Genomic DNA, 55,319 nt, shown 5'->3' on the forward strand with positions numbered 1-55,319 from the left:
CCCCTTCCGTCACTCCTTCGCCCCCGCCCCGTCCTTCGGCCTCTCCGCGGGTCCGCGGCGTACCGCGCCCGGTGCGCTCCAGTTCTGTCGCCTGCGGGCACGGTCGCGGGCCACCTGGGAGGACTCGAGCTGGTACGGCACCGAGGTGACCATCACACCGGGCGTGAAGAGCAGTCGGCCCTTGAGCCGCAGGGCGCTCTGGTTGTGCAGCAGATGCTCGTACCAGTGACCCACCACGTACTCCGGGATGATCACCGACACCGCGTCGCGCGGGGACTCCTTGCGGAGGTTCTTGACGTACTCGATGATCGGCCGCGTGATCTCGCGGTAGGGCGAGTCCAGCACCTTCAGCGGTACGTCGATGCCGCGCCGCTCCCACTCACCGCGCAGCGCCTTCGTCTCCGCCGGGTCGACGTTGACGGTGAGCGCCTCCAGGGTGTCGGAGCGCATCAGCTTGGCGTAGGCCAGGGCGCGCAGGGTCGGGCGGTGGATCTTGGAGACCAGGACCAGGGAGTGCACGCGGGAGGGGCGCACGCTGTCGTCGGTGGGGCCGTCGATGGCGGAGATCTCGTCGGCGACCCGGTCGTAGTGCTTACGGATCGCGGTCATCGTCGCGTAGAAGATGCACATGCCCAGCAGGGCGACCCAGGCGCCGTGGGTGAACTTGGTGACCAGCACGACGACCAGCACCAGGCCGGTGAAGAAGGCGCCGAAGGTGTTGATCGCGCGGGCCCGCTTCATCCGGCTGCGCTCGGCCGGGTTCTTCTCGGTGGCGAGGTGCCGGTTCCAGTGCCGGACCATGCCGGTCTGGCTGAGGGTGAAGGACACGAACACGCCGACGATGTACAGCTGGATCAGCCGCGTGGAGTCGGCCCCGTAGATGACCACCAGCAGTGCGGCCGTGCCGGCGAGCAGCACGATGCCGTTGGAGAACGCCAGGCGGTCGCCGCGGGTGTGCAGCTGGCGGGGCAGATAGCGGTCCTGCGCCAGGATCGAGCCGAGCAGCGGGAAGCCGTTGTACGCCGTGTTCGCCGCGAGGAAGAGGACCAGGGCCGTCGCCGCCGCGAGGACGATGAACAGGAAGCTGCCCTTGCCGAACACCGCCTCGGCGACCTGGGAGATCACCGGGTTCTGTACGTAGCCGGGGCCGATGGGCACGCCGTCGCGCAGCAGGTCGGTCGCCGGGAACTCGGCCATGCGCACCTTGGTGGCCATGGCGAGGGCGATGATGCCGCAGAACATGGTGACGGCCAGCAGGCCCATCATGGCGAGCGTGGTCGCCGCGTTCTTCGACTTGGGCTTGCGGAAGGCGGGGACGCCGTTGGAGATGGCCTCCACGCCGGTGAGCGCGGCACAGCCGGAGGAGAACGCCCGCAGCAGCAGGAAGACCAGCGCGAAGCCCGCGAGGCCCTGGTGCTCGGCCCTGATGTGGAAGTCGGCCGTCGGGGCGCGCATGGTGTCCCCGAGGACCAGCCCGCGGAAGGCGCCCCACGCGATCATGATGAAGACGCCGCCGACGAACACGTAGGTCGGGATGGCGAAGAGCTTGCCGGACTCCTTCATGCCGCGCAGGTTCATCAGCGTCAGCAGCACGATCACGGCCGACGCGCAGAGCACCTTGTGCTCGACCACGAACGGGATGGCGGAGCCCAGGTTCTCGATGCCCGAGGTGATGGACACGGCGACGGTCAGCACGTAGTCGACCAGCAGGGCGCTGGCGACGGTGAGCCCGGCCCGGGGGCCGAGGTTGGTGTTCGCCACCTCGTAGTCACCGCCACCGCTGGGGTAGGCGTGCACGTTCTGCCGGTAGGAGGCGACCACCGTGAACATCAGCACGACGACCGCGACCGCGATCCAGGGGCTGAAGTGATACGCCGACACGCCCGCGATGGACAGGACCAGCAGAACCTCCCCCGGCGCGTAGGCGACGGAGGACAGCGGGTCGGAGGCGAAGACGGGGAGGGCGATGCGCTTCGGCAGGAGCGTCTCGCCCAGCCGATCGCTGCGCAGTGCGCGCCCGATCAGGATCCGTTTGGGCACGTCGGTCAGTTTGGACACGAGAGAGGATCGTAAGGGTTCGAACAGGCACCCGCCCACCCGGTGGTCACGTTCTGCCTCACGAGTGAAATCGGGGGCGTGCGGAAGTGGGGTGTGCCGGGTGTGCGCGCCCCCGTGCCTAGATGTCAGCCCCGGCCCGTCATCGCACTTCGGAGGTCCCATGCCCGCCGCCGCTGAGCTGCTCGGGGCCGTGCTCGCCCTGGCCGGCCTCGCCGTCCTCACCTGCTACAGCGTGCGCAGCATCACTCGGCGCCGGGCTCCGGGGGTGACCACGGTCACGGAACAGCGCAGATGAACGCCGTCACGGTGGGTTGACGCCGGGTACCGCGCACGCGCGTGTGCAGCTTTGGGCCCAGGTCTGAGACCCTGATGCCGAGCAGCAACTTTTGGACACCGGAAGGACGGTCGTGCACATCGTCATCATGGGCTGCGGCAGAGTGGGTTCCGCTCTCGCCCAGACCCTGGAGCAACAGGGCCACACGGTCGCGGTGATCGACCGGGACCCCACCGCCTTCCGCAGGCTGGGGCCGGGATTCGGCGGCCGCCGGGTCACCGGTGTCGGCTTCGACCAGGACACCCTGCGCGAGGCGGGCATCGAGGAGGCGGGCGCCTTCGCCGCGGTCTCCAGCGGTGACAACTCCAACATCATCTCCGCCCGGGTGGCCCGCGAGATGTTCGGCGTGGAGAACGTGGCCGCCCGGATCTACGACCCCCGCCGTGCCGAGGTGTACCAGCGCCTGGGCATCCCGACCGTCGCCACCGTCCGCTGGACCGCCGACCAGATGCTGCGCAGGCTGCTGCCCTCGGGCGCGGAGCCGCTGTGGCGCGATCCCACCGGTGGGGTGCAGCTCGCCGAGGTGCACGCCTCCGCGAAGTGGGTCGGCCACAAGATCAGCAAGCTCCAGGAGGAGACGGGCGTCCGCGTGGCGTTCCTGACCCGGCTGGGCGAGGCCGTGCTGCCCACCTCGCAGACGGTCCTCCAGGAAGGCGACCTGGTGCACGTGATGATGCGGACGGACGAGGTCGAGAAGGTCGAGGCGGCGTTCGCCGAGGGCCCCGAAGAGGAGGGCGGTCACTGATGAGGGTCGCCATTGCCGGAGCCGGGGCGGTCGGCCGCTCTATCGCGGCGGAACTGCTGGAGAACGGCCACGAGGTCCTGCTGATCGACAAGGCGCCGACCGCCATCTCGGTGGAGCGGGTGCCGCAGGCGGAGTGGCTGCTGGCCGACGCCTGTGAGATCACGGCCCTGGACGAGGCCGCGCTGCAGCGCTGCAACGTCGTGATCGCCGCGACCGGCGACGACAAGGTCAACCTGGTCGTCTCGCTGCTCGCCAAGACGGAGTACGGCGTCCCGCGCGTCGTCGCCCGGGTGAACAACCCCAAGAACGAGTGGCTCTTCAACGAGTCCTGGGGTGTGGACGTGGCCGTCTCCACGCCGCGTCTGATGTCCGCCCTGGTCGAGGAGGCGGTGAGCGTCGGCGATCTGGTCCGGCTGCTGCGCTTCAGCCACGGCGACGCCAACCTGGTGGAGCTGACCCTGCCCGAGGAGTCGGCGCTGGCCGGCACCCAGGTCGGGGACGTGGAGTGGCCCGAGGACACCAGCCTGGTCACCATCATCCGCGGCACCCGCGTGCTCACGCCGTCCAAGGAGGACTCCCTGGAGGCGGGCGACGAACTCCTCTTCGTGGCCGCGCAGGCCCGCGAGGAGCAGCTGGAGGACCTGCTGTCGGTCCGCCGCGACACCGCCTGAGGCCGGACGCACGAAGAGAGGGCCTACGGATATCCGTAGGCCCTCTCTTCGTGCACAGCCTCTACGCGCCCCTGCGGTGCCGTCCCGCCGCCGCGTCGCCGTTCTCGGCGGCGGCGCCCTCGCGCTCGGCCTTCGCCGCCTCCTCCGCCTTCTCGGCGGCCTCCATCTCGGCGAACACGTCGATCGGCGGCGGCGCCTTGGCGAGGAAGACCCAGGTGAGCCAGACCGCCAGCAGGAAGGGCGGGATCTTCAGGATGACGAGGATCCAGCCGAGCTGGGTGGTGTCGGCCCACCAGTAGAGCGGGAAGAGGATCGCGCACTTGGCGAGCAGGATCAGGCCCCAGGCCCAACTGGCCTTGGCGTACGCCTTCTTGCGGCCGGGGTTGCGGGTGCGCCAGGAGAGGTTCTCCTTGAACACCGGGCCCAGCATCAGACCGATCAGCGGCACCCCGGCGAGGGTCGTGATGATGTACGCGAGCGCCAGGCCCAGGGTGTAGAGCATGCCGGGCAGGTAGAAGTCCTTGGCGTTGCCCGTGAACATGGCGAACACGACGCCGAAGGCCACACCGAAGACACCGCTGAAGGCGTGCTTGACGGTGTCCTTGCGCAGCAGCCGGACCACGAGCATGACCACCGCGACGCCGAGCGCGGCGATCGCGGAGAGATGCAGGTCCTTGTTGATCGTGAAGATCGTGACGAAGAGCAGGCCGGGCAGCACGGTCTCGACCATGCCGCGGACGCCGCCGAACGCCTCGAACAGCGCGGCCTCGGTGACCGCGCGGGAGTCGTGGCCCCGCTCGGCCTCGGGAGTGCCGTCCGGCGGGCTCTGTCCGGCGTCTTGGGTCGGCTTGTCGAGGGACGTCACCGGCTACTCCCGTCCGAGGGGTCGCAGTTCGTATTTCGGGTTGAACAGCACGCGGCGGCCCCGGCTCATCGAGATCCGGCCCGATGCGATCAGCTTGCGTCCCGGTTCTATGCCCGTGATGGAGCGCCTGCCCAGCCACACCACGTCCAGAGCGGCGGTGCCGTCGAACAACTCCGCCTCCAGCGCCGGGACTCCGGCCCGCGGCCGCAGGGTGACCGTGCGCAAGGTACCAGTTACGGTGACGATCTGCCGGTCGTGGCAGTCGCCGATCCGGGTGCAGCCCGCGGTCTCGGTGTCCTCCCGCAGCTCCTCCGACTCCAGGTCCTCCTGCGAGGTGGAGAGCCGGTCCAGCATGCGGCGGAACCGGCCTGCCGGCTTTTCGGAACGAGGAACGCCACTCATGTCTGAAGCCTACCGGGGTGTGCCCGTGAGGCCGTACTCCAGAGGGACGCGATCGAACACCGGTTCACTTCTCGAAGCGGTAGCCCATGCCGGGTTCGGTGATGAAGTGCCGGGGGTGCGCGGGGTCCGCCTCCAGCTTGCGGCGGAGCTGGGCCATGTAGACCCGCAGATAGTTGGTCTCGGTGCCGTAGGAGGGCCCCCAGACCTCCCGCAGCAGCTGCTTCTGGCCGACCAGGCGGCCGGTGTTGCGCACCAGCACCTCCAGCAGGTGCCACTCGGTCGGGGTGAGCCGTACGTCCCGGCCCGCCCGGTCGACCTTCTTGGCGGCCAGGTCGACGGTGAAGCCGTCCGTCTCCACGGTGGTCACGTCGTCCTCGCCGGGACCGACCGGCTCGGCCCGGCGCACGGCGGCCCGCAGCCGGGCCAGGAGTTCGTCCATGCCGAAGGGCTTGGTGACGTAGTCGTCGGCGCCCGCGTCCAGCGCCTCGACCTTCTCGTCGGAGGAGTGCCGGGCGGACAGCACCAGGATGGGCACCCGGGTCCAGCCGCGCAGTCCCCGGATCACCTCGACGCCGTCCATGTCGGGCAGGCCCAGGTCGAGGACGATCACGTCGGGGTGGCGGGAGGCGGCGAGCTGGAGCGCGGTGCGGCCGTCGGGGGCCGAGTCGACGTCGTACGAGCGCGCCTTGAGGTTGATCACGAGGGCCCGCACGATCTGCGGTTCGTCGTCGACCACCAGCACCCTGGTCATTGCGGCTGCCTTTCCTGTTCTGCGGTGTCCTGCCCCGCGTGCGGGGGCTCGGGGCGGGCGGCGCGGAGGCTGAGCACCATGGTGAGTCCGCCGCCGGGGGTGTCCTCGGCGGTCAGGGTGCCCTCCATGGCCTCGGCGAAGCCGCGGGCCACCGCGAGGCCGAGTCCGACCCCGGCGCCGCGCGGGGCGTCGCCGTACCGCTGGAACGGCTCGAAGATACGGTCCTTCGCGTCGTCCGGCACGCCGGGCCCCCGGTCCACGACCCGCACCTCGACCCGGTCCACCAGGGCACTGGCGGAGACGGTGACGCGCTGGCCGGGCGGGCTGTACTTGACGGCGTTCTCCACCAGGTTGGCCACCGAGCGCTCCAGCAGTCCGGGGTCGACGGCGACCATGGGCAGCGTCTCGGGCACGTCCAGGCCGACGCTGTCCTCGGGGACGCCGACCAGCGCCATCGGCACCACCTCGTCCACGTCGATCTCGCGGATCAGCGGGGTGACGGTGCCGGTCTGCAGGCGGGACATGTCGAGCAGGTTGCCCACCAGGTGGTCGAGCCGGTCGGCGCCCTCCTCGATGCCCTCCAGCAGCTCGGCCCGGTCCTCCTCGGACCAGGCCACGTCGTCGGAGCGCAGGGAGGTGACGGCGGCCTTGATCCCGGCGAGCGGGGTGCGCAGGTCGTGGCTGACGGCGGCGAGCAGGGCGGTGCGGATGCGGTTGCCCTCGGCGAGCGCGCCCGCCCGGTCGGCCTCGGCCTTGAGGCGACGCCGGTCGAGCACGACGGCGGCCTGCGCGGCGAAGGCGGCCAGCACCCGGCGGTCCTCGGCGGGCAGTACCCGGCCGGTGAGCGCGAGCGCCATGTGGTCGCCGACCGGCATGTCCACGTCGGCGTCCTCGGGCCGCTCCAGCGGGGGTCCGAGACCGGCGCGCCCGGCGCAGGTCCAGGGCTCCAGGTCGCCCGCCCGTTCCAGCAGGGCGGCGGACTCCATGGCGAAGGTCTCCCGGACGCGCTCCAGCAGCGCCTCCAGGCTGGTCTCGCCGCGCAGCACGTTCCCGGCGAGGAAGGAGAGGATCTCCGACTCGGCCCGCAGCCGGGACGCCTGATGGGTGCGGCGGGCGGCGAGGTCGACCACGGAGGCGACCGCCATGCCCACGCCGAAGAAGATCGCGATGGCGACGATGTTCCGGGGGTCGGAGACGGTCAGCCGGTGCAGGGGCGGGGTGTAGAAGAAGTTCAGCAGCAGGGAGCCCAGCGCGGCCGATGCGAGCGCGGGCAGCAGCCCGCCGAGCAGCGCGGCCGCGACCGTGATCGCCAGGAACAGCAGCATGTCGTTGGCGAGGCCGAGGTCGACGGCGTTGAGCAGCAGCGCCATCAGGGCGGGGCCCGCGAGCGCCATCGCCCACCCCGCGACGATCCGGCCCCGGCCGAGCCGGGAGCCACGCGCCACGGGCAGCCCGCGCCCCTTGGCGACCTCCTCGTGGGTGACGATGTGCACGTCGAGGTCTGGCCCGGACTCGCGGGCCACGGTGGCGCCGACGCCGGGTCCGAAGACGTACTGCCATGCCTTGCGGCGCGAGGAGCCGAGCACGATCTGGGTGGCGTTGACACCGCGCGCGAAGGCCAGCAGGGCGGCCGGTATGTCGTCGCCGACCACGTGGTGGAAGGTGCCGCCCAGGTCCTCCGCCAGGGTGCGCTGGAGGGCGAGTTCCTTCGGGGAGGCGGCGGTGAGGCCGTCGCTGCGGGCTATGTAGACCGCCAGCACCTCGCCGCCCGCGCCCTTCTCGGCGAGCCGGGCGGCGCGGCGGATCAGGGTGCGCCCCTCGGGTCCGCCGGTCAGACCGACCACGATGCGCTCGCGGGAGCCCCAGATCCGGGAGACCCGGTGCTCGCTGCGGTAGGCGTTCAGATGCTCGTCGACCCGGTCGGCCACCCACAGCAGGGCCAGCTCGCGCAGGGCGGTGAGGTTGCCGGGGCGGAAGTAGTTGGACAGGGCCGCGTCGACCTTGTCGGGCTGGTACACGTTGCCGTGCGCCATGCGGCGGCGCAGCGCCTGCGGGGACATGTCGACCAGCTCGATCTGGTCGGCCCGGCGGACCACCTCGTCGGGCACCGTCTCGCGCTGGCGCACCCCGGTGATCGACTCGACCACGTCCCCGAGGGACTCCAGGTGCTGGATGTTGACGGTGGAGACCACGTCGATCCCGGCGGCGAGGAGTTCCTCCACGTCCTGCCAGCGCTTGGTGTTGCGGGAGCCGGGGACGTTGGTGTGCGCCAGCTCGTCCACCAGGGCGACGGCGGGCGCGCGGCGCAGTACGGCGTCGACGTCCATCTCCTCGAAGGCGGCACCCCGGTGCGCCAGCCGCCCGCGCGGCACCTGCTCCAGGCCGTGCAGCAGCACCTCGGTACGGGGCCTGCCGTGGTGCTCGACGTACGCCACCACGCAGTCGGTGCCCCGCTCCAGTCGGCGGTGTGCCTCGGCGAGCATGGCGTAGGTCTTGCCCACGCCCGGTGCCGCGCCGAGGTAGATCCGAAGCTTGCCGCGTGCCATGGCCCCATTGTCTTTCCGGTGACTGCCGTCTGCGCCGCGTCGACCTTACGGCGGGCGGTGCGGACAAAGCGGACGGGGAGCCGCGCGACGGGACGCTTTGACGCAACCCTGACGCCTCGGGCGCACGGACGCGCGAAGGGCCGCACCCCCCGGGGGTACGGCCCTTTCGCTCGTGTCTCCTCGCTCAGCGGACCTCGGTGATCTCCGGGCCGCGCTGGAGCTGGCCCATGCCGCCGGAGAAGCGGGAGCCCTCCTCCTGCTGGACGCCCTCGGGGACCATCTGGGCGTCGTTGGGCAGCTTGAGGACGATCGGGTCGCGGGGCGCCATCGGGCCCTCGCCGCGCACCACGACGGTGTCCCGGAAGATCTGCTCCAGCAGCCCGGCCGCCTGCGGCTGCACCGCGCCCTGGCCGGAGATCACACCGCGCAGGAACCAGCGCGGGCCGTCCACGCCGATGAACCGCACGACCTGGAAGCCGCCCGTGCCGTCCGGCAGCTGCACCGGCACCTGGGCCCGCAGCTCCCAGCCGAGGGGGCCCTCGACCTCGTCGACGATGCCGCCCTGCTGGGTGATGCCGCCCGCGATCTCGTCGCGGACCTCGCCCCAGATGCCCTCGCGCTTGGGGGCGGCGAACGCCTGGAGCTGGACGGCGCTGTCGCGCAGTACGACGGTCGCGGCGACGATCGCGTCACCGGCGACCTCGACCCGCAGTTCCATGCCGTCGACCCCGGGGACGAACAGGCCGCCCAGGTCGACGCGGCCCTCGGCCGGGTCGCGCACCTCGGTGGAGTCCCAGGGTCCGTCGGGCCGCGGCTCGGGCTCGAGCCGTACCCGCGTCTGCTCTTCCGCCTCGGTGTCGACGCTGTCGACGACCTGCTCGGCCTCGCCGGCCGCGCCCTCGGCGGCACCCTTCTTGTTGCGACGTCCGAACACGTCACTGTCCTTCCCGGTCGGATACGACCGAAGCGTATCGATTCCCACCCGCCCGGCCACCCGCGGCGGCCGGACCCGTCGTGCCGCGCTAGCCGTCCACCGAGGCATGGCCTCCGGTGGACCCGAAGCCCCCCTCGGCCCTCACCGAACCGGGAAGTTCCGCGACCTCCTGGAAGCGGACCCTCTCGACCTGCTGGACGACCAGTTGAGCAATCCGGTCGAAGCGCTCGAACCGCACCGTCTCGCGCGGATCGAGATTCACCACGATCACCTTGATCTCTCCACGGTACCCGGCATCAACCGTCCCCGGGGCGTTCACAAGCGCCACTCCGCAGCGGGCCGCGAGCCCTGAGCGGGGGTGCACGAAGGCCGCGTACCCCTCGGGCAGCGCGATGGCCACACCCGTGGGCAGCACGGCCCGCTCACCGGGCTTGAGTTCGCGCGCCTCGGTGGTGCGCAGATCGGCCCCGGCGTCCCCGGGGTGCTCGTACGCCGGAAGCGGTACGTCGGGGTCGATGCGGCGGAGGGAGACGTCCAGCGGCCGGCTCACGGGTTCACCTCGAAGGCGCGGGAGCGCCGGATCTGGTCCGGGTCGCTCATGGCGGCCTGGATCTCCTGCTCGCGGCCGTGCTCGGTGAAGTGGTCGACCTTCACCTCGACGAACAGCGCCTCCGCGCGCACGGCGACCGGGCCCTCGGGTCCGCCGATGCGGCCGGTCGCGCGGGAGTAGATCTTGCGTCCGGCGACCGCGGTGACCTCGGCCTGAAGGTGCAGCACGGTGCCGACGGGCACCGGGGCCACGAAGTCGGTCTCCAGCCGTCCGGTGACGGCGATGGTGCGCAGCAGCCAGTTCAGCGAGCCGAGGGTCTCGTCCAGGGCGGTGGCCAGTACGCCGCCGTGCGCGAGGCCGGGGGCGCCCTGGTGGGCGGGCTGGACGGTGAACTCGGCGGTCAGCGAGACGCCGTCGCCCGCGCGTGCCTCCAGGTGCAGCCCGTGCGGCTGTCCGGGGCCGCAGCCGAAACAGTGTTCGTAGTGGGCACCGAGCAGCTCACCGGGCTCGGGGGCGTCGGGGTGCCGGACGGGCGGCTTCGCGTCGGCGGGGGGCTGGAGGCTGGCTGAACTCACAGGCGCAGACCTTACCGGTCCGCCCTGTGGCCGCCAGCACGCCGCCGCCCCGGCGTCCGGGATGTCCGTCCACCGTGCCAAGCTTGGCTCATGCAGCTCTCCGCCGCCCCCTACGAAGAACGTCTGACCGCCCCCCGCTCGTGGTGGCTGATCAGCGTGCTCGTGGGCGTCTCGTTCGCCCTGATCCTGCTGCCCTTCGGCACCCTGCCGCTGCTCGGCGGCCTGGTCGGCGGCACGGCCGTCGCGGCGGTGATGGCCAGCGCGTACGGCTCCCCGCGCATCCGTGTGGTGGGCGACGCGCTGCTCGCGGGCGAGGCCAGCATCCCGGTGTCGGCGCTCGGCGCGACCGAGGTGCTGGACGCGGAGGAGGCCCGCGCCTGGCGCACCCACAAGGCCGACGTCCGCGCGTTCCTGCTGCTGCGCGCCTACATCCCGACGGCGCTGCGGGTCGAGGTCACCGACCCCGAGGACCCGACGCCGTACCTGTACCTGTCGACGCGTGAGCCGGAGAAGCTGGCGGCGGCGATCGCGGGCGCGAAGACCGCGGCCGCCTGAGCCGCGCCGGACCAGCGGCACGTCAACTGCCGGTGCCCTCCGGGTATCCGGCGATCTTCAGCGGGTCCTCGGGCTCCTCCAGCGGCGGCAGATCGGGCAGCTCGCCCCAGGGGATCTGGCTCTTGCGCAGGTCGGTCCGCACGCGTTCGGCGAGCTTCCTGGTGTCCCGGCGGTTCATGACCGCGCCGACGGCGGCGCCGACCATGAACGGCATGAGGTTGGGCAGGTTGCGGACCATGCGCTTCATGATCTGCTGGCGCAGTTCGCGTTTCATCCGGCCGCCGAGGGCGACGTCGATGGTCGCGGGCTTCATCACGTCGATCCCGCGCTCCCCCGACCAGGAGGACAGATACGCGGTGCTGCGGGTGCGGAGGTTCCCCGGCGGGCGCAGGCCGTAGACCTCGTGCAGCTCGGCGATGAGCTTCAGCTCGATCGCGGCGACCCCGGTGATCTCGGCGGCCAGCTCGGTGGGCATGGCGGGCGGTACGGGGAGCATGGCGGCCGCGCCGATCCCGGCGCCGACCGTGGAGGTGCCGTTGGCCGCTCCGGCCACCAGCTTGTCGGCGAGCTGCTCGGGCCCGAGGCCCGGGAACTGCCGACGCAGCGTCGCCAGGTCGCGTACGGGCACGCGCGGGGCGAGTTCGATGATCCGGTCGGCGAGGTAGGCGATTCCCGCGCGCGCGTGGGTGCCGCCCCGGCGGGCGCCCTCGCGGGCCAGCAGCCGGGCCCGGGTGCGCACGGCGGCGGCCCGGCCCGGCGGTCGCGGTTCCGCGCGGCCGGGGGACTCCCCCGTCCTGGCCGCGCCGGACCCGGACGCCGGTTCGAGCGAGGCCCCCGGTTCGGCGGGGCCCCGCTCGTCGTCGTCACGCGTGCCGTGCGAGCCCTTCACGGGCCCTTTGTCCGCTCCCGGCAAATGGAAGCGGCGCTTCCGCGGAGGGGTCGAGCCAGTCACGGCCGACCCGTCCTCAGTCGCAGTCGCGGCAGATCGGCTGGCCGTTCTTCTCACGGGCCAGCTGGCTGCGGTGGTGGACCAGGAAGCAGCTCATGCAGGTGAACTCGTCCTGCTGCTTGGGCAGCACACGGACGGCCAGTTCCTCGTTGGAGAGGTCGGCGCCCGGCAGCTCGAGGCCCTCAGCGGCCTCGAACTCGTCGACGTCCACCGCGGAGGTGGACTTGTCGTTCCGGCGGGCCTTCAGCTCCTCGAGGCTGTCCGAGTCGACGTCGTCGTCGGTCTTGCGTGGAGTGTCGTAATCGGTAGCCATGTGTCACTCTCCCCCTCTGGGTATCTGCGGTGTCTTCAGCGCACGTAACGCGTGAGAGGCCGGACTTGTGCCCGACCTGAGGCGGAGATTTTGCCTCACATCAAGGTCTGTTACTCAATCGACACCCAACCCGGTCCCTCGCGAGTGATCGGCTTGGATGGCGGTGAGGACCGTACACGGTAGAGATGCCGCACCTCAAAGGCGCCTCATCGTGTACTTCCCGTGATCAGGAGCCTTGAAAACCCGGATTTTCCCGGCTTTACGGCCCCCTCCATGATCACAGTGAGTGCATGGCTGGAAATCCGCCCATGTGATTGATCACACAGGGAAAACCTCTTTCGGTGCTCGGAAAATTCCGCGCGAAGCGAACATCCTCCGCGAGTGTCGGGATCTGTGACAAGCAAGGTCACAACGGGAGAGTCACCCGCATCACCAGACCGCCTCCCTCGCGCGGAACGGCCGAGATGTGGCCGCCGTGCGCGCGGGCCACGGACCGGACGATGGACAGGCCGAGCCCGACCCCCTTGTCGCTGCCCGTACGCTCCGTGCGCAGCCGCCGGAAGGGCTCGAAGAGGTTGTCGATCTCGTAGGCGGGCACCACGGGCCCGGTGTTGGAGACGGTCAGCACCGCGCGGCCGTGCTGGACCGCCGTACTGACGTCGACCCAGCCGCTCTCCGCCGCCTCACCGTCGCGCGTCTCGTCCGGGGCCACGTTGTAGCGCACCGCGTTCTGTACGAGGTTGAGCGCGATGCGTTCCAGCAGGACGCCGTTGCCGCGCACCACGGCGGGCTCCAGCTCGCTGCGGATCTCCACGCTCCGCGCATCGGCCTCGCCGCGCACCTGGTCGATGGCCTGCCCGGCCACCTCCGCGAGGTCCACCGGACCCCGCTCCACGATCTGGTTGTCGCTGCGGGCGAGCAGCAGCAGGCCCTCCACCAGTTGCTCGCTGCGCTCGTTGGTGGCCAGCAGCGTCTTGCCGAGCTGCTGGAGCTCCACCGGGGCGTTCGGGTCCGAGAGGTGCACCTCCAGCAGGGTGCGGTTGATCGCCAGCGGGGTGCGCAGCTCGTGCGAGGCGTTGCCGACGAAGCGCTGCTGGGCGGTGAAGGCCCGCTGGAGCCGCTCCAGCATGTCGTCGAAGGTGTCGGCCAGCTCCTTCAGCTCGTCGTCCGGGCCGTCCAGCTCGATCCGGCGGGACAGGTCGGACCCGGCCACCTGACGGGCGGTGCGGGTGATCCGGCCCAGCGGGGAGAGCACCCGGCCGGCCATCGCGTAGCCGAAGGCGAAGGCGATCACCGCGAGGCCCAGCAGGGCCAGCAGCGAGCGGCTGAGCAGGTTGTCCAGGGCCACCTGGCGCTGGTGGTCGACGCACTGGCTGATCGCGGTGTTGAAGTCCTGCAGCGACAGGCTGGTGGTGTTGTTGATCGCCGGGCAGTTGCTGCTGGAGACCCGGAGGTCCTGATAGCCGACGATCTTGAACAGCGGCTGGTTGCCGGTGCTGATCGCCTGGGCGGCCAGCAGATAGATGATCGACAGCAGCAGGATGCCCGCGATCAGGAACATGCCGCCGTACAGCAGGGTGAGCCGTATCCGGATGGTCGGACGCAGCCAGGGGAAGGGCGGCTGGGGGCGGGGGTCCCAGGTGGGCTTCGGGGGCGCCTGGGGCGGCGCGGGGGTGGCGGCCACGGGGGATCAGATCCGGTAGCCGGAGCCGGGCACGGTCACGATCACCGGGGGTTCGCCCAGTTTGCGGCGCAGCGTCATCACCGTCACCCGCACCACGTTGGTGAAGGGGTCGGTGTTCTCGTCCCACGCCTTCTCCAGCAGCTGCTCGGCCGAGACGACGGCGCCCTCGCTGCGCATCAGCACCTCCAGCACCGCGAACTCCTTGGGCGCGAGCTGGACCTCCTTGCCGTCGCGGAAGACCTCGCGGCGGTTGGGGTCGAGCTTGATCCCGGCCCGCTCCAGGACGGGGGGCAGGGGCACGCTGGTGCGGCGGCCGAGCGCGCGCACGCGCGCGATCAGCTCACTGAAGGCAAACGGCTTGGGCAGGTAGTCGTCGGCGCCGATCTCGAGACCCTCGACGCGGTCGCTGACGTCGCCGGAGGCGGTGAGCATGAGCACGCGCGTGGGCATCCCCAGCTCCACGATCCGGCGGCAGACGTCGTCGCCGTGCACGAGCGGGAGGTCGCGGTCGAGGACGACCACGTCGTAGTCGTTGACACCGATGCGCTCCAGGGCGGCCGCGCCGTCGTACACGACGTCGACGGCCATGGCCTCCCGGCGCAGTCCGGTGGCCACCGCATCGGCGAGCAACTGCTCGTCCTCGACGACGAGTACACGCACGTCGCTAGTCCTTCCTGAAGTCCACCCGCGTGGGCCGCGCCGGGGCGCGGGCGGGGTGGAGCCGTCCGTGGGATCGTGGCCTCCATCCTGCCCTTTTCGGCCATAAGTCGGCTGTAAGCCGGGTGCGGGACCGCAGGGGCGGGGGTGGCGGGACGAGAATGCCGGAATTTCTCCCGTCGGCGAGGTTTCCGTGCGGAGGCGGGCGGGGAGGACGGCTTTACACCCCGCGATCACGCTCTGCATGTGCCGCAGCACCATGCGGTACTCCGCGATCACTCCGCGGAGCGGGCGCGGGTGTCCGGCACCGTCGCCGCCCAGCAGGGCAGCGCTGGGCACCTGCGGCGATGATCGCCCCTTCATTGACCTGGCACACCCCGTGCCACCGGCCCACGACCCAGGACGAGGGGGCGCAGCATGGACGCTTTCACCACGGGACTTCTGCAGCGCATAAAGACGACCGAGTCCGATCTGACGCGGGCGCGTGACGAAGGGGACGACTTCCTCGTCGAGGTGGAGCAGGGCGAGCTGGACGACCTGCGCCGCCTCGCCGCCGAGCACGGCGTGGAGGTCGGCGTCACCCACGCCTGACCGACCCCGGAAACAATGGCGGGATCGGTCCTGCCGGGTGCGGTCAGCCCTGCCAGGCGCCGAAGTCCCCCAGGAGCCGCTGGAGGGGCTCGAAGACGCTCGGCGTGCCCGCGAGCGTCAGCACGCCCGACGGGCGCTCTCCGGGCCGTCCACCGGTCATGGCGCCCGCTTCCCGCGCGATGAGGTCCCCGGCCGCCACGTCCCACGGGTTGAGCCCGCGCTCGTAGTAGCCGTCGAGCCGTCCGCAGGCCAGGTCGCACAGGTCGATCGCCGCCGAGCCGCCGCGCCGGATGTCGCGGACCAGCGGGATCAGCCGGGCCGCGATCTCAGCCTGGCGGGCGCGGACCTCGGTGACGTAGTTGAAGCCGGTGGAGACCAGCGCCTGGTCCAGCGGGGCGGGCGGACGGCAGGCCAGCGGGCGCTCGCCCTCCCACGCGCCGGTGGCCCAGGCACCCCCGCCGAGCACGGCCTGGTAGGTCTCGCCGCGCATCGGGGCCGCGACCACTCCGGCCACGGCCTCCCCGTCGACCTCGGCCGCGATGGACACGGCCCAGGTCGGCAGCCCGTACAGGTAGTTGACCGTGCCGTCGAGCGGGTCGATCACCCAGCGGACTCCGCTGGTGCCCTCGGAGCTGGCACCCTCCTCACCGAGGAACCCGTCGTCGGGGCGGCGGCCGGAGATCAGGTCGACGATCAGCTTCTCGGCGGCGAGGTCCATCTCGGTGACGACATCGACCGGACTGGACTTGGTCGCCGCCACCGTGAGGTCGGCCGGACGCCCGTCGCGCAGCAGCGCGCCCGCGTGACGGGCCGCCTCCTGGGCGAGCTGGAGCAGTTCGAGGTGGAGCGGGTCGGTCACGGGTCTCCTTACGCGTAGGTGCTGTCGGCGCCCGCGGCGGCCGGGCGGGGGGCGCGGGCCGGACAGCAGCCGATCGGGCACACGTCGTGGCTCGCGCCGAGGGCGCCCAGGGCGCACGGCGTGACGGCCTCGCCGCGCTCGGTCTCGGCGCGCTCCACGACGAGGTCACGGACGGCGGCCGCGAAGCGGGGGTCGGCGCCCACGGTGGCCGAGCGGCGTACCGGCAGGCCCAGCTCCGCCGCCTTGGCCGTGGCCTCGGTGTCGAGGTCGTAGAGGACCTCCATGTGGTCGGAGACGAAGCCGATGGGGGCCATGACGACGGCCGGGACCCCGGCGGCGTGCCGCTCTTCCAGGTGGTCGCAGATGTCCGGCTCCAGCCAGGGGATGTGCGGGGCGCCGGAGCGGGACTGATAGACGAGCTGCCAGGGGTGATCCACGCCGGTGCGCTCGCGGACGGCGTCGGCGATCAGCTGGGCCACCTCGAGGTGCTGGGCGACATAGGCGCCGCCGTCGCCGTGGTCCTCGACGGGGCCGGAGGTGTCGGCGGCGGCGAGCGGGATGGAGTGGGTGGTGAAGGCGAGGTGGGCGCCGTCGCGGACGTCTTCGGGGAGGTCGGCGAGCGAGCGCAGCACGCCGTCGACCATGGGCTCGACGAAGCCGGGGTGGTTGAAGTAGTGCCGCAGCTTGTCGACCTTCGGGGGCGTCAGCCCCTCGCCCTCCAGCGTGGCGAGCGCGTCGGCCAGGTTCTCCCGGTACTGGCGGCAGCCCGAGTAGGAGGCGTAGGCGCTGGTGGCGAGGACCAGGACGCGGCGGCGGCCGTCGGCGGTCAGCTCGCGCAGGGTGTCGGTGAGGTACGGCTGCCAGTTGCGGTTGCCCCAGTAGACCGGGAGGTCAAGACCGTGGTCGGCGAAGTCCTTGCGCAGGGCGTCCAGCAGCTCACGGTTCTGCTCGTTGATCGGGCTGACCCCGCCGAACAGGAAGTAGTGCTGCCCGACCTCCTTGAGGCGCTCCTTGGGGATGCCGCGGCCGCGCGTGACGTTCTCCAGGAACGGGACCACGTCGTCCGGCCCTTCGGGGCCGCCGAAGGAGAGCAGGAGGAGGGCGTCGTAGGGGGTCACATCGCGCGCTTCTGGCATGACTCGATCCTGCCACCCGCCACTGACAGTGGTGAAACGGCACGGGGGTGCGCCGGAAAAGTGGGCTCTGGGAATGATTCATCCCGTGCGACGAGTGGCTGCGTTAGGGTCACCTAACTCGTAAGCTGTATCCACTCTCTTCGCGCCTTACCGAGCAGTCCAGACGGAGTCCCGCGTGCCCAGCCCCTACCGAGCCCTGTTCACCGAACCGGGCACCAAGAGCTTCTCCGCCGCGGGCCTCGTCGGGCGGATGCCGCTGTCGATGATGGGCATCGGCGTGGTCACGATGATCTCCCAGCTCACCGGGCGCTATGGGCTCGCGGGCGCGCTCTCGGCCACCATGGCGCTGTCCGCCGCCGTGCTCGGGCCGCGGATCTCCCGCCTGGTGGACCGGCACGGCCAGCGCCGGGTGCTGCGTCCCGCGACCCTGGTGGCGCTCACCGCGGGCGCCGGGCTGCTGCTCGCCGCCCATTTCCGCTGGCCCGACTGGACACTGTTCGCCTTCGCGGCCGGGGTCGGCGCGGTGCCCAGCCTGGGCGCGATGATCCGGTCCCGCTGGGCCGCGCTGTACGGCGGCGACCCGAGGCTGCACACCGCCTACTCGTTCGAGTCGGTCGTCGACGAGGTCTGCTTCATCTTCGGGCCGATCATCTCCATCGGCCTGTCCACGGCCTGGTTCCCGGAGGCGGGCCCGCTGCTCGCGGCCTGCTGCCTGGCCGTCGGCGTCTTCTGGCTGACCGCCCAGCGCGCCACCGAGCCGGTGCCGCACCCGCGCGAGCACCACGGCGCGGGCAGCGCGCTGCGCTCCCCCGGACTCCAGGTGCTGGTGGCGGCCTCCGTGGCCACGGGCACGATCTTCGGCGCGATCGACGTGGTCACCGTCGCCTTCGCCGACGAGCGCGGCCACAAGGGCGCGGCGAGCGTGGTCCTCGCGCTCTACGCGGCCGGGTCGTGCGCCGCGGGCCTGGTCTTCGGCCTGCTGCGCGTCTCCGGTCCGCCGCAGCGCCGGTGGCTGCTGGGCACGGGCGCGATGGCCATGAGTATGATCCCACTCCTACTGGTCGGAAACCTGGCACTTCTGGCCGCGGCACTGTTCGTCGCGGGACTGTCCATCGCACCGACGATGATCACGACGATGTCCCTCATCGAACAGCACGTACCTCGCGCGAACCTCACCGAGGGCATGACCTGGGTGGGCACCGGTCTGGCGGTCGGGATCGCGCTCGGCTCCGCCATGGCGGGCTGGGTGATCGACGCGGCCGGGGCGCGCGCCGGGTACGGGGTCCCGGTGGCAGCCGGGGCCGTCGCGGTGGTGGTCGGTTTCCTCGGGTACCGCCGGCTGTGCAGGCCGGTCACGGGGCGGGGAGGCACCGTTGAGCAGCACGGCGAACGGGAAGCACGGAACGTGGCGTAACTGGGGCGGCAACGTCACCGCCCGGCCCGCCCGGCAGGTGACTCCGGCCTCGGTCGAAGAGCTGGCCGCCGAGGTGCGCGAGGCCGCCGAGCGGGGGCTGCGGGTCAAGGCGGTGGGCACCGGGCACTCCTTCACCTCCGTCGCCGCCACGGACGGGGTGCTGATCCGCCCCGACCTGCTGACCGGCATCCGGGGCATCGACCGCGCCGCCATGACCGTCACGGTCGAGGCGGGCACCCCGCTGAAGCGGCTCAACGCGGCGCTGGCCCGCGAGGGACTCTCGCTCACCAACATGGGCGACATCATGGAGCAGACCGTCGCCGGGGCCACCAGCACCGGCACCCACGGCACCGGCCGGGAGTCCGGCTCCATCGCCGCGCAGATCACGGGGCTCGAACTCGTCACCGCCGACGGCTCGGTGCTCACCTGCTCCGCCGAGCAGAACCCGGAGATCTTCGCGGCCGCCCGGATCGGCCTCGGCGCGCTGGGCGTGGTCACCGCGCTGACCCTCGCCGTCGAGCCGCTGTTCCTGTTGAACGCCCGCGAGGAGCCGATGCCGCTCGACCGGGTGCTGGCGGAGTTCGATCAACTCTGGGCGGAGAACGAGCACTTCGAGTTCTACTGGTTCCCGCACACCGGCAGCACCAACACCAAGCGCAACAACCGCAGCGACGGCCCCGCGCGGCCGGTGGGGCGGGCGGCGGGCTGGTTCGAGGACGAGTTCCTGTCCAACGGCGTCTTCCAGGTGGCCCAGTGGATGGGGCGGGCCGCCCCCGTCTCCGTCCCGGCCATCGCCCAGGTCTCCAGCCGGGCGCTGTCCGCGCGGTCGTACACCGACATCCCGTACCGGGTGTTCACCACGCCGCGCCGGGTGCGGTTCGTGGAGATGGAGTACGCGGTGCCGCGCGCGGCCCTGGCCGAGACGCTGCGCGAGCTGAAGGCCGTGATCGAGCGGTCGGGGCTGCGGATCAGCTTCCCGGTCGAGGTGCGCACCGCCCCGGCCGACGACATCGCGCTGTCCACGGCCTCGGGCCGGGACAGCGCCTACATCGCGGTGCACATGTTCCGGGGCACCCCGTACCAGGCGTACTTCAGCGCGGCGGAGCGGGTGTTCACCGCGCATGAGGGCCGTCCGCACTGGGGGAAGGTGCACACGCGGGACGCCGGTTACCTCGAAGGGGTGTATCCGCGCTTCGCCGAGTTCACGGTGTTGCGGAACCGGCTGGACCCGGAACGGCTGTTCCAGAACGACTACTTGCGGAGGGTTCTGGGGTAGGGGGCGTCCCCTCGGTGGCGCCCTCGCTCGGGGTGGGGGCCGGGGTCGTCGCGTCCTGGCTCGGCGCGGTGCTCGGCCCGTCGCTCGGGGTCCGGGTGGTCTCGGGCGACGTCGGACGCGTGGTGGCGCTGCCGCCGGACGGGGTCTCCTCGGTCGGGTCCGTGGTCCCGGACGGGGTGGTGACGGGGGTCGGATTCTCGTCCCGGCGCTGGTGGTGGGAGGCGTTCCGGCCGCCGACCGCGTCGCTGACGGTGGTGCCGGAGCCGCCGCTGAAGCTGTTGCCGGACGCCGCCTCGTAGGCGGTGATGCCGCCCATGGTGACGCCGAAGACCAGGGCCGCGGCGAGCAGCGGACGCTTCCAGCTCTTGACCTTCGCGCGGTAGACGGTGCCCTCGGTGAACTCGCCCGCGGCGGGCTCGGGGTGACCCGCGGCGACGGCGATACGGGGCCGGGTGGTGTCCCTGACCTCGCGGAACTGCTCCCCCGTGCGCCGGAAGAACTGCTGGAAGACCGAGCCGCCGCAGGTGGCGACGATGCTGACCACCCCGGCGCCCAGGATCGTGCCGTACACCCCGAAGTAGGAGGCCATCTTGGCCGCCACGACCGCCGCGAGCGCGCTGCCCGCGACCTGGGGGACGTTCAGGTCGAACCGCTTTCGACCCGCATCGGGCGTTTCACGCATACCCGGAACCCGCTGCCTTTCCTTCGCTCGGCGTCGACACCTGTCGACATGTGACGAGTGAGGGACGTGCGAACGAAACCATTAGTTCCGTTTCGCCGGATTGCGTGAACTTCGCCACGTTGGTGACCGTCGGAACCCGCCCATGGGCGGCCAAGTCGCACCCCCCGACTGAAGTTGAGCGGCGCGCCGAACCACGCGCATGGCCCGAATGGAGTACTGTTGCGAGCCCTGGGCACGGGTGTCCCATCGGGATGTCCGAAGCCCCGCAGGGCCGCCAGGAGGGGGAAAGTTGCACAGGGTGATGGAGTTCGTCACTCAGCGTTGCAAACAGGTAACCGTGCCATAACGGCGGTGCTCGGCTCGCGCCCGACACGCCGGGCAACTCGGCAAGGTTGTGGCAGGTTGCGCTCGGGCAGGCCACACTCGACTAGCGGAAGCAGCGACGCACGTGACGTCGGCAGGCACCATCCGGGAGGTCCCCATGCCCGAACTGCGTGTCGTGGCCGTCTCGAATGACGGCACACGGCTGGTGCTCAAGGCTGCCGACGCGACGGAGTACACCCTTCCGATCGACGAGCGGCTGCGCGCCGCCGTGCGCGGTGACCGCCCCCGCCTCGGCCAGATCGAGATCGAGGTGGAGAGCCACCTCCGCCCCCGTGACATCCAGGCGCGGATACGAGCCGGTGCCACCGCGGAAGAGGTCGCCACGCTCGCCGGTATCCCGGTCGACCGGGTCCGCCGCTTCGAGGGGCCCGTGCTCGCCGAGCGCGCCTTCATGGCCGAGCGCGCCCGCAAGACCCCCGTCCGCCGCCCCGGTGAGAACTCCGGCCCGCCGCTCGGCGAGGCCGTGCAGGAGCGGCTGTTGCTGCGCGGGGCCGAGAAGGACACCGTGCAGTGGGACTCCTGGCGCCGCGACGACGGCACCTGGGAGGTCCTGCTCGTCTATCTGGTCGCGGGCGAACCGCACTCGGCGAGCTGGACGTACGACCCGCCCCGGCGGCTCGTCCAGGCCGTCGACGACGAGGCGCGCTCGCTGATCGGCGAGTCCGACGACCTCGCGGTGCCGGAGCCCAGCTTCCCGTTCGTCCCGCGTATCGCGCGGCTGCCGCGCGACCGCGGCATGGACCGTGCTCTGGAGCGGGTCGACCGCGAGCGGCCCAGCCTGCCCGCGCAGCCGTCCGAGCCCGTCGAGGAGAACACGGGCGAACGCGACTCCCTGACCAGCCTGTTGGAGGCCGTGCCGAGCTTCCGGGGCGACCTGGTGGTGCCGGAGCGGCCGCCGGAGCCTCCGGAGGAGGCGGCGGCCGAGGAGGTCCTGGAGGAGGAGCCCCCGGCGCCCGCCGCGTCGGCCGGTTCCGCCTACGCGGACGTGCTCATGCCCCGTGCCGTCTCCAGTCACCGCGACCGGCTGACCGGCGCGACGGACCGTCAGGCCGAGGCCGACGGGGTGCGCCCCGGCCGCCGGGCCGCCGTGCCGAGCTGGGACGAGATCGTGTTCGGGACCCGGCGCAAGAAGCAGGAGTAGCGAGAGCGTAGGGAAGCGTAGGGGGAACGCGGGTGCGCTCCCCCTCTCGTCGTGCCTAGCGCGGGTCCGGGCCGACCGCGACCGGGCGGGACGGGTCGTTGGACCACTCCGACCAGGAACCCACGTACAGCGCGGCCGGGATGCCCGCGACCGCGAGGGCCAGCACCTCGTGGGCGGCGGAGACGCCGGAGCCGCAGTAGACACCGACCGGCGCGTCACCGGAGACGCCCAGCGCCTTGAAGCGGTCACGCAGGTCGGCGGCGGGCAGGAAGCGGCCGTCCGGACCCACGTTCTCCATCGTCGGCGCCGACAGCGCGCCCGGAATGTGGCCGCCGACCCGGTCGATGGGCTCCACCTCGCCCCGGTACCGCTCCCCCGCGCGCGCGTCCAGCAGGACGCCCGAGCCCGCCAGTCCGGCCGCACTGTCCGCGTCGAGCACCCCGGTCGGCTCCGGCAGCGGCTCGAAGTCGCCCTCGGCCGGGGCCGGTGTCTCTGTCGACAACGGGCCCTCCCATGCCGTCAACCCGCCGTCGAGCACCCTCACGTTCGGGTGACCCGTCGCCCGCAGCAGCCACCAGGCGCGGGCGGCCGCCCAGCCCTGTCCGCCGTCGTACACGACGACCGGGGTCCCGGCGGAGACGCCCGCGCGGCGCATGGCGGCGCCGAACTCGACGATGTCCGGCAGGGGATGGCGGCCGCGCGGGCCGGGGGGCGCCGCCAGCTCCCGGTTCAGGTCGACGAAGACCGCGCCGGGGAGGTGTCCGGCCTCGTAGGCGGCACGGGCGTCGAAGGCGGGGGCGTCCGGCGCGCTCAGCTGCCAGCGCAGGTCCAGCAGCGTCGGCGGGGTCGGCCCGGCCAGCTCCCGGGCGAGTTCGGGGGCGGTGATGATGACTGTCATGGCGCCATCCTCGCGCACGGGGTGGCCGCCACGCCCGGTCCCCACTCCTCCGCTCGGCCGGACAGCCGCGATCACACGGCGTACGGTATCGGGCACACAGTGTGCGTTCGGCGGCACTCGCCGGTCATCGCCCGCGCGGCGAACGGCGGCCGACCGGATCTTCCGCCGGTCCGTGTGCCGCCCCGTACCCATGGCGGCACGGGCACGCGGGCGTCGGTCGACCGGCCCCGCCCGCAGGGCGCGGATGCGACACGGCCCCCATGAGGGACCGGAGAGAGAGTGAGCGATGACCGAGGCACCGGAGTCTGCGGGTCCACGAGCGCCGCACGCGCCCGGCACCCCGTGCTGGGTGAGCCTGATGACGCGGGCGGCGGACGCCGCCGAGGAGTTCTACGGGGCCCTGTTCGGCTGGGAGTTCCGGCCCGGCCCGCTCGGCCGCCCGGTGCGGGCGTCGCTGGGCGGCCGGGAGGTGGCGGTGATCGGCCAACTGCCCCCGGACGCCGGTCTGTCGGCGGCCTGGACGCCCTATCTCGCCTCGGACGACGTGGACCTCACGGCCGAGCGGGTGCGGCTGTCCGGCGGCACGGTGGCGGTGGGCCCGCTGGACGCGGGCGACAACGGCCGGGTGGCCATCGCCGCCGACCCGTCCGGCGCGGTCTTCGGCTTCTGCAGCGCCTTGACTCACCCCGCCCCACCGCGCGGCGGCGGACCGGGCCTGCCCGCGTGGAACGAGCTGCGGACCGCGTCGGCGGTGCGCGTGACGACGTTCTACGCGCGGGTGTTCGGCTACGAGGCGGAGCCCCCGTCGGCCCCGGACCACATCACCCTGCGCAGCGGCGGCCGCCCGGTGGTGGCCCTGCGCGGCATGGGCCAGGCCCTCCCCCGCGCCCTGGGCGCGCACTGGCTCCCCCACTTCGAGGTGACGGACACCGACGCCACGGTGCGGCAGGTGCTGGAGTTCGGCGGCCACCTGCTGGAACCGGCCCACGACACCCCGTACGGCCGGGTGGCCACGGTGGCCGACCCGCAGGGGGCGCGGTTCGGCGTGGTGGGCAAGATCGGTACCGTGCCGCGGCCGCGCGGGTAGGTCAGCCCGAGGTGACCGGCAGCACGTCCGGGGACAGGGCGCCCGCCTGGGTGGACGCGGCCGTCATCCGGCGGCGGTGGTGACGGCGACACAGGACCTCGTAGCCGACGGCGGTCGCCGGGCGGTTCACGTCGCCGATCACCACCTGCTCGCCCTCCACCACCATCTCGCCGCCGACCGTACGGGCGTTGTGCGTGGCGCGGGCTCCGCACCAGCACATCGCCTCGACCTGGAGCGTCTCTATCCGGTCCGCGAGTTCGATCAGGCGCTGGGAGCCGGGGAAAAGCTTGGTGCGGAAGTCGGTGGTGATGCCGAAGGCGAAGACGTCCAGGTCCAGGTCGTCCACGACGCGGGCCAGCTGGTCGATCTGCTCGGGGCCGAGGAACTGGGCCTCGTCCACGATCACGTAGTCGACCCTGCCGCCGCGCGACATCAGGGCCACGACATGGCCGTACAGGTCCATGCCCGGCATCGCCTCGACCGCGTCGGTGACCAGGCCGAGGCGGGAGGACAGTTTGCCCTCACCGGCGCGGTCGTCCCGCGTGAAGATCAGACCCTGGAGTCCTCGCGCCGAGCGGTTGTGCTCGATCTGCAGCGCCAGGGTCGACTTCCCGCAGTCCATCGTTCCGGAGAAGAACACCAGCTCGGGCATGAGGGGTTGAGCACCTTTCGGCGAGTTGACACGGTGGGGGGAGGGTCAGGAGCGGACTTCGAGGAGGGGGATGAGCTGCTCGGCCGGGGTCATCGAGCCGTGGTTGCCGACCATCAGTGACTCCTTGGGCTCGCGCTCGGAGGCGGTGATGAGCACGTCGTCGTACGCGGCGGCGACCACGTCCCCGATCCTCGGGTACACCCGCTCGTCCACGTGCGGGCCGAACCAGCCCGCCCGGATCGCCTCGTCGCGGGAGGCGATCCAGAAGCGGTCGCCGAGCACCTCGCGCCAGCAGGTCAGTACGTCGTTCGCGGCGCCGGGCACCGCGTAGACGTGCCGGGCGCGGCCTTCGCCGCCGAGGAGGGAGACTCCGGCGCGCAGTTCCCAGTCCTCGTCGAAGTCGAGGCGGTGCTCCTCGTCGAAGGGGATGTCGATCATGCCGTGGTCGGCGGTGACGTAGAGCGCGCTGCGCGGCGGGAGCTGTTCGGCCAGGCGCTGGGCGAGCCGGTCGACGTACATCAGCTGACCGCGCCAGGTGTCGGAGCCGATGCCGTAGCGGTGTCCGGCGCCGTCGAGTTCGGCGTAGTACGTGTAGACCAGCGAGCGGTCACCGGCGGCGAGCTGCTGGGCCGCGAGGTCCATGCGCTCCTCACCGGCGAGGCTGCCGACGAAGGTGCCGCCGCTGAGGGCGACCTTGGTCAGCGGGGTGTTCTGGAAGTGGGGCGACGACACCTGGGCGGCGTGCACCCCGGCGCGGTCGGCCAGCTCGAACACGGTCGGGTACGGCTGCCAGGCGTGCGGCGGGGTCCAGGGCTGCCAGCGGAGCTGGTTCATCAGCTGCCCGGTGTCCGGGTCGCGCACGGTGTAGCCGGGCAGGCCGTGCGCGCCGGGCGGCAGTCCGGTGCCGACGGAGCCCAGCGAGGTCGCGGTGGTCGCGGGGTAACCGGCGGTGAGGGGGCGGCCGGTGCCGCCGCGCGAGCTGCCCAGCAGCGAGTTGAGGAACGGCGCCTCGTCGGGGTGGGCGCGCAGCAGCTCCCAGCCGAGCCCGTCGACGAGGAAGACGCAGACCCGGTCGGCCGGGGTCAGCTCGGCGATGGTGGGGGTCAGGCCGGGGACGCCCAGGCCCGCGGCGAGGGTGGGCAGCAGGTCGGCGAGGGAGCCGTGGCCGTACTCGGGCAGCGGGGCGGAGGACAGGGCGAGCGGTTCCAGGGCGTCCCAGGGTGAGGGCTGCGACATCAGCGGGTGACGTCCGCGGTCGCCTCGGAGATGGCCTGCGCGAAGGCGAGCGTCTGGCGCACGGTCTCCGGGCCGTCCCCGGCCTCGCTCACGCGCAGGCTGAGGTCGTCGGCGGTGGAGCTGCCGGTGTAGCCGTGGTCGGCCTCGCAGTTCGGGTCGCCGCAGGCGGCGGGCTCCAGGTCGAGGCGGCTGACCGCGCCCCAGCCGATGGTGAGGACGACCTCGCGGGGCGGGGTGCCCGGCGTGTACTGCTCGGGGTTGGCCACCACCCGGCTGACCACGACGGAGGAGATCCGGCCGATCTTCACGGACTCGGTCGACGTGGTGGCGTACGGCGTCGGGGAGGTGCCGTCGGCGGCCTGCTCGTCGGTGTGGCTGACGATGAAGCGGTTGGCGGTGAGCACGAGGACGGTCACATGGCGGCGGACCTCGTTCTGGTCGAACGTGGTCTCCTGGTGGACCAGGTACGACCGGACGGGCTCGCCGCCGACAGCGGCCTCCACCGCCTCGGCCACGAGGGCCGGGTAGTAGCCGCTGCGCTCGATCGCCGCGCGGAGCCCCTGGGTCGTCGTACTGGTCTTGGCCATGGCGTCCATCCTAATCCGTGGGCGGGGGCGCTCCGGGCCAGTCACGGGGACCCGAGGCGTCCCGCCGGACCGGTCCCGGCCGTATCTCGACGCCCTCGGCCGCGATGAGGCAGGACACCGGTTCGCTGCCGCCGCCGTCCGCCTCGAAGGCCACGACCAGGGGCGGGTCCTCGCCGAGCGAGCGCGCCAGCCGGGCCCGCTCGGCGGCCGTGGGCGGCCGGAAGACGGGGTCCTGGAAGGCGAACGGGCAGGACACCAGGGCAGGGGAGACGAAGTCCACCTCCAGGCCGTGGTGGTGGGTGAGGTCGTACCCGGCGGCGAGCCGGAACCGCCCGGCGTCCCAGCCGACCACCTCCCAGTCCCACCAGCTCCCCTCGGGCAGCGGCCGGCCGGCGATCTCCATCGGCTCCCCCTTCAGTACGTCGGCCTTCAGTACGTCGGCAGGGTGCGGGGGCCCAGGTCGTCGCGGGCGGGGGGCGGGGCGAGGCGGATCGTGGCGTCGAGGACCGTCAGGCCGTGCTGGGCGACCACGACCGGTTCCAGGGTGATGGCCACCACCTCGGGGTGGTCGTCGACCAGCCGGGAGACCCGGAGCAGCAGCTGCTCCAGGGCCGGGGTGTCCACGGGGGTGGAGCCGCGCCAGCCGAAGAGCAGCGGGGCGGTGCGGATGGAGCGGATCAGGGAGGTGGCGTCCCGGTCGGTGACGGGGACCAGCCGGTGCGCCATGTCACCGAGGAGCTGGGAGGCGGCCCCGGCGAGCCCGAAGGACAGCACCGCACCGGCCGCCGGGTCGATGACCGCGCGTACGACGGTGTCCACGCCCCTGGGTGCCATGGCCTGCACCACCGGACGGAGTTGCTCGGGCGGTCCGAACAGCTCGGTCAACTCGGCGTAGGCGCGGCGCAGTTGCTCCTCGTCGGCGAGGTCGAGCCGGACCCCGCCGAGGTCGGAGCGGTGCCGCAGATGGGGGGCGGTGGCCTTGAGGGCGACCGGGTAGCCCAGGCAGTGGGCGGCGGAGGAGGCCGCGTCCGGGGTGGGCGCGGGGAGCGCGGGGCGGACGTGGATGCCGTAGGTGGCGAGCAGTTCGCGGGTGTCCTCGGGGCCGACGGCGAGCCCTTCGCCGCGTTCCAGCAGCCCGGCGATGATCTCGGCGGCCTTGCGCTCGTCGATGTCGTCGTACTCGGGCACCTTGCCGGGGTCGGCGGCCTCCCGGCGCCACTGGCCGTACCGGACGGCCTCGGCCAGCGCGCGGACGGCGCGCTCGGCGGCGGGGTAGGCCGGGATCAGGCGTGGGGCGTCGTCCTCGGGGGCGTCGTCCGGCACCGGTACGGGCGGCAGCACGGGCGTGCCCGCGTGCGGGTGGGTGCTGGTGGCGGCGGACAGGGCCTCGGCCAGGCCGCCCAGCTCGACATGGACGACCAGTACCGGCTTGCCCGGCACGGCGGCGGCCGCCGAGCGCAGCGCCTCCGCCAGCTCGGCGTCGTCCGGGGAGCCCTCCCCGATGGCGGGGATGGCCGTGACCACGACGGCGTCGCAGGTGTCGTCGGCGAGGGCGTGGGCGAGTGCCCGGTGGAAGTCGGCGGCGGTGGCGCCGGTGGTCAGGTCCAGCGGGCGGGAGGGCCGCAGCCCCTCGGCGAGGCAGCGGTCGTAGGTGAGGATGCCGAGGGACTCGGAGTTGCCGAGGATGGTGACGCGCGGTCCGGCGGGGAGCGGCTGGCGGGCCAGGAGCAGCCCGGCGTCGACGAGTTCGGTGATCGTGTCGACCCGGATGACCCCGGCCTGCCTGAGCAGCGCGGACACGGTGGCGTGCGGCAGCTGGGTGGCCCGTACCGCGTGGCCCTGCGGGGCGGAGCCCGCGCCCTGCACCACGACGAGCGGCTTGGCGGCGGCGGTGCGCCGGGCGAGCCGGGTGAACTTGCGGGGGTTGCCGATGGACTCCAGGTACATGAGGACGACATCGGTGTCGGGGTCGTCGAACCAGTACTGGAGGAGGTCGTTGCCGGAGAGGTCGGCGCGGTTGCCGGAGGAGACGAAGGTGGAGACGCCGGTGACCCCGGTGACCCCTCCCCCGCGCCGGTGCAGCCGGGAGAGGAGGGCTATGCCGATGGCGCCGGACTGGGCGAACATCCCGATGCGGCCGGGGCGGGGCATCTCGGGGGCGAGGGAGGCGTTGAGCCGCACGTCCTCGGCGGTGTTGATGACGCCGAAGGCGTTGGGGCCGATGATCCGCATGCCGTAGGCGCGCGCCTGCCGGACCAGCGCCCGCTGCCGCTCGCGTCCCTCGGGGCCGCTCTCGGCGTACCCGGCGGACAGCACGACGAGTCCCTGCACCCCGTGTTCGCCGCACTCGGTGACCACGGCGGGCACCGCGTCGGCCGGTACGGCGACCACGGCCACGTCCACCGGGCCCTCGATCTCCCGGACCGAGCGGTGTGCGGGCACCCCGTCGACCTCGTGGCAGCCGTCCGGGAAGGCGTTGTTGACGGCGTACAGGGGGCCTCGGTACCCGGCGTCCCGGATGTTGCCGAGGACGCTGCGGCCGACCCCGCCGGGCGCGCGGCCGACGCCGATGACGGCGACGGAGCCGGGGGCCAGCAGCCGCCGTACGGAGTGGGCCTCGGCGCGCTGCTCCCGCGCGTGCTGCACGGCCATCGAGCGGTCGGTGGGTTCGAGCCCGAACTCCAGCCGGACGACGCCGTCCTCGAAGCTGCGCTTCTGGGTGTACCCGGCGTCGGTGAACACCTTGATCATCTTGGTGTTGGCGGGCAGCACCTCGGCGGCGAAGCGCCGGATGCCGCGTTCCCGGGCGACGGCCGCGATGTGCTCCAGCAGCGCGGAGGCGACCCCCCGGCCCTGGTGGGCGTCCTGCACCAGGAAGGCGACCTCCGCCTCGTCGGCGGGGGCGGAGGCGGCCATGCCATCGGCGCCGATGCGGTCGTAGCGTACGGTGGCGATGAACTCGCCGCCGATGGTGGCGGCGAGCCCCACCCGGTCCACGAAGTCGTGATGCGTGAAGCGGTGCACGTCCTTGGCGGAGAGCCTGGGATACGGCGCGAAGAAGCGGTAGTACTTCGACTCGTCGGACACCTGCTCGTAGAAGCTGACCAGCCGGTCGGCGTCGTCGGCGGTGATGGGCCGGATGCGCGCGGTGCCGCCGTCGCGCAGCACCACGTCCGCCTCCCAGTGGGCGGGGTACTCGTGCCGGTCCTGCCGGTCCGCCGGGGTCTGCATGGGCCCCAGGGTACGGCTCACGCGGACGGACGGCGCGAGTCGGCGGGTGGGACACGGAAGTCGGGCCGAGGCCGCGGTCCGACGACCGGTACGGAGCGGCCCCGGAGCGGTGAAGTGCCGCTCCGGGCACGGTTTCCCGTATGGGAAACTGGTCTAGACAACCTGAGAGACTGAAGGGCAGCATCACATGGCTGAGCGCCGCGTCAACGTCGGCTGGGCCGAGGGCCTCCACGCCCGCCCCGCTTCCATCTTCGTCCGAGCCGCCACGGCCACAGGCGTCCCGGTCACGATCGCCAAGTCCGGCGGCACCCCGGTCAACGCGGGCTCGATGCTGGCCGTCCTGGGCCTGGGCGCCCAGGGTGGCGAGGAGATCGTCCTCGCCTCCGACGCCGACGGCGCGGACATCGCCCTGGACCGGCTGGCCAAGCTGGTCGCCGAGGGCCTGGACGAGCTGCCCGAGACGGTCTGACCCGATCCTCGGCGGAAGCCGCGTCGCTCCTTTCGGGGGCGGCGCGGCTTCTGTGTTTCCCCGGCCTCCGCGCAATCCGCGCTATCGGGGGTCTTCGAACTTGACGGGGATGAGGCTGTGCAGGCCGGCGCGGATTCGGTCGGTGCTCATGTGTTGCTCGGCGCGGAGGTAGTCGATGACGTCGGCGCGCAGGGCGGTGAACACGGCGTAAGCGAGGTAGTCGGCGTCAGCCGCCGGATGCGCGCCGTGCAGCCGTCGGGCGAGCTCGTCGATCCAGAACTGGCTTGCCGGGTTCGCGTAGTAGGCGTGGGGGCGACGGTGTTCGAGTGCGCGGATGAGCGCACCGTTGTCGAGGACGAAATCGAACAGTGCGTCGAGGTAAGTGTGCAGTCTCGCCTGGGGTGAGCCGCCGGGCCCCAGTGGTGGGTTCCCGGTCCGGATGGCGTCCCGCAAGGTGTCGACCCTGGGCGCGAGGACGGCCTCGACGAGCCCGCTCAGGTCGCCGAACCGCCGAAGGACGGTCGCCTTGCCCACTCCGGCTGTCTCGGCGATCCGGGCGAGGGTGATGCGGCCCGGGTCGTCCTGCCGGAACAGTGCTTCGGTGGCGTCGAGGACGGCGGCTCGGTTGCGGATCGCGTCGGCACGCTGGCTCATGCGGCTCTCCCTTGCCGAAACGGACCGTTGGTCCATATCGTAGGGCAAGCGAAATGGACCGTCGGACCGTTTGGGGTGAGGTTGGTGGATGCGGTGGGATACGACCGACAGCAGCAGCGCCTGGCGGCGTCGGAGATGCTGGAGCAGCTCCGCGAGCAACCGGTGGAGCCGTACCGGGACGGGCGGCCGGTCCCGCGGGTGATCGATGTGGTGGGGCGACGCAGTGGCGAGCCGCGCCCGTTCGGGGTCAATGTCACCCCGGTCGACGGACACCTCTACATCTGCTCGGCGACGCGTGCGCGGGACTGGGTCCGCAATCTGCTCGCGGTCGGGCGGTGCCGCATCGAGCGCGACGGACCCGACGGCGAACACGCCGAGTGCGATCCGGTCCTGGTGGAAGGACGTGAGGCAGCGCGAGCGCTTGCGACCTATCTCCCTCAGGTCGGCTACCGGGACCCGCGTCTGCCGTTCGAGCCGGAAGCCTCACTCGATGAGATCGAGCGTCATGTCGACAAGACGGCCGTCTTCAGGCTCGACCCCATCGCCATGAACCGCACAGCGTGACAGGCCAGGTCGATCGGGCCGGTCTCGGCGTGGCCACCAGGTCCGAATGCCGTCGACTACCGCGGTGGTCCGCTGTCGTGCGCGCTCTGATCGGCCACCGACGCGGCGAGCACGACCACGGCGGCGTCGACCGCGCCGTCGGCGAGGTTGCCGTAGCCCAGGACGAGGCAGTCGGCCGGTTCCCGGCGGTCCACTCGATAGGTCCCCAGGTCGACCAGTCGAAGCCCGCGGGCGGCCGCGGCCGTGACGACACCGGCCGCGTCGACGGCGTCCCCGAGGTGGGCCACCAGGTGCAGACCGGCGGCCGACCCGGTGACCTGGCTCGTCGGTAGCCGGGTGCGCAGCGCGTCGAGCAGGGCGGCCCGCCGGGCCCGGTAGCGCTGTCGCACCGATCGCAGGTGGCGGTCATAGCCACCGGTCCGGACCAGGCGGGCGAACGCCAGTTGGTCCAGCACCGGCGGGCCGGACCGGACGGTGCCGCTCGCCCGCAGCACCCGGTGCCACCGCGGCGGCGCGACCACCCAGCCGATGCCGAGGGCCGGTGACAGGGTCTTGCTGACCGAACCGAGGAGCACCACTCGCTGCGGGCACATCCCCTGGAGCGCGCCCAGCGGGCGGTGGTCGTAGCGGAACTCGGCGTCGTAGTCGTCCTCCAGCACCACCCCGTCGATCCGCCGCGCCCACTCCACGAGCGCGGCGCGCCGCTCCGCGGTGAGCGGGACGCCGGTCGGAAACTGGTGGGCCGGGGTGGTGAGCACCGCCCGGACCGCCGGATCGCGGTCCAACTCGGCCACCCGCAGGCCATGCTCGTCCACCGGGACCGGTACGACGGTCAGCCCGGCCTCACGCGCCACGTGACGCAGCCGCGTCCAACCGGGGTCCTCGACGGCCACGCGAGTGATCCCCTCGGCCCGCAAGGCCCGGAACAGGCGGGCGGCGCCGTCGGTGACGCCCGTGCAGACCACGATGCCGTCGGTGTCCACCGCGACGCCCCGGGAGCGGCGCAGGTGGTCGGCCAGGACCCGGCGAAGCTCGGGGTGTCCGCCCGGCGGGGGGAAACCCAGGTCGGCGAACGGCACCCGGCGCGCCTGGTCGCGGACCGCCTCACCCCACCGGGCGCGCGGGAACGCCCGTAGATCCGGCAGGCCCGGGGTCAGGTCGAACTGGGCCTGTGGTGTCGGCGGTCGGTCGGCCTCCGGCGGCTCCGGCACCGTGTCGGGAGTCCAGCGCACCCTGGTGGCCGACCCGACCCGCGCGTCCAGGTACCCCTCAGCCACCAGTTGCGCGTACGCCTGGGTGACGACCCAGCGGGAACAGCCCAGGTCGGCGGCGAGGGTGCGGCTCGGCGGCAGCGCACTGCCCGCGGGCAGCCGCCCGGAGCGGACCGCCGCCCGCAGCGCGCGGGTCAGCCGCTCGTGCTTCGCGCCCGCCCCCGGGAGGTCGAGCAGCGCGCCCCACGCGAGATTGGTCCGGGATTCCTCCATGCGAATGGATCGTAGGGCCGAGCCAATCGCCGTTAGCGTCATCCGCGATCACCAACAGGAGGTTCACATGGAACAGCGGACCTTGTCCGACGGCGGCGGGTCGAGGCTCGGCGTGAGTGCGCTGTGCCTGGGCACCATGCACTTCGGCACGACGGTCGACGAACGGCGGGCGTTCGCCATCCTCGACCGGTTCACCGACGCAGGCGGCACGTTCATCGACACCGCCAACACCTACGCGTTCTGGGTGCCTGGCGGCACCGGTGCGGAGAGCGAGGAGCTGTTGGGCCGGTGGCTGGCGTCCCGGCGGGCCAGGGACCGGGTCGTACTGGCCACCAAGGTAGGAGCGCTGCCCGACCCGCCGGGCGCCACCTGGCCGCAGCACGCGGAAGGGCTGTCCCACAAAGTGGTCCGGGCCCAGGCCGAGGCCAGCATGAGCCGCCTGGGCACCGACCACCTCGATGTCTACTTCGCCCACATCGAGGACCGGCGCACACCGTTGGAAGACACCGTGGCCACCTTCGCGTCGTTGGTGACCGACGGCCTGGTCCGGGTCACCGGGTGCAGCAACCACGCCGCCTGGCGCGTCGCCCATGCCCGTGAGATCGCCAGGAGCGCGGGGCTGCCCGGCTTCGCCTGCGTCCAGCAGCGCCACACCTACCTACGGCCGCGGCCGGGCGCCGAGTTCGGCGCGAACCCGCACATCAGCGACGAGCTGCTCGACTACGCGCGCGAAGAGCCCGACCTGACCGTGCTCGGCTACTCGGTGCTGCTGTCCGGCGCGTACACCCGCTCCGACCGGCCCCTGCCCGAGCAGTACGACCACGAGGACAGCAGGCGTCGGCTGGCGGTGCTGGCTGACGTGGCGAACGAGTTGGGCGCGACGCGGAACCAGGTGGTCCTCGCCTGGCTGCTGCGCGGCGACCCGCCGGTGCTGCCGGTGCTCGGCGTCAGTTCGGTGGACCAGCTCGACGAGTGCCTCGGCGCCCTGGATTTGGAGCTGGACGACGAGCTGCGGCACCGCCTCGACAACGCCTCATGACCTTGCGAGACCCCGCCGGAGGCGGCGAGAGATGCACCCCCACTCATTTCGAAGACGCGCTATCGACGCGGGGAATTCCGGCACCACGAAAAGCGCGCCGTCGGTGAATGGCGGCACGTCGGAAAAAGGGCAGCGCAATTGCCCGGCACGCGAATATCCCTCTTTGTATACAGCGCCCGTGTTAATTCCGGAGTCCCGCTGTGTTTACAGCATGTTGCGGGTGCCGGGTGGGGGTGCGCGGTCGGTGGGCGAGGGTCGCGCGCTCGGTGTGGAGCGCGGTGACCGCCCGCGCGCGTTCGGCGTCGCCGCGTGCCACCGCGTCGACGATCGCGCCGTGTTCCGCCCAGGTCTCCGGGGGGCTGGCCGGGCCGTCCACGGTGTACATCCAGGCGATCTTGTGGCGGAGCTGGGTGAGCGCCGAGGTCAGCGCGTGGCTGCCGCACGCCTGGGCGAGCGTCTCGTGGAACCAGCCGTCCAGCGCGCGCAGGTCGTCGCTGTTGCCGAGCCGCGCCCGCTCCTGACCCAGTCTGACCAGGCCGCGCAGCACCTTCAGATGGGCCTCGGTGCGCCGCTGGGCGGCCCGCGCGGCACCGAGCGGCTCCAGCAGCAGACGCATCTCCAGCAGGTCGGCGGCCTCCTGCTCGGTGGGCTCGGCCACGCAGGCGCCCGCGTGCCGCCGGGTCACGACGAAGCCCTCGGCCTCCAGGGTGCGCAGCGCCTCGCGGACGGGGACGCGGGAGACGCCATAGCGGCGGGCGAGGACCTCCTCGGTCAGCCGGGCGCCGCGCTCGTGGACCCCGGCGACGATGTCGTCCCGGATCGCCGTGCACACCGAGTGCGCCGGAATACGCATGACCCACCTCCGCCTTAATGCCCGTGAAACGCCGACGACCGCGCTTGTTCCGTGACTCTATGGCAATGCGCGGAGATTTCCGATGGCGGACCGGAATCCATGGCTATTTTTTGGACAGCACCCGGAGGAAAGCGGGCAGCGAAAAGCCCCGGCCGGGTGGGCCGGGGCTTTTCGCAGGAGAGGGTCAGACGTTCACGCCGTGCTTGCGGAGGTAGGCGACGGGGTCGATGTCGGACCCGTAGTCGGGGCCGGTGCGCGCCTCGAAGTGCAGATGCGGGCCGGTGACGTTGCCGGTGGCGCCGGACAGGGCGATCTGCTGGCCGGGGACGACCCGCTGGCCCACGCTGACGCCGATGGACGACAGATGGCCGTACTGGGTGTACATGCCGTCGGCCATCTTGATCACGATCTCGTTGCCGTACGCGCCGCCCCAGCCGGTGGAGACCACGGTCCCGGCACCGGCCGCGTGGACCGTGGTGCCGCTGGCGGCGTGGAAGTCGATGCCGGTGTGCGAACCGGACGACCACAGGGAGCTGGAGGACTGGTAGGCGGTGGAGACGTAGGAGCCGGTGATCGGCATGACGAAGGAGTTGAGAAGCTTGCGCGCGGCGTCGCGGGCGGCGCGCTCCTTGGCCTCGCGGGCCCGCTCGGCGGCGGCCCGCTCGGCGGCCTCCTCGGCGGCCTTGCGCTCGGCGGCCGCCTTCTGCGCGGTGGCCTGCGCGGCGATCTCGTCGGCGAGGGTGTCGCTGACGGCGATGACGGGGGTGAGGCCGGTGTTCTCGACGGAGTTGTCCGCGGCGAGTGCCGGGGAGGCCGCGAGGGTGCCGACGACACCGGTGGTGAGGGCCGCCACACCGGCCGCGGTCGCGGTGGTGCGCTTGACCCGACCGGGCTTGCGGTGCTTCCCGGAGGCGCACATGAACGCCATGAGCAGGCTGTTCCTTTCCTTCCCTCTCGCCTACCGGGTTAGCTGACGGGTTCGGAGCAGGAAGGTCTCCTACGGCCGCCCTCGCATGCGCGCGGGCGCCCGATTCACCCCAGGGACTGCGGTGGGTCCCCGGCTCCCCCTACGGGGGACTCGGCGATGACTGTCCGGTGCCGCGGGCGCGGCGCACTGCCTGACGAACAGCCCGGAAGAAGCTAAAGGGGACGGGAGCGGATCTTCAAACGGGTCCGGACTTTTGTAGCGCATCCCACACGCCAGAGGGGTAACCTCCGCCTCAATCCGGACATTTGGTGACCGCTGTTCGAGCACACTCCCGAACACACGTGTGGACCCTGACGACTCATGTGCCATCAGGGCCCACACGCGCAAGCTCGCGTCGGCTACTCGGCCGAGACCACCTTGACCTCGCCGATGCCCAGCGCCTCGACGGGCTCCTTGATCTGGGCGGCGTCGCCCACCAGGACCGTGACCAGCCGGTCGGCCGGGAAGGCGTTCACCACGGCGGCCGTGGCCTCCACAGTGCCGGTGGCGGCGAGCGTGCGGTACAGCTCCGCCTGGAAGTCGTCCGGCAGATGCTGCTCGACCTGGTCCGCGAGGGTGCCCGCGACGGCGGCGGCCGTCTCGTACTTCAGCGGGGCCACGCCGACGAGGTTCTGCACGGCCACGTCCCGCTCGGCGTCGGTCAGCCCCTCGGCGGCCAGCGTGTGCAGCACCGTCCACAGGTCCGCGAGCGCGGGGCCGGTGTTCGGGGTGTCCACGGAACCGCTGATGGCGAGCATCGAGGCGCCGGTGCCGTCCGGGGCGGAGCGCAGCACCTGGCCGAAGGAGCGCACGCCGTAGGTGTAGCCCTTCTCCTCGCGCAGGACGCGGTCCAGGCGGGAGGTGAGGGTGCCGCCGAGGCAGTAGGTGCCGAGCACCTGGGCGGGCCACACGCGGTCGTGCCGGTCGGAGCCGATCCGGCCGATGAGCAGCTGGGTCTGCACGGCGCCGGGCCGGTCCACGATGACCACACGGCCGGTGTCGTCGGCGGTCACCGGCGGCACCGGGCGGGCCTGGCCGGGCGTACCGGTCCAGGCGCCGAGGGTCTCGGCGAGCAGCGCGTCGAGGTCGATGCCGTCGAGGTCGCCGACGACGACCGCGGTGGCGGTGGCGGGGCGCACATGGCGGTCGTAGAAGGCGCGGACGGCGCCCGCGTCGATCTTCTCGACGGTCTCCTCGGTGCCCTGGCGCGGCCGGGACATGCGCGCGGAGGACGGGAACAGCTCCTTGGACAGCTCCTTCGCGGCACGGCGGGCCGGGCTGGCCAGCTCGTGCGGGATCTCGTCCAGGCGGTTGCGGACCAGGCGCTCGATCTCGCTCTCCGCGAAGGCGGGGGCACGCAGGGCGTCCGCGAGCAGGGTGAGGCCCTTCTCCAGGCGGGAGGCGGGCACCTCCAGGCTGAGCCGGACGCCGGGGTGGTCGGCGTGTGCGTCCAGCGTGGCGCCCGCGCGCTCCAGTTCGGCGGCGAACTCCTCGGCGGAGTCCTTGTCGGTGCCCTCGGAGAAGGCGCGCGCCATCAGGGTGGCGACGCCGTCGAGACCGGCCGGTTCGGCGTCCAGGGGGGCGTCGAGCAGTACCTCGACGGCGACGACCTGCTGGCCGGGGCGGTGGCAGCGCAGCACGGTCAGGCCGTTGTCCAGGGTGGAGCGCTCGGGGGCCGGGAACGCCCACGGCTTGGCCTGACCGGCCTGCGGCTGGGGGTGGAACTCCATGGGGGCGAGCTCGGTCACTTGGCCGTCTCCTCGTCGTCGTTGCCGGCCTCTACGGTGGCCTCGTGCTCCGGGTCGTCGGGCAGGTCGGTGTCCTCGACCGCCTCCGGGGACTTCGGCTCGTAGACGAGCACGGCGCGGTTGTCCGGGCGCAGGCGGGCCGCCGCGACCTCGCGGACCTCTTCGGGAGTGATGTCGAGGACGCGCCGCACGGCGGTCAGGGCGAGCTGCGGGTCGCCGAACAGGACGGCGTACCGGCACAGTTCGTCGGCGCGGCCCGCGACCGTGCCGAGCCGGTCCAGCCACTCGCGCTCCAACTGGGCCTGGGCGCGCTCCATCTCCTCCGGGGTGGGGCCCTCCTGCGCGAAGCGGGCCAGCTCCTCGTCGATGGCGGTCTCGATGACCGGCACCTCGACGTCGCCGGAGGTCTTCACGTCCAGCCAGCCCAGCGAGGGCGCGCCGGACAGCCGGAGCAGCCCGAACCCGGCGGCGACGGCCGTACGGTCGCGGCGCACCAGGCGGTTGTAGAGGCGGGAGGACTCGCCGCCGCCGAGGACGGTGAGGGCGAGGTCGGCCGCGTCGGACGCGCGCGTGCCGTCCTCCGGGAGCCGGTAGGCGGCCATCAGGGCGCGCGCCGGGACCTCCTCGACGACGACCTCGCGCAGCTCGTCCCCGATGACCTCGGGCAGCGAGCCGTCGCGCGGGGCGCCCTTGCCGTCGTGGCCGGGGATGGAGCCGAAGTACTTCTCGATCCAGGCCAGCGTCTGCTCGGGGTCGATGTCGCCGACCACGGAGAGCACCGCGTTGTTGGGCGCGTAATAGGTGCGGAAGAACGCGCGGGCGTCCTCCAGCGTGGCCGCGTCCAGGTCGGCCATGGAGCCGATCGGGGTGTGGTGGTAGGGGTGGCCCTCGGGATAGACCATCGCGGTCAGCTTCTCGAAGGCGGTGCCGTAGGGGACGTTGTCGTAGCGCTGGCGGCGCTCGTTCTTGACGACGTCGCGCTGGTTCTCCATCGACTCGTCGTCCAGCGCGGCCAGCAGCGAGCCCATGCGGTCGGCCTCGAGCCACAGGGCGAGTTCGAGCTGATGGGCGGGCATCGTCTCGAAGTAGTTGGTGCGTTCGAAGCTGGTGGTGCCGTTGAGCGAACCGCCGGCGCCCTGGACCAGCTCGAAGTGGCCGTTGCCCTTGACCTGGCCCGAGCCCTGGAACATCAGGTGCTCGAAGAGGTGCGCGAGGCCGGTGCGGCCCGCGACCTCGTGCCGGGAGCCGACGTCGTACCAGAGGCAGACCGCCGCCACCGGGGTCAGGTGGTCCTCGGAGAGCACCACGCGCAGACCGTTGGCCAGGCGGTGCTCGGTCGCTGTCAGGCCCCCGGAGCCTGCCTGGGCTGTGGTCGTGTGACCCATGGGCATGTACGTCCCTTCGCAAGCGGTGGCGGTCGAGAGAAACCGCGGTTTTCCTGCCGTTCCTGCCACTGTATGCAAACCGCGCGAGGGCCCGGCGGAGTTCCCGCCCGACGTACGCCCACAGCGGATCGACTAGCCTGCGTCAGGCGTGCTCATGGCGAGCGCGGTCCCCGGCCGGTGTACGGCGGCGGACCGCGGGACCGCCGAGCACCGGGGGCGGACCCGTACGGACCGGGTCGCGGCCCTCGTTGTCAGTGCCCCGGTCCACAATGGTCCGCGTCCGATCCGTCCCACGCCTTCAGCAAGGAGCCGGCAGCGATGGCCCGCCGCAGCACGAAGACCCCGCCGCCCGACGACGCGTTCGAGGAGAAGATCCTCGACATCGACGTCGTGGACGAGATGCGTGGCTCCTACCTCGAATACGCGTACTCGGTCATCTACTCGCGCGCCCTGCCGGACGCCCGGGACGGACTGAAGCCGGTGCACCGCCGCATCGTCTACCAGATGAACGAGATGGGCCTGCGCCCCGAGCGCGCCTACGTGAAGTGCGCCCGCGTGGTCGGCGAGGTCATGGGCAAGCTGCACCCGCACGGCGACGCGTCGATCTACGACGCGCTGGTCCGCATGGCGCAGCCCTTCTCGATGCGCGTCCCGCTGGTCGACGGCCACGGCAACTTCGGCTCCCTGGGCAACGACGACCCGCCGGCCGCCATGCGGTACACCGAGTGCCGGATGGCCGCGGCGGCGAGCCTGATGACCGAGTCCATCGACGAGGACACGGTCGACTTCACGCCGAACTACGACGGCCAGGAGCAGGAGCCGGTCGCGCTCCCCGCCGCCTTCCCGAACCTGCTGGTCAACGGCTCCTCCGGCATCGCGGTCGGCATGGCGACGAACATGCCGCCGCACAACCTGCGCGAGGTCATCGCGGCCGCCCGCCACCTGATCAGGCACCCGAACGCGGACCTGGACGCCCTGATGCGGCACGTCCCGGGCCCCGACCTGCCCACCGGCGGCCGGATCGTCGGCCTGGACGGCATCCGGGACGCGTACGCGAACGGCCGGGGCTCCTTCAAGATGCGCGCCACGGTCGCCATCGAGGCGGTGACCGCCCGCCGCAAGGGGCTGGTCGTCACCGAACTGCCCTTCGCGGTGGGCCCGGAGAAGGTCATCGCCAAGATCAAGGACCTGGTCAACGCCAAGAAGGTCCAGGGCATCGCGGACGTCAAGGACCTCACCGACCGCGAGCACGGCCTGCGCCTGGTCATCGAGATCAAGAACGGCTTCGTGCCGGAGGCGATCCTGGAGCAGCTCTACAAGCTGACGCCCATGGAGGAGTCCTTCGGCATCAACAACGTGGCCCTGGTGGACGGTCAGCCGCTCACCCTGGGCCTCAAGGAGCTGCTGGAGGTCTATCTCGACCACCGCTTCGAGGTCGTGCGGCGGCGCAGCGAGTTCCGCCGCACCAAGCGCCGCGACCGGCTGCACCTGGTCGAGGGCCTGCTGACCGCGCTCGTCGACATCGACGAGGTCATCCGGGTCATCCGGTCCAGCGAGAACTCCGCGCAGGCCAAGGAGCGCCTGATGGAGCGCTACGGACTGAGCGACATCCAGACGCAGTACATCCTCGACACGCCGCTGCGCCGCCTCACCAAGTACGACCGGATCGAGCTGGAGGCGGAGAAGGACCGGCTCAACCAGGAGATCGAGGAGCTGACCCGCATCCTGGAGTCGGACGCGGAGCTGCGCAAGCTGGTCTCGGGCGAACTGGCCGACGTGGCCAAGAAGTTCGGCTCCGACCGGCGTACGGTCCTGCTGGAGTCGACGGCCTCCCAGGTGGCCACGGTGCCGCTCCAGGTGGCCGACGACCCGTGCCGGGTGCTGCTGTCCTCGACCGCCCTGCTGGCCCGTACGACCGGCGCCGAGCCCGTCCCGCGGGAAGGCGGACGGGCCAAGCACGACGTGATCGTCTCCTCGGTCCCGGCGACCGCACGCGGTGAGATCGGCGCGGTCACGTCGAGCGGACGCCTGCTGCGGATCAACGTGGTCGACCTGCCCCAGCTACCGGACACGGCGACCGCGCCGAACCTGTCCGGCGGGGCGCCGCTCGCGGAGTTCGTGGCCCTGGAGGGCGACGAGACAGTGGTCTGTCTGACCACGCTGGACGAGTCCTCGCCCGGCCTGGCGATCGGCACCGCGCAGGGCGTGGTCAAGCGTGTGCTGCCCGACTACCCGTCCCACAAGGACGAGTTGGAGGTCATCACCCTCAGGGAGGGTGACCGGATCGTCGGCGCGGTGGAGCTGCGCACCGGCGAGGAGGACCTGGTGTTCATCACCGACGACGCCCACCTGCTGCGCTACCAGGCGGGCCAGGTGCGCCAGCAGGGCCGTGCGGCGGGCGGTGTGGCGGGCATCAAGGTCACCGAGGGCGCGAAGGTGATCTCGTTCACGGCGGTCGATCCGGTCGCCGACGCGGTGGTGTTCACGGTGGCGGGCTCGCGGGGCACGCTGGACGACTCGGTGCAGACGACGGCCAAACTGACCCCGTTCGACCAGTTCCCGCGCAAGGGCCGGGCCACGGGCGGCGTGCGCTGCCAGCGCTTCCTGAAGGGCGAGGACTGCCTCGCACTGGCCTGGGCGGGCCCGGTACCGGCCAAGGCGGCGCAGAAGACCGGCCTGCCGGTGGAGCTGCCGGAGCTGGACCCGCGCCGCGACGGCTCGGGCACCTCGCTGCCGAAGACGGTGTCGGTGGTGGCGGGGCCGGTGTTCTAGCGGGTCCGGGGTTCCAGCGGTCTCTACGGTGTGCCGGGCTCGTCCTCGGAGCCCGGCACATAACGCAGGACGCCCCACATGGCCTGCTCGTCGTCCGCGGCGGCGCCCCGGCACGCGTCCAGCTCCTTGCCGAGGGCGTCGGCGTCGATGCCGGTGCCGATCAGCACGAGCTGGGTGAGGTGCTCGGCGCCGGGCGGCCAGGGCTCGGGCCGGAAGCGCAGGAAGCGGCCCACCGCGTGCACGGCGTACCGGTTGCCGGGGTCGTGGGCACCGAAGTCCACGTATCCCTTGATCCGGTACAGCCCCTCCGGCCTGCCATCCAGGAAGCCCATCAGGGCGCGGGGGTCCAGGGGCGCGTCGGAGACGAAGGACAGGGTGTCGTAGCCGGAGTGCAGGTGGGCGCTGCCGTCATCGTGGCCGTGCAGGTCGTCGAAGGTGAGCTGGCCGACGCGCTCCTCGCCGGGACGGCAGTCGAAGAGGAACTCCGGGTCGACACGGCCGTAGGTGGCGGGGAGTACGGCGCCCTCGGTGAGTTCGTGGACCAGACCGAGGACGCGGTCGGCGTCGGGTGCCCGGTCGAGCTTGTTGACCACGACGAGGTCGGCGAGGGCGAGATGCCGGTCGATCTCGGGGTGCCGGGCGCGGGTGTCGTCGAACTCGGCGGCGTCGACGACCTCGACGAGCCCGCCGTACATGATCTCCGGCTGCTCACTGGCCAGCACCATCCGCACCAGCTCCTGCGGCTCGGCGAGCCCGCTGGCCTCGATGACGATGACGTCGATCCCGGCCCCGGGAGCGGCGAGCTTCGCCAGGTACGTGTCCAGCTCACTCGCGTCGACCGCACAGCACAGGCAGCCGTTGCCGAGCGAGACGGTCGAGTCCCCGAGCGCCCCGGCGACAGCCATCGCGTCGATCTCGATGGACCCGAAGTCGTTGACGACGGCCCCGATCCGGCTGCCCCCACTGCGGTGCAGCAGATGGTTGAGCAGCGTCGTCTTCCCCGACCCCAGGAATCCGGCGAGCACGACCACCGGAATCTGCGGACCACGGCTGTTCGGCAACGAGGGACACCTTTCCCGGCGGACGGACTTCGACCTGGCCAGGATACGAGGACGCGTCACCCTCCCGGCCGCAGTGGACCCTCTGGTCACTCAGGCACCCCCGAGTCAGGTTAGGCTCACCTTTGTGAGTAGGTGTGCGACCGTCTCCCGGAGCCTCGACGAGCCCGTTTCCGGTACGGCGGCCATGGCGACGACATGGCTGCTGCTGGAACAGCCGGGCCCCTGGGGCGCGAAAGCGCTGACCGCGAGCCATCTGGACCCCGTGCTGGGCCGCGCCCTGGAGGCCGCCGCCCAGGACACCGGGGTACGGGTGGCGCTGATCCGGCGCCCCGGCAGACACGCCGACCCCGGCACACCGCCCGTACGGCAGGTGTATGTCGCCCACACAGTTCCCGGAAACGTGTGGCTGTACGGCACCACCACACGCGATCCGCGCCAACTCCTCGGCCTGGACTTCGCCGCCCTGGGCGCGGGCGACCCCCGCTCCTTCACGTCGGTGCTCGGCGGGCGCCCGGAGACCGGTGACCCGCTCGCGCTGGTGTGCACCAACGGCAAGCGCGACCGCTGCTGCGCCCTGCTGGGCCGCCCGCTGGCCGCAGAACTGACCGCGTCCGACGTACCCGGCGTCTGGGAGGTCACCCATCTGGGTGGTCATCGCTTCGCCCCCACGGTGCTCGTGCTGCCGTACGGCTACGCGTACGCCCGCGCCGAGGCGCACACGGTCAAGGAGGCCCTGTACCGCGCCCAGGACGGGCAGGTGCTGCTGGAGGACTGCCGGGGCCGCTCCGCCTGGGACCGCCCCGGCCAGGCCGCCGAACTGGCCGTACGGTCGGCGACGGCCGAGTACACCGCCGACGCGCTGCACGTCGTCCGCACCGAGGGCGCCGCACCTCGCTGGGAGGTCACCGTCGCCCATGCCGACGGCCGGGGCTGGCGGGTGACCGTGGCCCAGACCGCCGCGCTGCCGCCGCGCCCGGAGAGCTGCGGGGTGGACGTGCTGGGCACCCCCGCGCGGATGGACGTGGTGAGCGTGGAGGCCCTGCACACGGCGGCCCTGGCGGGCTGACCGCCGCCTCGGCCGACGGGCCGCGTACCGTCTCCGCATGCCTCCCACTCCCCCGGCCCGCCGTCCGCGACTCGGTCTGCCCAGGCGGGCGTTCGCGCAGGTGCTGCTCACCCAGGTGACGATCGCGGCCGGGGTCGCGGTCCTGGCGACCGGGCTCTTCCTGGCGCCGCTCAGCGGACAGCTGGACCAGGAGGCGATGCGCCGCGCGCTGGTCATCGCGCAGACCACCGCCCAGGACCCGGCGATAGCCGAGGGCGTCCGGAGCACGCGGCCCACCCCGGACGGGCCGGTGCAGCGGGAGGCCGAGCGGATCAGGCGGGCCACGCACGCCGAGTACATCGTCGTGATGGACGCGCGGGGCGTGCGCTGGTCCCACCCGACCGCCGCGGAGATCGGCCGCCGCGTCTCCACCGACCCCAGCAGCGCGCTGGCGGGCCGCCAGGTGATGGAGATCGACCGGGGCACGCTGGGCCGCTCCGCACGCGGCAAGGTGCCGCTGTACGACGCCGGGCACCGGATCGTCGGCGCGGTCTCGGTGGGCATCGCGTACGACAGTGTGCGCGCCGGGCTGCTCGGCGCGATCCCCGGCCTGCTGGCGTACGCCGGGGGCGCGCTGGCGGTGGGCGCGCTGGCCGCCTGGCTGATCTCCCGCCGGGTGCACCGGCAGACCCGTGACCTGGCCTTCTCCGACATCTCGGCGCTGCTCGCGGAGCGCGAGGCGATGCTGCACGGCATCCGGGAGGGCGTGGTCGCCCTGGACCGGAGCGGCCGGATACGGCTGCTCAACGACGAGGCGGCCCGGTTGCTCGGCATCGGGGACGAGTCGGTCGGGCGGTCGCCGGACGAGGCGCTCGGCGCGGGCCGTACGACGGACGTGCTGGCCGGGCGGGTGACCGGCACCGATCTGCTGACCGTGCGCGGCCCACGGGTGCTGGTCGCCAACCGGATGCCCACCGAGGACGGCGGCGCGGTGGCCACCCTGCGCGACCGCACCGAGCTGGAGCGCCTCGGCCGTGAACTCGACTCCACGCACGGCCTGATCGACGCCCTGCGCGCCCAGGACCACGAGCACGCCAACCGTATGCACACCCTGCTCGGCCTGCTGGAGCTGGAGATGTACGACGAGGCGGCCGAGTTCATCGGGGAGCTGGTCGGGGAGCACCGGGCGACGGCCGAGCAGGTCACGGAGCGGATCGAGGACCCGTTGCTGGCCGCGCTGCTGGTGGGCAAGGCGACCGTCGCCGCCGAGCGCGGGGTGGCGCTGCGGCTGTCGGAGGAGACCTGGCTGCCGGACCGGCTGATCGACCCGCGCGGTCTGGTCACGGTGGTGGGCAACCTCGTGGACAACGCCCTGGACGCCGTCGCGGGCACCCCGCACGCGCGCGTGGAGGCCGAGTTGCGCACCGAGGGCCGCACGGTGGTGCTGCGGGTACGGGACACCGGTCCTGGCGTGCCGGAGGAGCAGCGGGAGTCGGTCTTCACCGCGGGCTGGTCCACCAAGGAGCCGCCCGCGCACGGCAAGCGCGGCATCGGCCTGTCGCTGGTACGGCGCCTGGCCGAACGCCAGGGCGGCTCGGCCACGGTGGGCGCCGCGGCGGGCGGCGGCGCCGAGTTCACGGTGGTGCTGCCGGACGCGCTGGGCGAGCCGGTGCCCTCGGGCACGGAAGAGGCGCGGAGGCACTAGGCACCCCGCGCCCCTGAACGGCTACTTGGCGGCCTTCTTCGCGAACTCGGTGGTGTACGTCTTGTCGAGGTCGACGTCGGCGTTCTTGATGTTGGGGCTGAACGCCTTGAGCACCTTCTCGACGGTCTCCGGTCCCCGCGCGGGCATGATGCCGTCCTTGGTGAACATCGGCAGGGTGCTCTTGATGGCGGCCGCGTAGAGCTTCTCGTCGCCCTGGGAGTAGTCGGACGGCATCTTGGCCGCGATCTCGTCGGCGCTGTGGGTGGACATCCAGTTCAGCGTCTTGACGAACGCGTTGACGAGCTTCTGGACGGTGTCCTTGTGCCCGTCGACCCAGTCCGTGTTCATGTACAGGCTGGACGAGGGGTACGGCCCGCCGAGCGCTTCCTGCGAGCCCTCGGGGGTGCGCATGTCGATGAGGACGCGGCCGGCCTTCTTGGCCAGGATCGTGGCGACGGTCGGGTCGGTGGTCATGCCCCCGTCGATGGAGCCCTTCTGCAGGGCCGCGATGAACGTCGGCCCGGCGCCCACGGCGACCGGGCTGAACTGGTTCACCTGGACGCCGTGCTTGACCGCGAGGTACTTGGTGAGGAAGTCGGTCGACGAACCGAGCCCGGTGACACCGAGCTTGCGGTCCTTGAAGTCGGCGGGCGAGTGGATGTCGTCCGTCTTCTTCGCGGACACCACCTCCACCTCGCCGGGCGCGTGCGAGAACTGCACGACGGACTCGACCGACTTGCCCTTCACCTGGAGGTCGAGGGTGTGGTCGTAGAAGCCGACGGCGCCCTGGACCTGGCCGGAGACGAGCGCGGTCTCCGCCTGGGCCCCGGCGGGCTCGGTCAGCAGCTCCACGTTCAGGCCCTCGGCGTCGAAGTAGCCGAGCCGCTGGGTGAGCATGGCGGGCAGGTAGATGACCTTGTCGAGACCACCGACCATGATCTTGACCTTGGTGCCCTTGCCGCCGCCCCCGGAACCCCCGTGGCTGGCCACCTCGTTGGCGCAGGCGGTCAGGGAGGTCAGAGTGAGCAGACAGGCGGTGCTGAGCGTGGCGAATCTGGTGCGTTTGCGCATGGCGGGTCACGTCCTTGGAGCGGTACGGGTGCGGGGCGGGGTTCAGTGCTCGGAGTTCGACGACTTCCAGCGGAAGACCCGGCGCTCGGCGAAGGTCAGCAGCCCCTCGGCGAGGAGCGCCACGACCGCGAGGATCACCATCGCGGCGTACACACCCGCGGAGTTGAGGGTGCCCTGCGACTGGGCGACGAGCAGGCCGATGCCTCGGGTGGCGCCGATGTACTCGCCCACGATGGCGCCGATGAGCGCGAAGCCGAAGCTGACGTGCAGGCTGGTGAAGATCCAGGAGGTGGCCGAGGGGATGACGACCTGGAGGGTGACCTGTCGGTCGGTGGCGCCGAGGATGCGGGCGTTGGCGACCAGGTCGCGGTTGACCTCGCGGGCGCCCTGGAAGGCGTTGAAGAACACCGGGAAGAACACCAGGACCACGGCCGAGGCGATCTTGGAGGCGGGTCCGAGGCCGAACCAGATCAGGAAGATCGGGGCGAGCACGATCCTCGGGATGGAGTTCAGCACCTTGATGTAGGGCCCGAACAGGTCGGCGAGGAAGGCGACCCGGCCGAGCGCGATCCCGAGGACGACACCGGCCACGACGCCGATGACCCAGCCGAGGAGTGCCTCGTAGAGCGTGTACCAGATCTGTTCGCCCAGGGAGCCGAGGGCGGTGCCGTGCAGCACCCAGGACGTGATCTGGTCCCAGATCTCGGAGGGCATCGAGAAGTTGAACGGGTCGATGACCTCGGCGCGGGACAGTGCCTCCCAGAGGCCGAGCACGACCACCAGCAGCAGCACCCGGGCCACCACCACGATCACCCGGCGCCTGCGGGCGGCCTGCGCCCGCGAACGGGACGGAGACGAGGACGGGGCCGTGGCCTGTGGCTTGGCGGTGTCGACGGGCGGCGGGGTCACGGTCTCAGGCGACATCGGCGGCACCTCGCTCACGGGTGATGCGGACCTCTTCACCGAGGGACTCCCAGATCTCGCGGTAGATCTCGATGAACTTGGGCTCCAGCCGGATCGACTCGACCTTGCGCGGCCGGGGCAGGTCGATGGTGAACACCTGCTTGACCGTCGCGGGCCCGGCGGTCATCACGACCACCTTGTCGGCCAGCGCGATCGACTCCTCCAGGTCGTGGGTGACGAAGACGACCGAGGCGCCGGTGCCCTCCCACAGCTCCAGCAGCTCGTCCGACATCAGGGCCCGGGTCTGCACGTCGAGCGCGGAGAACGGCTCGTCCATCAGCAGGATCTCGGGGTCGTTGACGAAGGTCGCGGCGAGGGCGACCCGCTTGCGCTGGCCGCCGGACAGCTGGTGCGGATACCGGTCCTCGAACGCGGCGAGCCCGACGCGGGCCAGCCACTCACGGGCCTTCTGCTTAGCCTCCGCCTTCGGCACGCCCCGGAAGCGGGGGCCCGCCATCACATTGGACAGCACCGTGCGCCAGGGGAAGGTGGCGTCCTGCTGGAAGACGAAGCCGACCCGGTCGCCGACGCCGTCGACCGGCCGCCCGGCCACCAGCACCTCGCCCTCGGTGGGCTCCTCCAGGCCGCTGACCAGGGTCAGTGTGGTGGACTTGCCGCAGCCGGTCGGACCTACGACGGCGACGAACTCGCCGCGCTCCACGGTGAGGTCCAGGCCGCGCACCGCGGTGTGCGGATCACCGGAAGGGGTTCTGAATATCTTGCTCGCGCCCCTCAGCTCGATGGCGGGGCTGGTGTCTGCGCTCATGCCCCGGGACGGTAGGCGCGGGGCCGCTCCGGCAGCAGTCTTGTGCGCGCAACCCCTTCTTTTGCTCGCAAGAGGCTGTTGTGCTCGTTTTGCTCACGCTACAACTGCGGAGCCGAAACATGGGCTTAACGCTCGCCGGCCTTAAGGGAGAGGCCCGATGATTGACGTGCTGGTCGTGGACGACGACTTCCGTGTCGCCGAGATCAACGCCAGGTATGTGGCCAAGGTTCCCGGCTTCCGGGTGGCCGCCCGCGCCCACAACGCCGCCCAGGCGCTGGCCACCGTCGAACGCGGCGGTGTCGATCTGGTGCTGCTGGACCACTATCTGCCGGACCGGACCGGCCTCGAACTCGTCCACCGCATGCGCCAGCAGGGCCACGGCACCGACGTCATCATGATCACGGCGGCCGGTGATGTGACGACCGTGCAGCAGGCGATGCGACTCGGCGCCCTGCACTACCTGGTGAAGCCCTTCACCTTCAACGCGCTACGCGGCCGCCTCGACTCCTACGCCGCCCTGCGCCGCACCGTCGAACGGGTGGGCGGCGGCGGGGTGACCGGCCAGGAGCAGGTAGACCGCATCTTCGGCGCCCTGCGCACGGCCCCCGCGCCGTCCGTTCCCGGGCTGCCGAGCGGCCATACGGAGCCGACCTCCGACCTGATCTGCGGTGTCCTGCACGGCGCGGAGCAACCCTTGTCGGCCCACGAGGTGGCGTCCCGCACGGGCCTGAGCCGCTCCACCGCCCAGCGCTATCTACGCCACCTGGAACAGGCGGGCCGCCTGCGCCTGTCCCTGAGATACGGCGACACCGGGCGGCCCGAGCACCGGTATGCCTGGGTGGCGCCGTGACGTCACCCAGGACGGGTGTCTGCCTTATACGGCTCCGGCTCCGGTCAGTGAACGCACCTCGGTCTCCGCGAACTTGGCCTCGTCCGGCACCTCGTCCGAGGTGACCGTGCCCAGCCAGCCCGAGAGGAAGCCGAGCGGGATGGAGACGATGCCCGGATTCTGGAGCGGGAAGTACTGGAAGTCGACGCCGGGGAACAGCGAGCCGGGGCTCCCCGACACCACCGGCGACAGCAGCACCAGGATCACCGCGGGGATCAGCCCGCCGTACACGGCCCAGACCGCACCGCGGGTGGTGAAGTTCCGCCAGAACAGCGAGTACAGCAGCGTCGGGAGGTTCGCGGAGGCGGCCACGGCGAAGGCCAGGCCGACCAGGAAGGCCACGTTGAGATTGCGGGCCAGCAGCCCGAGCGCGATCGCCACGATCCCGATGACGGCCGCCGCGACCCGCGCCACCGCCACCTCACGGCGCGGGGTGCTGGGCGTACGCCGGAGGGACGCGTACAGGTCATGGGCCACGGACGCCGAGGAGGCGAGCGTGATCCCGGCGACCACCGCGAGGATCGTGGCGAAGGCGACGGCGGCCACGACCGCGAACAGCACGGTGCCCCCCGTGGAGGAGGCCCCGCCGCCCAGGTCGAGCGCGAGCAGCGGGATCGCCGTGTTCCCGGCCGCGTTGGACCGGCGCAGCGCGTCGGCGCCCACCACGGCGGTCGCCCCGAAGCCGAGGACGATCGTCATCAGGTAGAAGCTGCCGATGAGCCCGATCGACCACACCGTGGAACGCCGGGCGGCCCGCGCGGTCGGCACCGTGTAGAAGCGGGACAGGATGTGCGGCAGACCCGCCGTGCCCAGCACCAGCGCCAGGCCCAGGCTGATGAAGTCCATCCGGGCGGTCCAGTCCCCGCCGTACTTCAGCCCCGGCGCGAGGAACGACGCCCCGTGCCCACTGCGCTCGGCCGCCGTCAGCAGCAGCTGATTGATGTCCCCGTGGAACCGCACCAGGACGAGCACGGTCATCACGATCGTCCCGACCAGCATCAGGACGGCCTTCACGATCTGGATCCAGGTGGTCGCCCGCATCCCGCCCAGCGACACGTAGATCACCATGAGCGCCCCGACCCCGATGACCGTCCACGCCTGCGCGGCCCCGCCGGAGCCCCCGAGCAGCAACGCCACCAGGCTTCCGGCGCCCACCATCTGCGCGACCAGGTACATCACGGACACGGTGACCGAGGACGCGCCGGTGGCGATCCGCACCGGCCGCTCGCTCATCCGCGCGGCGACCACGTCGGCGAGCGTGAACCGGCCGCAGTTCCGCACCAGTTCGGCCGCGAGGAACAGCACGACCAGCCAGGCCACGAGGAATCCGACGCCGTACAGGAGCCCGTCGTACCCGTACAGCGCGATGAGCCCGGTCACGCCGAGGAAGGAGGCGGCCGAGAGGTAGTCGCCGGAGATGGCGAACCCGTTCTCCAGCGGGGTGAACAGGCGCCCACCGGCATAGAACTCCTCCGCCGACCCATGTCTGCGACGGCTCACCCAGGTGGTGATGCCCAGCGTCACGGCCACGAACGCGCTGAACAGGACCAGCGCCAGCAGCTGGTGGTGGCCGGTCACGAGGTGCCTCCCTGGATGCCACGGGTCAGCTCCTGGGTGTCCCAGCGCAGTTCCAGCGCGGGCCGGTCACGCCGCAGCCGTGCGTGCCGGGCGTAGGCCCAGGTGAGCAGGAAGGTACTGAGGAACTGCCCCAGCCCGGCGAGCATCCCCACGTTCACCGCCCCTATGACGGGCCGCGCCATCAGACCGGGCGCTGCCGTCGCGGTGACCACGTATCCCACGTACCAGCAGAGGAAGGCGGCGACTCCGGGCACCACGAACCTCCGGTACCGGCTGCGCACCTCCTGGAACGCCTCGCTCTGCTGCACCGCGAGATACACGTCGCGGGCACGAGCCGCCGCCATCTCCCGCTCGCCCTCACCGCGCGGGTGCGGCACGGTCGGCGCGGGCATCCCCGCCCCGTCCAGTTCGCTCCAGTCGGCGGTCAGCGTGTCGTGCCAAGGGTCCTCGTGCCGCACATCGCGGGAAGTCACGCCCTGCTCTTCCTCGTTGTCGGCCGAACTCCCCGGACCGTCCCCGGTACCGAAATGTCGGCCGTTGCTTGACTGCATACCCAAGGATGGACAGATCGGGAAGATCCCCGACACATCTTCCCGTACCACTTCACCCCATTAGGTGAGTCACTCCCCCCTCGGCCGCACCAGGCCCTTCGCATACGCGTAACGCACCGCCTGCGCACGGTCCTTGAGGCCCGTCTTGGCGAAGAGGTTGTTGATGTGTGTCTTCACCGTGGCGGTGGAGACGTGCAACTGGCGGGCGATCTCCTGGTTGGTGAGCCCCTCGCCGATCAGCACCAGCACCTCGCTCTCGCGGGCGGTCAGCCCGTCGGGAGGCTCCGGCGGTGCCGTCGTCCGCACCTCGGCCTCGGACAGCCTTTCCAGCAACCGGAGTTGGATGCCGGGCGCCAGCCCCGCCTCCCCCGACAGCACGCTGTGCACCGCGCGCACGATCTCCTCGCCGCCCGCGTCCTTGGTCAAGTAACCCCGCGCTCCGGCGCGCAGCGCGGCGAACAGGGACTCGTCGTCCGCGAACGTCGTCAGCACCACCACCTGGGTGCCCGGATACCCGGTCCGGATACGGCGGGTGGCCTCCACCCCGTCACAACGGGGCATCCGCAGGTCCATCAGCACCACGTCCGGGGCCAGTTCGCCGACCAGGCGCACCGCTTCCTCGCCGTCCCCCGCCGCGCCGACCACCTCGAGGCCGGGCAACAGTCCGAGCAGCATCACGATGCCTTCCCGCACCACCGTCTGGTCGTCGACGACCACCACCCGCGCGGGCTTCCGCTCCCCCTCCGGCGCCGTCATACCGGCACCTTCAACGTCACCACGAACCCCTCCTCGTCCGGCCCCGCGTCCAGCGAGCCACCCAGCAGCTCGGCGCGCTCCCGCATGCCCAGCAGACCGTACCCGCCGCCGGAGGCGGCCAGTTCGCCCGGACGACCGCCCTTGTCCCGCACATCGAGGGTCACTTGGTGCTCGCTGTAGTCGAGCCGGACCCGCACCTTCGCGCCCTGGGCGTGCTTACGGACGTTCGTCATCGCTTCCTGCGCCACCCGGCGCACGGCCTGGGACGCCTCGGCGGGCAGGGCCCTGCGCTCACCCGTGACGGTGACCTCGCCACCGTCCGCCGTGCTGACGAGGTCCGTCAGGAACTCCTCCAGCGGCGTCAGTTCACCGCGCAGCGCGGACAGGGCCTGTCGGGTCTCGGCGAGGCCGTCGCGGGCCATTCCCCGCGCGGCCACCACCCGCTCCAGCACCTGTTCACGGCTCGCGTCCCGCTCCAGCAGCAGCCGGGCCGCCTCCAGGTGCACCAGCTGCGCCGAGAGGCTGTGGGCCAGCACGTCGTGGATCTCCCGCGCTATCCGCGCCCGCTCGGTCAGCGCGGCCGACTCCGCTTCCGCCGCCCGCGCGGCCCGCTCCTGGGCGAGCAGCCGCTGTGCGTTGCCCCGCGCCTCCGAGTCCAGCCGCGTGACGTATCCGGCCAGCGCCAGCCCGGCCACGGTGGAAGCGGCGGTGAGCCACACGTCGCTGTTGCAGACCGCGTACGACGCCAGGGCGACCGAGGTCACCGGTACCGCCGCCGCGAGGGGCAGCCGCTCCAGGGCGAGGATGCCGCAGCCACACCAGAACACCAGGGCGGGGCCCCCGAAACCCGTCATCCGAGCGGCGACCGCCAGGGTCAGGAGCACGGCGAGGAGCGCCAGGGACGGCAGCAGCCGGTGCGCGTAGGTGGTGCGGAAGTAGCCCCACGCCGCGCCGGAGGCGAGCAGCACGCCCGCCACGGCGGCGGCTTCTCCCCACGCGGGGACGTGGTCCTGTCGGAGGGCGGCCCACAGCAGGAGCCCGAACAGCACCACTCTGATGGCCTGGGCCAGCAGACGCCTGGGGCGGCTGACGCCCTCCCGGCTGAGCGCCTCGCGCGAGGGCCAGCGTGTCCAGGAGTTCTCGTTCACACCCGCTCCTTCCGCGCCGGTCGTACGGCCGGGGCTGCCGGTGCCGTCGGCGTTCCGCCACCGTATGTCGGCGCCGGGCCGGGCGAGGAGGCCAGCAGCCGCGCCCGCTGGGCGGTGATGCCGCCGCGGACCAGCAGAGTCGCGGCGAGGCCCAGCATCAGGGCGGCGCTGTCCTGCTGGACGCCGATCGCGTACCCGAGGCCGAAGAGGGCGCCGCGCAGAGCTATTCCGCCGACCCAGACGAGGGCGCTTGCTTTGGTGCTGCGGCTCCACACGATCCCGTCAGGCGCACGCCAGATCCGGGTGGTCCACGCCCAGCCCGCACCGGTGGCCAGGCCGACCACCACTTCCGCGGCGAGCAGCCCGAAGGACTCGATGCGGTGGTGGGCGTCGAGTATGCCGGGTTCGCGCAGCGCCACGACCACGAGGATCGCGGGCGCCAGCCACCAACGCCGCTCGGCGTCGATGGCGTGGGTGCGGAACTGCCTGGCGATCACCAGAACGGCGACGGCCACGATCACCAACACGTCGACGAACCCGGACATCCGAGCCTCCGTGTACAAGAGGGGTGTCGGAGGCGGTCGCTCCCGACACCCTCGAAATTACGGAAATCCGCAGGCCACGGGATCGGACCCGGGGTGGATCACGGGTGGATCTCCACGGCCCGGACTTCTCCACCCACGGGTGGAGAGGTCTCGGGGTGAACCCTGAGCACAGGCAACGAAAACGGGAGCACCGGCCGAGGCCAGCACTCCCGTCCCCCCACGCGCACCCGGTCAAAGCCGAGCGCACACGGCTACGCGTCGATCCGCGACCGGTCCAGCGTCGCCGCCGAGCTGGAGATGAACTCCTTGCGCGGCGCCACGTCGTTGCCCATCAGTAGGTCGAAGACCTGCTCGGCGGCCTCGAGGTCCGCGAGGTTGATCCGGCGCAGGGTGCGGTGGCGCGGGTCCATCGTGGTCTCCGCCAGCTGGTCGGCGTCCATCTCACCGAGGCCCTTGTAGCGCTGGATGGAGTCCTTGTACCGGACGCCCTTGCGCTGGAACTCCATGAGCGTGTCCCGCAGCTCACGGTCCGAGTACGTGTAGACGTACTTGTCCTGGCCCTTCTTCGGCTGGACCAGCTCGATGCGGTGCAGCGGGGGCACTGCGGCGAAGACCCGGCCCGCCTCGACCATGGGCCGCATGTACCGCTGGAACAGCGTGAGCAGCAGACAGCGGATGTGGGAGCCGTCCACATCGGCGTCGGTCATCATGATGATCTTGCCGTAGCGGGCGGCGTCGATGTCGAAGGTGCGGCCCGAGCCCGCTCCTATGACCTGGATGATGGCGCCGCACTCGGCGTTCTTGAGCATGTCGGTCACGGACGAGCGCTGCACGTTGAGGATCTTGCCCCGGATGGGCAGCAGCGCCTGGAACTCGGAGTTCCGGGCCAGCTTGGCCGTACCGAGCGCGGAGTCACCCTCGACGATGAACAGCTCGCTGCGGTCGACGTCGTCGCTGCGGCAATCGGCGAGCTTGGCGGGCAGGGACGAGGATTCCAGGGCGGTCTTGCGCCGCTGGGCGTCCTTGTGCTGGCGGGCGGCCACCCGGGTGCGGGCGGCGGCGACCACCTTCTCCATGACCGTGCGGGCCTGTGCGGCGTCGTCCCGCTTGGTGGAGGTGAGGAACGCCTTGAGTTCCCGGGCGATCACGGTGGAGACGATGCGGCGGGCCGCCGAGGTGCCGAGCACCTCCTTGGTCTGGCCCTCGAACTGCGGCTCGGCCAGGCGGACCGTGACGACCGCGGTCAGGCCCTCCATGGCGTCGTCCTTGACGACGTCGTCCTCGGCGACGCGCAGCATCTTCTTGGCGCGCAGCACCTCGTTCATCGTCTTGGTGACCGCCTGCTCGAAGCCGGCCACGTGGGTGCCGCCCTTGGGGGTGGCGATGATGTTGACGAAGGACTTCAGGTTGGTGTCGTAGCCCGTGCCCCAGCGCATCGCCACGTCGACGCCCAGTTCGCGGGTGACCTCGGTGGGCGTCATCTGGCCGTGGTCGTCGAGGACCGGGACGGTCTCCTTGAAGGTGCCCTGGCCCGAGAAGCGGA

The 55,319-nt window shown here is 72.0% G+C and carries 52 protein-coding genes, 1 pseudogene and 1 riboswitch (1 of these 54 running past the window's edge); of the genes and pseudogenes, 16 read left to right on the top strand and 37 right to left on the bottom strand.

The window, feature by feature from the left end:
• Positions 1-9: 9 nt before the first annotated feature.
• The gene (locus tag ACI2LY_RS07595) at positions 10-2,058 is read right to left on the bottom strand and encodes an APC family permease (RefSeq protein ID WP_404706337.1); all 2,049 of its coding nucleotides are present in this window, start codon (positions 2,056-2,058) and stop codon (positions 10-12) included.
• Positions 2,059-2,218: 160 nt separating this feature from the next.
• Here ACI2LY_RS07595 and ACI2LY_RS07600 point away from each other — a divergent pair, with 160 nt between their 5' ends.
• The 3 genes from ACI2LY_RS07600 to ACI2LY_RS07610 all read left to right on the top strand — a co-directional run bounded on the left by ACI2LY_RS07600 (position 2,219) and on the right by ACI2LY_RS07610 (position 3,808).
• A complete protein-coding gene (locus ACI2LY_RS07600; protein WP_389006250.1) occupies positions 2,219-2,353 on the top strand; it encodes a hypothetical protein in 135 nt (44 codons plus the stop codon).
• 112 nt (positions 2,354-2,465) lie between these two features.
• On the top strand, positions 2,466-3,137 hold the full coding sequence (locus ACI2LY_RS07605) for a TrkA family potassium uptake protein (RefSeq protein WP_217464924.1): 672 nt from the start codon (positions 2,466-2,468) through the stop codon (positions 3,135-3,137).
• Positions 3,137-3,808: a potassium channel family protein gene (locus tag ACI2LY_RS07610; RefSeq protein WP_389006248.1), complete on the top strand. Its 672-nt coding sequence runs from the start codon at positions 3,137-3,139 to the stop codon at positions 3,806-3,808. Before ACI2LY_RS07605 ends, ACI2LY_RS07610 begins: the two co-directional genes overlap by 1 nt.
• A gap of 61 nt (positions 3,809-3,869) precedes the next feature.
• Here the strand turns inward: ACI2LY_RS07610 and ACI2LY_RS07615 are convergent, their stop codons facing one another.
• The 7 genes and pseudogenes from ACI2LY_RS07615 to ACI2LY_RS07645 form a co-directional block, all read right to left on the bottom strand.
• Positions 3,870-4,673, bottom strand: a complete 804-nt coding sequence (locus ACI2LY_RS07615) for a DUF3159 domain-containing protein (protein WP_404706338.1) — start codon at positions 4,671-4,673, stop codon at positions 3,870-3,872.
• Between the two features lie 3 nt (positions 4,674-4,676).
• Positions 4,677-5,075, bottom strand: coding sequence for an OB-fold nucleic acid binding domain-containing protein (locus ACI2LY_RS07620; RefSeq protein WP_078858303.1), 399 nt, complete (start codon positions 5,073-5,075; stop codon positions 4,677-4,679).
• 64 nt (positions 5,076-5,139) lie between these two features.
• On the bottom strand, positions 5,140-5,826 hold the full coding sequence (locus tag ACI2LY_RS07625; protein WP_389006244.1) for a response regulator: 687 nt from the start codon (positions 5,824-5,826) through the stop codon (positions 5,140-5,142).
• Positions 5,823-8,372 (bottom strand): ATP-binding protein, encoded by a 2,550-nt coding sequence (locus ACI2LY_RS07630; RefSeq protein ID WP_404706339.1) that lies wholly within the window; start codon positions 8,370-8,372, stop codon positions 5,823-5,825. The genes ACI2LY_RS07625 and ACI2LY_RS07630 overlap by 4 nt, the downstream gene beginning before the upstream one ends.
• Before the next feature lie 184 nt (positions 8,373-8,556).
• Complete coding sequence (locus tag ACI2LY_RS07635; RefSeq protein ID WP_393592427.1) at positions 8,557-9,306, bottom strand: DUF3710 domain-containing protein; 750 nt, start codon at positions 9,304-9,306, stop codon at positions 8,557-8,559.
• Position 9,307: 1 nt separating this feature from the next.
• Positions 9,308-9,856 (bottom strand): annotated as a pseudogene (dut, locus tag ACI2LY_RS07640) (dUTP diphosphatase).
• Positions 9,853-10,431, bottom strand: a complete 579-nt coding sequence (locus ACI2LY_RS07645) for a PaaI family thioesterase (protein ID WP_393592429.1) — start codon at positions 10,429-10,431, stop codon at positions 9,853-9,855. The pseudogene dut and the gene ACI2LY_RS07645 overlap by 4 nt, the downstream one beginning before the upstream one ends.
• Positions 10,432-10,521: 90 nt before the next feature.
• Here ACI2LY_RS07645 and ACI2LY_RS07650 point away from each other — a divergent pair, with 90 nt between their 5' ends.
• Positions 10,522-10,986, top strand: coding sequence for a DUF3093 domain-containing protein (locus tag ACI2LY_RS07650; protein WP_404706340.1), 465 nt, complete (start codon positions 10,522-10,524; stop codon positions 10,984-10,986).
• Positions 10,987-11,008: 22 nt separating this feature from the next.
• Here the strand turns inward: ACI2LY_RS07650 and ACI2LY_RS07655 are convergent, their stop codons facing one another.
• The 4 genes from ACI2LY_RS07655 to ACI2LY_RS07670 form a co-directional block, all read right to left on the bottom strand.
• Positions 11,009-11,938 (bottom strand): hypothetical protein, encoded by a 930-nt coding sequence (locus ACI2LY_RS07655; protein ID WP_404706341.1) that lies wholly within the window; start codon positions 11,936-11,938, stop codon positions 11,009-11,011.
• 13 nt (positions 11,939-11,951) lie between these two features.
• Complete coding sequence (locus tag ACI2LY_RS07660; RefSeq protein ID WP_005481602.1) at positions 11,952-12,248, bottom strand: DUF4193 domain-containing protein; 297 nt, start codon at positions 12,246-12,248, stop codon at positions 11,952-11,954.
• Between the two features lie 406 nt (positions 12,249-12,654).
• Positions 12,655-13,932, bottom strand: coding sequence for a sensor histidine kinase (locus tag ACI2LY_RS07665; protein WP_404706342.1), 1,278 nt, complete (start codon positions 13,930-13,932; stop codon positions 12,655-12,657).
• Between the two features lie 6 nt (positions 13,933-13,938).
• Entirely contained in the window at positions 13,939-14,592 is a 654-nt protein-coding gene (locus ACI2LY_RS07670) for a response regulator transcription factor (RefSeq protein ID WP_007387794.1), read from the bottom strand.
• Between the two features lie 414 nt (positions 14,593-15,006).
• Between ACI2LY_RS07670 and ACI2LY_RS07675 the strand changes: the two genes are divergently transcribed.
• Positions 15,007-15,180, top strand: coding sequence for a hypothetical protein (locus ACI2LY_RS07675; protein WP_389006231.1), 174 nt, complete (start codon positions 15,007-15,009; stop codon positions 15,178-15,180).
• A gap of 43 nt (positions 15,181-15,223) precedes the next feature.
• Here the strand turns inward: ACI2LY_RS07675 and ACI2LY_RS07680 are convergent, their stop codons facing one another.
• Both ACI2LY_RS07680 and ACI2LY_RS07685 read right to left on the bottom strand, forming a co-directional pair.
• Positions 15,224-16,039, bottom strand: coding sequence for an inositol monophosphatase family protein (locus ACI2LY_RS07680; RefSeq protein ID WP_404706343.1), 816 nt, complete (start codon positions 16,037-16,039; stop codon positions 15,224-15,226).
• Positions 16,040-16,047: 8 nt separating this feature from the next.
• Positions 16,048-17,175, bottom strand: a complete 1,128-nt coding sequence (locus ACI2LY_RS07685) for a ferrochelatase (protein ID WP_404706344.1) — start codon at positions 17,173-17,175, stop codon at positions 16,048-16,050.
• A 175-nt stretch (positions 17,176-17,350) separates the two neighbouring features.
• Here ACI2LY_RS07685 and ACI2LY_RS07690 point away from each other — a divergent pair, with 175 nt between their 5' ends.
• Positions 17,351-18,589 carry an MFS transporter gene (locus tag ACI2LY_RS07690; protein ID WP_404706345.1) on the top strand — a complete coding sequence of 413 codons (1,239 nt, stop codon included), beginning with the start codon at positions 17,351-17,353 and terminating at the stop codon, positions 18,587-18,589.
• Positions 18,549-19,865, top strand: coding sequence for a D-arabinono-1,4-lactone oxidase (locus ACI2LY_RS07695; RefSeq protein ID WP_404706346.1), 1,317 nt, complete (start codon positions 18,549-18,551; stop codon positions 19,863-19,865). The genes ACI2LY_RS07690 and ACI2LY_RS07695 overlap by 41 nt, the downstream gene beginning before the upstream one ends.
• On the opposite strand, the gene ACI2LY_RS07700 is transcribed toward ACI2LY_RS07695, so the two are convergent.
• Complete coding sequence (locus ACI2LY_RS07700) at positions 19,792-20,547, bottom strand: hypothetical protein (RefSeq protein WP_404706347.1); 756 nt, start codon at positions 20,545-20,547, stop codon at positions 19,792-19,794. The two genes, ACI2LY_RS07695 and ACI2LY_RS07700, sit on opposite strands and share 74 nt — an antisense overlap.
• A gap of 481 nt (positions 20,548-21,028) precedes the next feature.
• Here ACI2LY_RS07700 and sepH point away from each other — a divergent pair, with 481 nt between their 5' ends.
• Positions 21,029-22,072: a septation protein SepH gene (sepH, locus tag ACI2LY_RS07705; RefSeq protein WP_393911890.1), complete on the top strand. Its 1,044-nt coding sequence runs from the start codon at positions 21,029-21,031 to the stop codon at positions 22,070-22,072.
• Between the two features lie 55 nt (positions 22,073-22,127).
• Here the strand turns inward: sepH and ACI2LY_RS07710 are convergent, their stop codons facing one another.
• Positions 22,128-22,970, bottom strand: coding sequence for a sulfurtransferase (locus tag ACI2LY_RS07710; RefSeq protein ID WP_404706348.1), 843 nt, complete (start codon positions 22,968-22,970; stop codon positions 22,128-22,130).
• Between the two features lie 286 nt (positions 22,971-23,256).
• Here ACI2LY_RS07710 and ACI2LY_RS07715 point away from each other — a divergent pair, with 286 nt between their 5' ends.
• Complete coding sequence (locus ACI2LY_RS07715) at positions 23,257-24,057, top strand: VOC family protein (protein ID WP_404706349.1); 801 nt, start codon at positions 23,257-23,259, stop codon at positions 24,055-24,057.
• A gap of 1 nt (position 24,058) precedes the next feature.
• Here the strand turns inward: ACI2LY_RS07715 and ACI2LY_RS07720 are convergent, their stop codons facing one another.
• From ACI2LY_RS07720 to ACI2LY_RS07740, 5 genes are read right to left on the bottom strand one after another with little or no spacing between them, the layout of a single operon-like run.
• Positions 24,059-24,709 (bottom strand): thymidine kinase, encoded by a 651-nt coding sequence (locus ACI2LY_RS07720; protein ID WP_393592451.1) that lies wholly within the window; start codon positions 24,707-24,709, stop codon positions 24,059-24,061.
• A 45-nt stretch (positions 24,710-24,754) separates the two neighbouring features.
• Entirely contained in the window at positions 24,755-25,945 is a 1,191-nt protein-coding gene (locus tag ACI2LY_RS07725) for an alkaline phosphatase family protein (protein ID WP_404706350.1), read from the bottom strand.
• On the bottom strand, positions 25,945-26,541 hold the full coding sequence (locus ACI2LY_RS07730) for a DUF5998 family protein (RefSeq protein ID WP_389006210.1): 597 nt from the start codon (positions 26,539-26,541) through the stop codon (positions 25,945-25,947). Before ACI2LY_RS07730 ends, ACI2LY_RS07725 begins: the two co-directional genes overlap by 1 nt.
• Before the next feature lies 1 nt (position 26,542).
• A complete protein-coding gene (locus ACI2LY_RS07735) occupies positions 26,543-26,935 on the bottom strand; it encodes a hypothetical protein (protein ID WP_404706351.1) in 393 nt (130 codons plus the stop codon).
• A gap of 26 nt (positions 26,936-26,961) precedes the next feature.
• Entirely contained in the window at positions 26,962-29,763 is a 2,802-nt protein-coding gene (locus tag ACI2LY_RS07740) for a GNAT family N-acetyltransferase (RefSeq protein WP_404706352.1), read from the bottom strand.
• A 187-nt stretch (positions 29,764-29,950) separates the two neighbouring features.
• Between ACI2LY_RS07740 and ACI2LY_RS07745 the strand changes: the two genes are divergently transcribed.
• Positions 29,951-30,232 (top strand): HPr family phosphocarrier protein, encoded by a 282-nt coding sequence (locus ACI2LY_RS07745; RefSeq protein ID WP_389006204.1) that lies wholly within the window; start codon positions 29,951-29,953, stop codon positions 30,230-30,232.
• Positions 30,233-30,313: 81 nt separating this feature from the next.
• On the opposite strand, the gene ACI2LY_RS07750 is transcribed toward ACI2LY_RS07745, so the two are convergent.
• Positions 30,314-30,886, bottom strand: a complete 573-nt coding sequence (locus ACI2LY_RS07750; RefSeq protein WP_404706353.1) for a TetR/AcrR family transcriptional regulator — start codon at positions 30,884-30,886, stop codon at positions 30,314-30,316.
• A gap of 84 nt (positions 30,887-30,970) precedes the next feature.
• Here ACI2LY_RS07750 and ACI2LY_RS07755 point away from each other — a divergent pair, with 84 nt between their 5' ends.
• The gene (locus ACI2LY_RS07755) at positions 30,971-31,450 is read left to right on the top strand and encodes a hypothetical protein (RefSeq protein ID WP_404706354.1); all 480 of its coding nucleotides are present in this window, start codon (positions 30,971-30,973) and stop codon (positions 31,448-31,450) included.
• A gap of 56 nt (positions 31,451-31,506) precedes the next feature.
• Here the strand turns inward: ACI2LY_RS07755 and ACI2LY_RS07760 are convergent, their stop codons facing one another.
• Entirely contained in the window at positions 31,507-32,934 is a 1,428-nt protein-coding gene (locus ACI2LY_RS07760) for a PLP-dependent aminotransferase family protein (RefSeq protein WP_404706355.1), read from the bottom strand.
• A 67-nt stretch (positions 32,935-33,001) separates the two neighbouring features.
• On the opposite strand from ACI2LY_RS07760, the gene ACI2LY_RS07765 reads away from it, so the two are divergent.
• Positions 33,002-33,973, top strand: a complete 972-nt coding sequence (locus ACI2LY_RS07765) for an aldo/keto reductase (protein WP_404706356.1) — start codon at positions 33,002-33,004, stop codon at positions 33,971-33,973.
• A gap of 181 nt (positions 33,974-34,154) precedes the next feature.
• Here the strand turns inward: ACI2LY_RS07765 and ACI2LY_RS07770 are convergent, their stop codons facing one another.
• The 4 genes from ACI2LY_RS07770 to ACI2LY_RS07785 all read right to left on the bottom strand — a co-directional run bounded on the left by ACI2LY_RS07770 (position 34,155) and on the right by ACI2LY_RS07785 (position 38,932).
• Positions 34,155-34,826: a GntR family transcriptional regulator gene (locus ACI2LY_RS07770; protein WP_404706357.1), complete on the bottom strand. Its 672-nt coding sequence runs from the start codon at positions 34,824-34,826 to the stop codon at positions 34,155-34,157.
• Between the two features lie 184 nt (positions 34,827-35,010).
• A complete protein-coding gene (locus ACI2LY_RS07775) occupies positions 35,011-35,754 on the bottom strand; it encodes a M23 family metallopeptidase (protein ID WP_404706358.1) in 744 nt (247 codons plus the stop codon).
• Positions 35,755-35,766: 12 nt separating this feature from the next.
• A riboswitch (cyclic di-AMP (ydaO/yuaA leader) is annotated at positions 35,767-35,920 on the bottom strand.
• A 232-nt stretch (positions 35,921-36,152) separates the two neighbouring features.
• Positions 36,153-37,541: a M16 family metallopeptidase gene (locus tag ACI2LY_RS07780; protein ID WP_404706359.1), complete on the bottom strand. Its 1,389-nt coding sequence runs from the start codon at positions 37,539-37,541 to the stop codon at positions 36,153-36,155.
• On the bottom strand, positions 37,538-38,932 hold the full coding sequence (locus ACI2LY_RS07785) for a M16 family metallopeptidase (protein ID WP_404706360.1): 1,395 nt from the start codon (positions 38,930-38,932) through the stop codon (positions 37,538-37,540). Before ACI2LY_RS07785 ends, ACI2LY_RS07780 begins: the two co-directional genes overlap by 4 nt.
• Before the next feature lie 312 nt (positions 38,933-39,244).
• Here ACI2LY_RS07785 and ACI2LY_RS07790 point away from each other — a divergent pair, with 312 nt between their 5' ends.
• Positions 39,245-41,698 (top strand): DNA topoisomerase (ATP-hydrolyzing) subunit A, encoded by a 2,454-nt coding sequence (locus ACI2LY_RS07790; protein WP_404706361.1) that lies wholly within the window; start codon positions 39,245-39,247, stop codon positions 41,696-41,698.
• A gap of 23 nt (positions 41,699-41,721) precedes the next feature.
• Here ACI2LY_RS07790 and ACI2LY_RS07795 read toward each other — a convergent pair whose 3' ends face one another.
• Positions 41,722-42,759 carry a CobW family GTP-binding protein gene (locus ACI2LY_RS07795; protein WP_404706362.1) on the bottom strand — a complete coding sequence of 346 codons (1,038 nt, stop codon included), beginning with the start codon at positions 42,757-42,759 and terminating at the stop codon, positions 41,722-41,724.
• Between the two features lie 124 nt (positions 42,760-42,883).
• Here ACI2LY_RS07795 and ACI2LY_RS07800 point away from each other — a divergent pair, with 124 nt between their 5' ends.
• Positions 42,884-43,825, top strand: a complete 942-nt coding sequence (locus ACI2LY_RS07800; RefSeq protein ID WP_404706363.1) for a sucrase ferredoxin — start codon at positions 42,884-42,886, stop codon at positions 43,823-43,825.
• Between the two features lie 37 nt (positions 43,826-43,862).
• Positions 43,863-45,509, top strand: coding sequence for an ATP-binding protein (locus ACI2LY_RS07805; protein WP_404706364.1), 1,647 nt, complete (start codon positions 43,863-43,865; stop codon positions 45,507-45,509).
• A 21-nt stretch (positions 45,510-45,530) separates the two neighbouring features.
• Here the strand turns inward: ACI2LY_RS07805 and ACI2LY_RS07810 are convergent, their stop codons facing one another.
• Genes ACI2LY_RS07810 through ACI2LY_RS07820 form a run of 3 tightly spaced genes read right to left on the bottom strand, consistent with a single transcriptional unit; the run spans position 45,531 to position 48,309 of the window.
• Complete coding sequence (locus ACI2LY_RS07810; RefSeq protein WP_404706365.1) at positions 45,531-46,580, bottom strand: ABC transporter substrate-binding protein; 1,050 nt, start codon at positions 46,578-46,580, stop codon at positions 45,531-45,533.
• Positions 46,581-46,622: 42 nt separating this feature from the next.
• A complete protein-coding gene (locus ACI2LY_RS07815; RefSeq protein WP_404706366.1) occupies positions 46,623-47,504 on the bottom strand; it encodes an ABC transporter permease in 882 nt (293 codons plus the stop codon).
• On the bottom strand, positions 47,494-48,309 hold the full coding sequence (locus ACI2LY_RS07820) for an ABC transporter ATP-binding protein (RefSeq protein WP_404706367.1): 816 nt from the start codon (positions 48,307-48,309) through the stop codon (positions 47,494-47,496). The genes ACI2LY_RS07815 and ACI2LY_RS07820 overlap by 11 nt, the downstream gene beginning before the upstream one ends.
• Before the next feature lie 157 nt (positions 48,310-48,466).
• Between ACI2LY_RS07820 and ACI2LY_RS07825 the strand changes: the two genes are divergently transcribed.
• Entirely contained in the window at positions 48,467-49,159 is a 693-nt protein-coding gene (locus tag ACI2LY_RS07825) for a response regulator (protein ID WP_404706368.1), read from the top strand.
• A gap of 24 nt (positions 49,160-49,183) precedes the next feature.
• Here the strand turns inward: ACI2LY_RS07825 and ACI2LY_RS07830 are convergent, their stop codons facing one another.
• The 6 genes from ACI2LY_RS07830 to ACI2LY_RS07855 form a co-directional block, all read right to left on the bottom strand.
• On the bottom strand, positions 49,184-50,776 hold the full coding sequence (locus ACI2LY_RS07830; RefSeq protein WP_404706369.1) for a cation acetate symporter: 1,593 nt from the start codon (positions 50,774-50,776) through the stop codon (positions 49,184-49,186).
• Entirely contained in the window at positions 50,773-51,327 is a 555-nt protein-coding gene (locus tag ACI2LY_RS07835) for a DUF485 domain-containing protein (protein ID WP_404706370.1), read from the bottom strand. The genes ACI2LY_RS07830 and ACI2LY_RS07835 overlap by 4 nt, the downstream gene beginning before the upstream one ends.
• Positions 51,328-51,396: 69 nt before the next feature.
• Positions 51,397-52,083: a response regulator gene (locus tag ACI2LY_RS07840; protein ID WP_404706371.1), complete on the bottom strand. Its 687-nt coding sequence runs from the start codon at positions 52,081-52,083 to the stop codon at positions 51,397-51,399.
• A complete protein-coding gene (locus ACI2LY_RS07845; RefSeq protein ID WP_404706372.1) occupies positions 52,080-53,231 on the bottom strand; it encodes a sensor histidine kinase in 1,152 nt (383 codons plus the stop codon). Before ACI2LY_RS07845 ends, ACI2LY_RS07840 begins: the two co-directional genes overlap by 4 nt.
• Positions 53,228-53,776: a DUF1453 domain-containing protein gene (locus tag ACI2LY_RS07850; RefSeq protein WP_404706373.1), complete on the bottom strand. Its 549-nt coding sequence runs from the start codon at positions 53,774-53,776 to the stop codon at positions 53,228-53,230. The genes ACI2LY_RS07845 and ACI2LY_RS07850 overlap by 4 nt, the downstream gene beginning before the upstream one ends.
• 251 nt (positions 53,777-54,027) lie before the next feature.
• Positions 54,028-55,319, bottom strand: partial view of a type IIA DNA topoisomerase subunit B gene (locus tag ACI2LY_RS07855; RefSeq protein WP_404706374.1) — the 3' portion only. The gene runs 832 nt beyond the window's last position; only the last 1,292 of its 2,124 coding nucleotides appear in the window; its start codon lies off the right edge, out of view — the gene reads right to left on this strand; it ends in the stop codon at positions 54,028-54,030.

Source organism: Streptomyces sp. NPDC002176 (assembly GCF_044903645.1).
In the GTDB taxonomy this organism is placed as follows: domain Bacteria; phylum Actinomycetota; class Actinomycetes; order Streptomycetales; family Streptomycetaceae; genus Streptomyces.

Excerpts from the sequence above, each read along its gene's own strand:
- ACI2LY_RS07650 (WP_404706340.1), top strand. The coding sequence starts at position 10,522 with ATGCAGCTCTCCGCCGCCCCCTACGAAGAACGTCTGACCGCCCCCCGC.
- ACI2LY_RS07715 (WP_404706349.1), top strand. The coding sequence starts at position 23,257 with ATGACCGAGGCACCGGAGTCTGCGGGTCCACGAGCGCCGCACGCGCCC.
- ACI2LY_RS07820 (WP_404706367.1), bottom strand. The coding sequence starts at position 48,309 with ATGAGCGCAGACACCAGCCCCGCCATCGAGCTGAGGGGCGCGAGCAAG.
- ACI2LY_RS07620 (WP_078858303.1), bottom strand. The coding sequence starts at position 5,075 with ATGAGTGGCGTTCCTCGTTCCGAAAAGCCGGCAGGCCGGTTCCGCCGC.
- ACI2LY_RS07850 (WP_404706373.1), bottom strand. The coding sequence starts at position 53,776 with ATGTCCGGGTTCGTCGACGTGTTGGTGATCGTGGCCGTCGCCGTTCTG.
- ACI2LY_RS07765 (WP_404706356.1), top strand. The coding sequence starts at position 33,002 with ATGGAACAGCGGACCTTGTCCGACGGCGGCGGGTCGAGGCTCGGCGTG.
- ACI2LY_RS07610 (WP_389006248.1), top strand. The coding sequence starts at position 3,137 with ATGAGGGTCGCCATTGCCGGAGCCGGGGCGGTCGGCCGCTCTATCGCG.
- ACI2LY_RS07735 (WP_404706351.1), bottom strand. The coding sequence starts at position 26,935 with ATGGAGATCGCCGGCCGGCCGCTGCCCGAGGGGAGCTGGTGGGACTGG.
- ACI2LY_RS07625 (WP_389006244.1), bottom strand. The coding sequence starts at position 5,826 with ATGACCAGGGTGCTGGTGGTCGACGACGAACCGCAGATCGTGCGGGCC.
- ACI2LY_RS07630 (WP_404706339.1), bottom strand. The coding sequence starts at position 8,372 with ATGGCACGCGGCAAGCTTCGGATCTACCTCGGCGCGGCACCGGGCGTG.
- ACI2LY_RS07805 (WP_404706364.1), top strand. The coding sequence starts at position 43,863 with ATGCCTCCCACTCCCCCGGCCCGCCGTCCGCGACTCGGTCTGCCCAGG.
- ACI2LY_RS07785 (WP_404706360.1), bottom strand. The coding sequence starts at position 38,932 with ATGCCCATGGGTCACACGACCACAGCCCAGGCAGGCTCCGGGGGCCTG.
- ACI2LY_RS07815 (WP_404706366.1), bottom strand. The coding sequence starts at position 47,504 with ATGTCGCCTGAGACCGTGACCCCGCCGCCCGTCGACACCGCCAAGCCA.
- ACI2LY_RS07790 (WP_404706361.1), top strand. The coding sequence starts at position 39,245 with ATGGCCCGCCGCAGCACGAAGACCCCGCCGCCCGACGACGCGTTCGAG.
- ACI2LY_RS07700 (WP_404706347.1), bottom strand. The coding sequence starts at position 20,547 with ATGCGTGAAACGCCCGATGCGGGTCGAAAGCGGTTCGACCTGAACGTC.
- ACI2LY_RS07675 (WP_389006231.1), top strand. The coding sequence starts at position 15,007 with ATGGACGCTTTCACCACGGGACTTCTGCAGCGCATAAAGACGACCGAG.
- ACI2LY_RS07660 (WP_005481602.1), bottom strand. The coding sequence starts at position 12,248 with ATGGCTACCGATTACGACACTCCACGCAAGACCGACGACGACGTCGAC.
- ACI2LY_RS07825 (WP_404706368.1), top strand. The coding sequence starts at position 48,467 with ATGATTGACGTGCTGGTCGTGGACGACGACTTCCGTGTCGCCGAGATC.
- ACI2LY_RS07725 (WP_404706350.1), bottom strand. The coding sequence starts at position 25,945 with ATGTCGCAGCCCTCACCCTGGGACGCCCTGGAACCGCTCGCCCTGTCC.
- ACI2LY_RS07730 (WP_389006210.1), bottom strand. The coding sequence starts at position 26,541 with ATGGACGCCATGGCCAAGACCAGTACGACGACCCAGGGGCTCCGCGCG.
- sepH (WP_393911890.1), top strand. The coding sequence starts at position 21,029 with ATGCCCGAACTGCGTGTCGTGGCCGTCTCGAATGACGGCACACGGCTG.
- ACI2LY_RS07745 (WP_389006204.1), top strand. The coding sequence starts at position 29,951 with ATGGCTGAGCGCCGCGTCAACGTCGGCTGGGCCGAGGGCCTCCACGCC.
- ACI2LY_RS07720 (WP_393592451.1), bottom strand. The coding sequence starts at position 24,709 with ATGCCCGAGCTGGTGTTCTTCTCCGGAACGATGGACTGCGGGAAGTCG.
- ACI2LY_RS07710 (WP_404706348.1), bottom strand. The coding sequence starts at position 22,970 with ATGACAGTCATCATCACCGCCCCCGAACTCGCCCGGGAGCTGGCCGGG.
- ACI2LY_RS07770 (WP_404706357.1), bottom strand. The coding sequence starts at position 34,826 with ATGCGTATTCCGGCGCACTCGGTGTGCACGGCGATCCGGGACGACATC.
- ACI2LY_RS07840 (WP_404706371.1), bottom strand. The coding sequence starts at position 52,083 with ATGACGGCGCCGGAGGGGGAGCGGAAGCCCGCGCGGGTGGTGGTCGTC.
- ACI2LY_RS07810 (WP_404706365.1), bottom strand. The coding sequence starts at position 46,580 with ATGCGCAAACGCACCAGATTCGCCACGCTCAGCACCGCCTGTCTGCTC.
- ACI2LY_RS07750 (WP_404706353.1), bottom strand. The coding sequence starts at position 30,886 with ATGAGCCAGCGTGCCGACGCGATCCGCAACCGAGCCGCCGTCCTCGAC.
- ACI2LY_RS07775 (WP_404706358.1), bottom strand. The coding sequence starts at position 35,754 with ATGGCGTTCATGTGCGCCTCCGGGAAGCACCGCAAGCCCGGTCGGGTC.
- ACI2LY_RS07685 (WP_404706344.1), bottom strand. The coding sequence starts at position 17,175 with ATGCCAGAAGCGCGCGATGTGACCCCCTACGACGCCCTCCTCCTGCTC.
- ACI2LY_RS07600 (WP_389006250.1), top strand. The coding sequence starts at position 2,219 with ATGCCCGCCGCCGCTGAGCTGCTCGGGGCCGTGCTCGCCCTGGCCGGC.
- ACI2LY_RS07835 (WP_404706370.1), bottom strand. The coding sequence starts at position 51,327 with ATGCAGTCAAGCAACGGCCGACATTTCGGTACCGGGGACGGTCCGGGG.
- ACI2LY_RS07760 (WP_404706355.1), bottom strand. The coding sequence starts at position 32,934 with ATGGAGGAATCCCGGACCAATCTCGCGTGGGGCGCGCTGCTCGACCTC.
- ACI2LY_RS07740 (WP_404706352.1), bottom strand. The coding sequence starts at position 29,763 with ATGCAGACCCCGGCGGACCGGCAGGACCGGCACGAGTACCCCGCCCAC.